Source organism: Ohessyouella blattaphilus, from assembly GCF_024721265.1.
GTDB classification, from domain to species: domain Bacteria; phylum Bacillota; class Clostridia; order Lachnospirales; family Lachnospiraceae; genus Aequitasia; species Aequitasia blattaphilus_A.
On sequence record NZ_JAMXOC010000020.1, the window covers coordinates 1 to 57,671 of the forward strand.

54 protein-coding genes and 1 other annotated feature (1 of these 55 running past the window's edge) are annotated in these 57,671 nt (G+C 43.8%); of the genes, 50 read left to right on the forward strand and 4 right to left on the reverse strand.

Annotation, left to right across the window (positions count from 1 at the left end; translation table 11 throughout):
• Positions 1-263: 263 nt before the first annotated feature.
• The 14 genes from NHH16_RS15735 to NHH16_RS11855 all read left to right on the forward strand — a co-directional run bounded on the left by NHH16_RS15735 (position 264) and on the right by NHH16_RS11855 (position 12,563).
• Positions 264-464: a DUF3990 domain-containing protein gene (locus tag NHH16_RS15735; protein ID WP_416389391.1), complete on the forward strand. Its 201-nt coding sequence runs from the start codon at positions 264-266 to the stop codon at positions 462-464.
• Positions 461-700, forward strand: a complete 240-nt coding sequence (locus NHH16_RS11795; protein ID WP_262069808.1) for a hypothetical protein — start codon at positions 461-463, stop codon at positions 698-700. The genes NHH16_RS15735 and NHH16_RS11795 overlap by 4 nt, the downstream gene beginning before the upstream one ends.
• A 5-nt stretch (positions 701-705) precedes the next feature.
• Positions 706-909, forward strand: coding sequence for a DUF3791 domain-containing protein (locus NHH16_RS11800; RefSeq protein ID WP_262069809.1), 204 nt, complete (start codon positions 706-708; stop codon positions 907-909).
• Positions 910-1,002: 93 nt separating this feature from the next.
• Complete coding sequence (locus NHH16_RS11805) at positions 1,003-1,200, forward strand: hypothetical protein (protein ID WP_262069810.1); 198 nt, start codon at positions 1,003-1,005, stop codon at positions 1,198-1,200.
• A 122-nt stretch (positions 1,201-1,322) separates the two neighbouring features.
• Positions 1,323-1,865, forward strand: a complete 543-nt coding sequence (locus NHH16_RS11810; RefSeq protein ID WP_262069811.1) for a hydrolase — start codon at positions 1,323-1,325, stop codon at positions 1,863-1,865.
• A 10-nt stretch (positions 1,866-1,875) separates the two neighbouring features.
• Positions 1,876-2,259, forward strand: a complete 384-nt coding sequence (locus tag NHH16_RS11815; RefSeq protein ID WP_262069812.1) for a VOC family protein — start codon at positions 1,876-1,878, stop codon at positions 2,257-2,259.
• A gap of 114 nt (positions 2,260-2,373) precedes the next feature.
• Complete coding sequence (locus NHH16_RS11820; protein WP_262069813.1) at positions 2,374-3,354, forward strand: aldo/keto reductase; 981 nt, start codon at positions 2,374-2,376, stop codon at positions 3,352-3,354.
• An 11-nt stretch (positions 3,355-3,365) separates the two neighbouring features.
• Entirely contained in the window at positions 3,366-4,955 is a 1,590-nt protein-coding gene (locus NHH16_RS15665; RefSeq protein WP_262069814.1) for a response regulator transcription factor, read from the forward strand.
• Entirely contained in the window at positions 4,952-6,745 is a 1,794-nt protein-coding gene (locus NHH16_RS11830) for a sensor histidine kinase (protein WP_262069815.1), read from the forward strand. The genes NHH16_RS15665 and NHH16_RS11830 overlap by 4 nt, the downstream gene beginning before the upstream one ends.
• Positions 6,742-7,743 carry a substrate-binding domain-containing protein gene (locus NHH16_RS11835; RefSeq protein WP_262069816.1) on the forward strand — a complete coding sequence of 334 codons (1,002 nt, stop codon included), beginning with the start codon at positions 6,742-6,744 and terminating at the stop codon, positions 7,741-7,743. The genes NHH16_RS11830 and NHH16_RS11835 overlap by 4 nt, the downstream gene beginning before the upstream one ends.
• Positions 7,744-7,863: 120 nt before the next feature.
• Positions 7,864-8,850, forward strand: coding sequence for an ABC transporter permease (locus NHH16_RS11840; RefSeq protein WP_262069817.1), 987 nt, complete (start codon positions 7,864-7,866; stop codon positions 8,848-8,850).
• Positions 8,851-8,870: 20 nt separating this feature from the next.
• Positions 8,871-10,367, forward strand: a complete 1,497-nt coding sequence (locus NHH16_RS11845; RefSeq protein ID WP_262069818.1) for a sugar ABC transporter ATP-binding protein — start codon at positions 8,871-8,873, stop codon at positions 10,365-10,367.
• A 15-nt stretch (positions 10,368-10,382) separates the two neighbouring features.
• Positions 10,383-11,384, forward strand: coding sequence for an ABC transporter permease (locus NHH16_RS11850; protein WP_262069819.1), 1,002 nt, complete (start codon positions 10,383-10,385; stop codon positions 11,382-11,384).
• A gap of 114 nt (positions 11,385-11,498) precedes the next feature.
• Entirely contained in the window at positions 11,499-12,563 is a 1,065-nt protein-coding gene (locus NHH16_RS11855; protein ID WP_416389392.1) for a substrate-binding domain-containing protein, read from the forward strand.
• Positions 12,564-12,644: 81 nt separating this feature from the next.
• Here the strand turns inward: NHH16_RS11855 and NHH16_RS11860 are convergent, their stop codons facing one another.
• Positions 12,645-13,490 carry an AraC family transcriptional regulator gene (locus NHH16_RS11860; protein ID WP_262069821.1) on the reverse strand — a complete coding sequence of 282 codons (846 nt, stop codon included), beginning with the start codon at positions 13,488-13,490 and terminating at the stop codon, positions 12,645-12,647.
• 118 nt (positions 13,491-13,608) lie between these two features.
• On the opposite strand from NHH16_RS11860, the gene NHH16_RS11865 reads away from it, so the two are divergent.
• From NHH16_RS11865 to pfkB, 8 genes are all read left to right on the forward strand, one after another.
• Entirely contained in the window at positions 13,609-15,093 is a 1,485-nt protein-coding gene (locus tag NHH16_RS11865; RefSeq protein ID WP_262069822.1) for a rhamnulokinase, read from the forward strand.
• 19 nt (positions 15,094-15,112) lie between these two features.
• On the forward strand, positions 15,113-16,915 hold the full coding sequence (locus NHH16_RS11870; protein WP_262069823.1) for an L-fucose isomerase: 1,803 nt from the start codon (positions 15,113-15,115) through the stop codon (positions 16,913-16,915).
• 14 nt (positions 16,916-16,929) lie between these two features.
• Positions 16,930-17,370, forward strand: a complete 441-nt coding sequence (locus tag NHH16_RS11875; RefSeq protein ID WP_262069824.1) for an RbsD/FucU family protein — start codon at positions 16,930-16,932, stop codon at positions 17,368-17,370.
• A 127-nt stretch (positions 17,371-17,497) separates the two neighbouring features.
• Positions 17,498-18,349 (forward strand): class II fructose-1,6-bisphosphate aldolase, encoded by an 852-nt coding sequence (fba, locus tag NHH16_RS11880; RefSeq protein ID WP_262069825.1) that lies wholly within the window; start codon positions 17,498-17,500, stop codon positions 18,347-18,349.
• Positions 18,349-19,341, forward strand: a complete 993-nt coding sequence (locus NHH16_RS11885; RefSeq protein WP_262069826.1) for a LacI family DNA-binding transcriptional regulator — start codon at positions 18,349-18,351, stop codon at positions 19,339-19,341. Before fba ends, NHH16_RS11885 begins: the two co-directional genes overlap by 1 nt.
• 8 nt (positions 19,342-19,349) lie before the next feature.
• The gene (gene xylB / locus NHH16_RS11890) at positions 19,350-20,858 is read left to right on the forward strand and encodes a xylulokinase (protein ID WP_262069827.1); all 1,509 of its coding nucleotides are present in this window, start codon (positions 19,350-19,352) and stop codon (positions 20,856-20,858) included.
• A 9-nt stretch (positions 20,859-20,867) separates the two neighbouring features.
• Positions 20,868-21,914 (forward strand): galactitol-1-phosphate 5-dehydrogenase, encoded by a 1,047-nt coding sequence (locus tag NHH16_RS11895; protein WP_262069828.1) that lies wholly within the window; start codon positions 20,868-20,870, stop codon positions 21,912-21,914.
• Between the two features lie 11 nt (positions 21,915-21,925).
• Positions 21,926-22,858, forward strand: a complete 933-nt coding sequence (gene pfkB, locus NHH16_RS11900; protein ID WP_262069829.1) for a 1-phosphofructokinase — start codon at positions 21,926-21,928, stop codon at positions 22,856-22,858.
• Here pfkB and NHH16_RS11905 read toward each other — a convergent pair.
• The gene (locus NHH16_RS11905) at positions 22,855-23,316 is read right to left on the reverse strand and encodes an Lrp/AsnC family transcriptional regulator (protein WP_262069830.1); all 462 of its coding nucleotides are present in this window, start codon (positions 23,314-23,316) and stop codon (positions 22,855-22,857) included. The genes pfkB and NHH16_RS11905 overlap by 4 nt on opposite strands.
• A gap of 221 nt (positions 23,317-23,537) precedes the next feature.
• Here NHH16_RS11905 and NHH16_RS11910 point away from each other — a divergent pair, with 221 nt between their 5' ends.
• From NHH16_RS11910 to NHH16_RS11920, 3 genes are all read left to right on the forward strand, one after another.
• A complete protein-coding gene (locus NHH16_RS11910; protein ID WP_262069831.1) occupies positions 23,538-24,953 on the forward strand; it encodes an aspartate ammonia-lyase in 1,416 nt (471 codons plus the stop codon).
• Between the two features lie 80 nt (positions 24,954-25,033).
• Positions 25,034-26,161 (forward strand): linear amide C-N hydrolase, encoded by a 1,128-nt coding sequence (locus tag NHH16_RS11915; RefSeq protein WP_262069832.1) that lies wholly within the window; start codon positions 25,034-25,036, stop codon positions 26,159-26,161.
• 135 nt (positions 26,162-26,296) lie between these two features.
• Positions 26,297-27,493 carry an ATP-binding protein gene (locus NHH16_RS11920; RefSeq protein ID WP_262069833.1) on the forward strand — a complete coding sequence of 399 codons (1,197 nt, stop codon included), beginning with the start codon at positions 26,297-26,299 and terminating at the stop codon, positions 27,491-27,493.
• Between the two features lie 70 nt (positions 27,494-27,563).
• On the opposite strand, the gene NHH16_RS11925 is transcribed toward NHH16_RS11920, so the two are convergent.
• Both NHH16_RS11925 and NHH16_RS11930 read right to left on the reverse strand, forming a co-directional pair.
• Positions 27,564-28,814, reverse strand: a complete 1,251-nt coding sequence (locus NHH16_RS11925) for an ammonium transporter (RefSeq protein WP_262069834.1) — start codon at positions 28,812-28,814, stop codon at positions 27,564-27,566.
• An 88-nt stretch (positions 28,815-28,902) separates the two neighbouring features.
• Positions 28,903-29,241, reverse strand: coding sequence for a P-II family nitrogen regulator (locus NHH16_RS11930; RefSeq protein WP_262069835.1), 339 nt, complete (start codon positions 29,239-29,241; stop codon positions 28,903-28,905).
• Positions 29,242-29,565: 324 nt separating this feature from the next.
• Between NHH16_RS11930 and NHH16_RS11935 the strand changes: the two genes are divergently transcribed.
• The 25 genes from NHH16_RS11935 to rpoC form a co-directional block, all read left to right on the forward strand.
• Positions 29,566-29,889: a prepilin-type N-terminal cleavage/methylation domain-containing protein gene (locus tag NHH16_RS11935; protein ID WP_262069836.1), complete on the forward strand. Its 324-nt coding sequence runs from the start codon at positions 29,566-29,568 to the stop codon at positions 29,887-29,889.
• Between the two features lie 40 nt (positions 29,890-29,929).
• Positions 29,930-34,549 (forward strand): type II secretion system protein, encoded by a 4,620-nt coding sequence (locus tag NHH16_RS11940; protein ID WP_262069837.1) that lies wholly within the window; start codon positions 29,930-29,932, stop codon positions 34,547-34,549.
• Positions 34,550-34,575: 26 nt separating this feature from the next.
• A complete protein-coding gene (locus NHH16_RS11945; RefSeq protein WP_262069838.1) occupies positions 34,576-35,097 on the forward strand; it encodes a hypothetical protein in 522 nt (173 codons plus the stop codon).
• On the forward strand, positions 35,094-35,432 hold the full coding sequence (locus NHH16_RS11950) for a hypothetical protein (RefSeq protein ID WP_262069839.1): 339 nt from the start codon (positions 35,094-35,096) through the stop codon (positions 35,430-35,432). Before NHH16_RS11945 ends, NHH16_RS11950 begins: the two co-directional genes overlap by 4 nt.
• A 2-nt stretch (positions 35,433-35,434) precedes the next feature.
• Positions 35,435-36,043, forward strand: coding sequence for a type II secretion system protein (locus tag NHH16_RS11955; RefSeq protein WP_262069840.1), 609 nt, complete (start codon positions 35,435-35,437; stop codon positions 36,041-36,043).
• A 146-nt stretch (positions 36,044-36,189) separates the two neighbouring features.
• Positions 36,190-36,627, forward strand: coding sequence for a prepilin-type N-terminal cleavage/methylation domain-containing protein (locus tag NHH16_RS11960; RefSeq protein WP_262069841.1), 438 nt, complete (start codon positions 36,190-36,192; stop codon positions 36,625-36,627).
• A gap of 32 nt (positions 36,628-36,659) precedes the next feature.
• On the forward strand, positions 36,660-37,115 hold the full coding sequence (locus NHH16_RS11965; protein ID WP_262069842.1) for a hypothetical protein: 456 nt from the start codon (positions 36,660-36,662) through the stop codon (positions 37,113-37,115).
• 25 nt (positions 37,116-37,140) lie between these two features.
• On the forward strand, positions 37,141-37,911 hold the full coding sequence (locus NHH16_RS11970; RefSeq protein ID WP_262069843.1) for a prepilin peptidase: 771 nt from the start codon (positions 37,141-37,143) through the stop codon (positions 37,909-37,911).
• Positions 37,912-37,927: 16 nt separating this feature from the next.
• Positions 37,928-39,127, forward strand: a complete 1,200-nt coding sequence (locus NHH16_RS11975) for a type II secretion system F family protein (protein WP_262069844.1) — start codon at positions 37,928-37,930, stop codon at positions 39,125-39,127.
• 15 nt (positions 39,128-39,142) lie between these two features.
• Complete coding sequence (gene pilM / locus NHH16_RS11980) at positions 39,143-40,597, forward strand: type IV pilus biogenesis protein PilM (RefSeq protein WP_262069845.1); 1,455 nt, start codon at positions 39,143-39,145, stop codon at positions 40,595-40,597.
• 2 nt (positions 40,598-40,599) lie between these two features.
• Positions 40,600-41,259, forward strand: coding sequence for a type II secretion system protein M (locus NHH16_RS11985; protein ID WP_262069846.1), 660 nt, complete (start codon positions 40,600-40,602; stop codon positions 41,257-41,259).
• A 23-nt stretch (positions 41,260-41,282) separates the two neighbouring features.
• Positions 41,283-42,965, forward strand: coding sequence for a GspE/PulE family protein (locus NHH16_RS11990; protein ID WP_262069847.1), 1,683 nt, complete (start codon positions 41,283-41,285; stop codon positions 42,963-42,965).
• A gap of 9 nt (positions 42,966-42,974) precedes the next feature.
• Positions 42,975-44,021 carry a type IV pilus twitching motility protein PilT gene (locus NHH16_RS11995; RefSeq protein WP_262069848.1) on the forward strand — a complete coding sequence of 349 codons (1,047 nt, stop codon included), beginning with the start codon at positions 42,975-42,977 and terminating at the stop codon, positions 44,019-44,021.
• A gap of 73 nt (positions 44,022-44,094) precedes the next feature.
• Positions 44,095-44,913, forward strand: a complete 819-nt coding sequence (locus NHH16_RS12000; RefSeq protein WP_262069849.1) for an AraC family transcriptional regulator — start codon at positions 44,095-44,097, stop codon at positions 44,911-44,913.
• Between the two features lie 106 nt (positions 44,914-45,019).
• Positions 45,020-46,507 carry an L-fucose/L-arabinose isomerase family protein gene (locus NHH16_RS12005; RefSeq protein WP_262069850.1) on the forward strand — a complete coding sequence of 496 codons (1,488 nt, stop codon included), beginning with the start codon at positions 45,020-45,022 and terminating at the stop codon, positions 46,505-46,507.
• Between the two features lie 3 nt (positions 46,508-46,510).
• Entirely contained in the window at positions 46,511-47,965 is a 1,455-nt protein-coding gene (gene xylB, locus NHH16_RS12010; RefSeq protein WP_262069851.1) for a xylulokinase, read from the forward strand.
• A gap of 172 nt (positions 47,966-48,137) precedes the next feature.
• On the forward strand, positions 48,138-48,287 hold the full coding sequence (rpmG, locus tag NHH16_RS12015) for a 50S ribosomal protein L33 (RefSeq protein WP_262069852.1): 150 nt from the start codon (positions 48,138-48,140) through the stop codon (positions 48,285-48,287).
• A gap of 19 nt (positions 48,288-48,306) precedes the next feature.
• The gene (secE, locus tag NHH16_RS12020) at positions 48,307-48,519 is read left to right on the forward strand and encodes a preprotein translocase subunit SecE (protein WP_262069853.1); all 213 of its coding nucleotides are present in this window, start codon (positions 48,307-48,309) and stop codon (positions 48,517-48,519) included.
• Between the two features lie 25 nt (positions 48,520-48,544).
• A complete protein-coding gene (gene nusG / locus NHH16_RS12025) occupies positions 48,545-49,072 on the forward strand; it encodes a transcription termination/antitermination protein NusG (RefSeq protein WP_262069854.1) in 528 nt (175 codons plus the stop codon).
• 55 nt (positions 49,073-49,127) lie between these two features.
• Positions 49,128-49,553 (forward strand): 50S ribosomal protein L11, encoded by a 426-nt coding sequence (rplK, locus tag NHH16_RS12030; protein ID WP_262069855.1) that lies wholly within the window; start codon positions 49,128-49,130, stop codon positions 49,551-49,553.
• A 62-nt stretch (positions 49,554-49,615) separates the two neighbouring features.
• Positions 49,616-50,308: a 50S ribosomal protein L1 gene (gene rplA, locus NHH16_RS12035; RefSeq protein WP_262069856.1), complete on the forward strand. Its 693-nt coding sequence runs from the start codon at positions 49,616-49,618 to the stop codon at positions 50,306-50,308.
• Positions 50,309-50,343: 35 nt separating this feature from the next.
• Positions 50,344-50,485: a sequence feature (ribosomal protein L10 leader region), on the forward strand.
• A gap of 31 nt (positions 50,486-50,516) precedes the next feature.
• Positions 50,517-51,143 (forward strand): 50S ribosomal protein L10, encoded by a 627-nt coding sequence (rplJ, locus tag NHH16_RS12040; RefSeq protein WP_262069857.1) that lies wholly within the window; start codon positions 50,517-50,519, stop codon positions 51,141-51,143.
• Between the two features lie 24 nt (positions 51,144-51,167).
• The gene (gene rplL / locus NHH16_RS12045) at positions 51,168-51,542 is read left to right on the forward strand and encodes a 50S ribosomal protein L7/L12 (protein ID WP_262069858.1); all 375 of its coding nucleotides are present in this window, start codon (positions 51,168-51,170) and stop codon (positions 51,540-51,542) included.
• Between the two features lie 205 nt (positions 51,543-51,747).
• Positions 51,748-55,641: a DNA-directed RNA polymerase subunit beta gene (gene rpoB, locus NHH16_RS12050; RefSeq protein WP_262069859.1), complete on the forward strand. Its 3,894-nt coding sequence runs from the start codon at positions 51,748-51,750 to the stop codon at positions 55,639-55,641.
• A 14-nt stretch (positions 55,642-55,655) separates the two neighbouring features.
• On the forward strand, positions 55,656-57,671 hold the 5' portion of the coding sequence (rpoC, locus tag NHH16_RS12055) for a DNA-directed RNA polymerase subunit beta' (RefSeq protein WP_262069860.1). Its footprint extends 1,614 nt past the window's final position; the window shows 2,016 of its 3,630 coding nt (coding positions 1-2,016); its start codon is at positions 55,656-55,658; the stop codon falls past the right edge of the window.

Consider the following 57,671-nt stretch of genomic DNA (forward strand, 5'->3'; position numbering starts at 1 on the left):
AGTCTCGCACACTATTTTCAGATGCCCGTTTGGCATGCAGTAAAGCTTACATTTTGGGTGCTTCTAGGTTAATTATACGACAAACATATGAATTTGTTAAGGTGCAAAACAGAAGTTACTTCCGCAGATTTACTGCGGTTAGAGATTGCTGGAATTTAATTTTTCATTTAAGTGAACATGTAAGATATGAGCATTCACCCACGCCCATGCAAGTTTTATGGACGTGGTACTCTGCTTAACTTTATAGAAAAGAAATTCTTGGAATAAATCCTTATGATATTGTAATTGGACCAGTAGCAAACGACTCGACTTTACCAGTGATTGACGATTATATGAGTGGAATATATACAAAAGAAGAAGCTGTAAAGCGTCTCTTACCCCAGAATCTTACAGATCAATATGCATTTCTAACAGAAAGGGCAATTCGTATTCTGATTTTTGAAAGGAGTGAGATGATAAAATGAGAGTGCCGGCGAGAACAATGACTTTTTTTGACCTTGAGGTTATTAAATTAATTACTGAAAAGTATGGTTTGGAAGAAAAAGAGGCTATCACAGCATTTATTAAATCAAAAACGTACGATATGTTAAGTGATTCGACTTACGAAGTCTACGCAATGAGCCCTCGTATTGTATTTGATATGTGGGAGAGTGAAAAAGTTACTGGTGATCCGCGCAATTCACAGTATATAAGGGAGTGAAGATAATGAGTAAGCAGGCAGAGTTCTTTATATATCTCATAGAACGTTATGCAGAAGTAAAAAATAGAAATACGGCTGAGGTATTAGAGGAATGGGAAGCGCTTCATTTGCGAGATTTTATTTATGATATGTATGAGATATATCATGTAGAGAGACTTGAAAATGCTTTTGATGATATCGATAAGTTAATATCCGAGAAAAAACAATAGCTATTATCTTTGAACATTAAGTGATAGCAAGCAAAATAGCACAAAAAACGTCAGTGGTGAATATATTTTCGCCGCTGGCGTTTTTTGTGCCGTTTGGACAGTTGTTGGCAGGCCGATGAAAGGGTCAAAGACCGTCTAGGTATTATGGCGGCAAACGGCGTGGAAATCGTCGAACTCTCTCCCGAGACCTTCGCCGAGATGCGCCAACTATCTGCAGACTTGTATCAAAATATTACGGAGCAGTCGAGCCCCGAGTTAGTAAAACACTATGTGACTACTCTCGGCACTTGAAGAACCGAGGATTCCCGCTTGCTTTCCTAAATCAGTAGAATATTGGAAAAGTCTCCTAAAAAGAGCTATAATTGTGGCAGATGCTATTAAATGATTATAACTTTTTAAAGGAGACTTTTTATATGCGATATTTTAAAGAAGATACCATGGCAATACTTATTGACGTTCAGGAGCGATTAGTCCCGGTGATGGATCGTAAGGTGGAGACGGTAGCTGCAAGCGTGCGCTTAATCGAAGGACTTAGGATCCTAGGTGTACCAGTAGTGCCCTTTCGCCAATACCCTAAAGGGTTAGGAGATTATATCCCAGAGATTAAGGAAGCTCTCGGCAGCCATGAACCAAGTGACAAATTGACTTTTAGTGCCTATGGTAGTGAGGAGATTGCCGAGAGAATCGATTCCTACCAAAAGAAAAACGTTCTTATTTTTGGTATGGAAACCCATATTTGTGTGCAACAAACGGCTCTTGATCTGATTGCGAAGGGGTACAACGTGATGATTGTTACCGACTGCGTTACCTCGAGAAAGAAGGCCGATTCAGACATTGCTCTGCGGCGCTTAGAAGCAGAAGGCGCACTTCTGACAACGACGGAAAGTATTCTTTTTGAGCTTTTAAAAGAGGCGGGAAGCGAGAGTTTTAAACAGATTTCTCGGTTGATTAAGTAAAGAAGTGCTTATGAAAATCGAACATATAGCGATGTACGTAGAAGATTTAGAAAAAACGAAAGAGTTTTTTATTAAGTACTTTCAGGCCACAGCGAATGATGGGTATCATAACGAGAGCACAGGGTTTCGTTCTTACTTTTTAAGCTTTACCGAAGGCACCCGTTTAGAAATTATGAACAAGCCAGAAATGGAAGCGCCAGCGAAAACTCTTGTAAGAACAGGCTATATCCATTTGGCATTTAGCCTTGGGAGTAAGAAAAAAGTAGACGAGCTAACAAGTCTTTTAAAGAAGGACGGTTACCAGGTAATCAGTGGTCCTCGAACTACTGGCGACGGCTATTATGAAAGCTGTATTATCGGCATTGAAGACAATCAAATAGAGATTACGATTTAGGGAATGGCTTTTGCCATTCCTTTTTAAATTCTAATTGACAATCTAAATCATTGGAAGTATGATAGGTATCAAACAAAACCGAAACGTTTCGGTTTGGAAAAGGAGACACGTATTATGAAAATGATGAAACTAGGAAATGGGGAAGCAATTCCCGCAATCGGGATGGGTACTTTTGGGTCAGATCGCTTTACGCCGGCTCAGGTGGCAGCCGCGGTAGAAGGGGGCATTCGGGCGGGGTATCGCCTAATTGACTGCGCCTCGGTCTATGGAAACGAGAAAGAAATCGGTGAAGTAATTAGCAAGCTAATCGCTGAAGGCGTGGTAGAAAGAAAAGATTTATTTATCATGTCCAAAGTTTGGAATGACATGCACCGAGAAGTAAAAGTCGCTTGCCAAAAGTCTATCGAGGATTTACAATGTGGCTACCTAGATATGTATTTTATTCACTGGCCGTTTCCTAATTATCATGCACCAGGATGCGACGTGGAGGCGAGAAGTGCGGATTCGCAGCCTTTTAGCGAAAGCGAGTTTTGCGATACGTATCACCAAATTGAGGAGTTATGTCAGGAAGGCTTAGTGAAAAATATCGGCGTTTCCAATATGACGATTCCGAAGTTTGAGGGTGTCTTAAATAAACTGATGATTAAACCAGCCGCTCACGAGATGGAGCTTCACCCTTGCTTCCAGCAAGAGGAGTTATTTCAGTATACGAAAGCTCACGGGATGTTGCCAATTGCCTATATGCCGATGGGTTCGCCTAGGAGACCGGAGCGGGATATCGATCCGAATGATATTGCGGACCTTGAGCTCCCAGAAATTAAAGAGATTGCTAAAAACCACGGGATTCACCCAGCCAGTGTAGCACTTAAGTGGGCTGTAGGTAGAGGGCAGCTACCGATTCCTTTTTCTACCACGCCTCGCAATTATATCAGCAACCTTGCGTGCATCGAGGAAGATCCTTTAACCGAGGAAGAGATGCAAGTGATAGCGACCCTTGAAAAGGAGAATCGTCTGGTAAAAGGCCAGGTGTTCCTATGGGATGGAGCAAAAGATTGGCATGATTTGTGGGACGAGGATGGGGAAATCGTCCGCTAACGGAGGTTTGTGTGTATAAGATATTATTAGTCGACGACGAAATATTAGTTAGAGAAGCCATACGAGATAATGTGAAGTGGGCGGAGCTAGGCTTTGAGCTAGTGAAAGACTGTGAGAATGGAAAGGATGCGATTGCTTATTTGCAAGCGCATCCTGTTGATGTTGTCTTAACGGATATTTGTATGCCTTACGTGGATGGGATGGAGTTAAGTAAGTATCTCTACGAGGAGTATCCCCAGACAGCGATTATTATCTTTAGTGGTTACGATGATTTTGAGTATGCGAAGCAAGCGATTAAGTATCAGGTGTCAGAGTATATCTTAAAGCCGGTTACCGGTAGGGAACTGAAAGAAATCTTATTAAAAGTAAAAGAAAAGCTAGATAAGTCTCAGGAGCTTTCGAAAGCCTATAAGAATCACACCAAGAGTGAAAAAGTAATTGTGGCGAAGACTTTGACCAATCTGATTAAAGGAACCCAGCGGGTAGAAACGTGTCTCGAAGAGTTAAGGGAATGCGATCTGGCGATTAAAGGCAGTGCCTACCGGGTGGCGATTCTTGATATTGACGTGTATTCGGAACTATATGAGATTGACGAAGAGGCCAAGAAGGAAAGCGCGCTAATGGCTTTCGTAGCAAATAATATCGCTCGTGAGATTGTGGAAGCTCACAAAGCCGGCCTGGTTTTTCAAGATAACGATAACCGCAGCTATATTTTATTTTATACTAACCGAGTGAAAGAAGAGAAGAAAGAAGTCCAAGGAATTGCCAGGGAGATTCAGGAAAAGGTCTGGGAGACTACGGGGCTGACGATTTCCGTTGGCCTTGGTGAGTTTGTTACTTCTCTTGAAGAGCTAGACACCTCTTATGAAAGTGCCATAAAGAGTCTGACATATCGCTATATTAGAGGTGACGGGGTGATTTTCGACTGTGAGGAAGCGGACGCTCAGAAAAGTGCTGAGGACTTAGAAGATATTTTATCTGCCTTGATAGCGGAGATTCGGAAGGACTCTCAGGAGGGAGCCTTTCGAGTGCTTGACGAATTTAAATGCTGGATTCGTACAAACGATGTGGATAAAAACCAGGCTATTGCTTATCTTCATCAAGTTCACTACCGCATCTATGAAGGGGTGGTCGAGATTAATGATAATGCTAGATTAGAAGATGGCGATATTACGGCCGTCTTACGGGCTCGTACCCTTGATAAGGCAATTGAGCGCTTAAAGGAGTACACCCAGTACGCTCTCACCTCCGTAGCGTCTGTGGTTCAGTCCAGCAAGGAAAGGCAAGCTGGATTAGCCTTAGATTACATCCAGGCTCATTACGGGGATTCGGACATCACCCTCCAAAAGATGTGTGAGTATTTAAATATCAGTACCAGTCACTTTAGTACGATTTTCAAAGAGGAGACAGGGAAGACATTTCTTGAGGCGCTTAACGGCGTGCGCATGGAGAAGGCGAAGCAGTTATTGCGGGAGACAAGTCTTAAGAACTATCAGATTGCTGAAAAAGTTGGGTTTAGTGACCCCCATTATTTTAATATAGCTTTTAAAAAAATAGTAGGAATGACCCCGAAGCATTATGCTAAGGAGCATCGCCAATGAAAATCAATAATCTAAAGAAACATATTTTTCGAAAATTTAGAAGCACGCAAAGTACCATGATGGTGTCATTTTCACTCCTCATGGTGCTGGCCATGCTTATTTTTTTATTTATTGCACTACGCCACACTAGGGAAGTGGCTTTTGAGAATTCGGTGGAGGCAACCACGGCTATTACCAAGCAGGTAAACGATAATATCGATTCTTATATTGAGAGTATGGAAAATATTGCCGCGGTGGTAGCCAATGGGACCGAGCTCTCCATGTACCTGTTTAACGACGAGAAGTCGGATGTGGCGGAGACTACTAACAAAAACCGAATTATCTCTCAGTTTAATACCATTCGCGATAGTCGGGATGACATTTCGAATATTGCCGCGGTAGCAGATAACGGAAAATACTTGGTAAATGACGGTACCGATACCTTAAGCGATTACGTTAACATTAAGAATCAGCGGTGGTACCAGACCACCCTTTCTTCAAAAAGCGGACAAGTGGTTTCTTCTTCTCATGTGCAGAATGTGATTCCTAGTAGCTATAAATGGGTCATTACTTTAAGTAAAGCTCTAATCAATCATCAAACGGCTCAGCGGGAAGGCGTTTTTTTCGTCGATCTAAACTACGAGTCGATTAGCGACCTTTGTAGTCGGAACCGCCTAGGGAATAAAGGGTATGTCTTTATCTTGGACGAACTGGGAAATGTAGTGTATCACCCGAAAATGCAACTTATGTACGGTGGTCTTAAGACGGAGAATATTACAGGAATTATGGAAAGCGATCAGCCCTATTTGATTGACGACTCCGGTGAGGATAGTATTATTTATACCAAGTCGGTTTCCGATAAAACCGGCTGGAGTGTAGTCGGCGCCACCTATGCTTCTGATTTGTTAAAAAACGATACCCAGACCCAGATGATTTACTTTGTAGCGATGTTTCTATTATTAGCCGGCGTATTGCTAGTGTCTAGCTTTATTTCCAAAGAGATAACCAGGCCGATTCGCGATTTGAAAGACTCCATGGTACTGGTGGAAAAGGGACAGTTTTTGGAGGCGAGTGTGGAAGTTACGGCCAACAATGAACTGGGTTCGCTGACAAAGTCTTTTAACAGTATGACCCAGCAAATCCAGAATTTGATGGAAGAGAATATCCATGAGCAAAAGGAGAAAAGGCGAAGCGAAATGAAAGCCTTACAGGCTCAGATCAACCCCCACTTTCTCTATAACACCCTGGATTCGATTATCTGGATGTCTGAAGCCGGGGAAAATGAAGAAGTGGTTCTAATGACCTCGGCTCTTGCCAGGCTTTTTCGTCAGGCAATCAGCAATGACAAAGAGGAAGTGCCGATTAGGGAAGAGATTGCCTACGTTAAGAACTATTTGACCATTCAGAAGATGCGTTATAAGGACAAGATGGATTTTGATATGCGAATTGACCCCCGGATTGAGGGCATCCCGATTATTAAGTTTGCCATTCAGCCGCTAGTAGAGAATAGTATTTATCACGGTCTCAAGCTAAAAGAGGAAAAAGGTCAACTGCTTATTACCGGGGGCTTAGAAGGTGAAAATGCCTATCTTGAAGTAAGTGATAACGGTGTGGGCATGGATACCGAGACCTTAAATCATATTTTTGATGAGAAGAAGAATGACTATAAGCGTGGTGGCGTGGGCGTCAATAACGTACAGCGGCGTCTTCAGCTCTATTATGGTGCGGACTACGGTATTCACTACGAAAGCAAAGTAGGCATTGGGACGAAGGCGAGAATTACCATTCCGATTGAGAGGGAAAGTTTATGAGAAAAAAGAATAGAGCGAACTTAATCGGGATAGGAATTCTTTTGCTTGCATTAGTGACGATTTCTATCTATGTCTTTAGTGCCTATCGCAAGGAACAAGAAAGAGAACGGGAGTATCACTTTATCTTTATCCCGAAAACGTTAGATCCCCAGAACGGTTTTTGGAATTCTTTGATAGAAGGGGCGAAGCTTGGGGCCTCAGAGAACAATATAAAGATTACGATTATGGGGACTTACTCCGAAGGAGATGTGTCAGGTCAAATCGAAAAGGTAAAAGAAGCCATAGCTTTAGAGCCGGAAGCAATTATGATTGCTTCTACCAGTACAGTAGCCCTAACGCCTAGTTTAAAAGAAGCCCAGGCAGCCGGTATTCAGGTGGTACTGGTGGATTCCAAAATCGATGAGGACATTGGTGCTAGTGTAGTTTCGACGGATAACTATAAAGCGGGAGTTAGTCTTGGCGAGTATGCCAGACGTTTTTTAAATGGCGAGTCTCAAATAGGCATGGTGGGACATGTTCAGGGCGTTTCCACAGCCATTGACCGGGAAGCGGGCATGCGAGAAGGTCTTGGTGAGTATGAGGAGAATATTAAGGAAGTGGTCTTTTGCGATTCCTCCTATGAAAAAGCCTATAGCTTAACGGTAGAGATGATGAAGAAATATCCAGAAATCGACATGATTATGGGGATGAATGAATACTCGGCGGTGGGTGCGGCCAGGGCAATTAGGGATTTAGGACTTACCGAGCAAGTGAAGATGGTGGGATTTGATAATTCGATTGAAGAGATTCAGTTTCTCGAACAGAATATCTTTAGCGCGATTGTGATTCAAAAGCCGGTAAATATGGGGTATTTAGCGGTGGAGCAAGGCTTTCATGCAGTTCAAGGAAAGAAAATAGAAAGTTATATCGATTCAGGGAGCGTGCTGATTAATCAGAGCAATATGTATCTAGATGAGAACCAGCGGCTCTTGTATCCGGTAACTACCCAAGAGGATTAGTAAAAAGGTTAAAAAATTACGAAACGTAATTTTTTAACCTTTTTTTGTAGATAATTCAATTAAAAATTTCTAAAAACCTCTTTATACTTACGGTAGTTTAATGAATTGGAGGAATGGAAATTGGAAAAGTTGAAAAACAACACTTTTATCAAAAAGGTTGGCTTTAACCGGGTTGTTTTATTTCTGGTACTGCTATTAATGTACGGAATATTCGCCATTTTAAGCCCGACGTTTTTGAGCTATAACCGTATTTTAAGCGCTCTTAATTACGCCTACTTTCTAGGATTTTTGGCGCTAGGAGTTACTTTTGTCATCGCTACCGGAGGAATTGATTTCTCCATTGGTCCAGTGATGTTCTGCGCCGCGCTAATCAGCGGCTACCTTTTAACCCAGAACGGGCTGCCCCTAGTTCTCTGCTTGCTGATTTCGATTCTAGTTGGTACTTTATTCGGTTGCCTTAACGGCTATCTCGTAGCGTACTGGAACTTACCGTCGTTTATCACCTCGATGGCCAGCATGATGCTAGCCAAAGGTATCGGTTCCGTCTTTACGAAAACGCAGTCAGTTAGTTGGCCCCAAGCGGTTCAGGAAAATGGCGAGTTTAGAAAACTAGTAAAGATTATGACTAGCGATGGTACCCAGATTCCGACAGGTCTGCTAGTCCTGATTATCGCTTCTATTATTTGTGCCATTATCTTAAATAAGACAAAAGCCGGACGGTATATCCTTTGCATCGGTAGCAACAAAGAAGCCGTTCGCTTATCGGGCGTAAATGTTAAAAAATGGGAAATGCTGGCCTACGTAATCTGCGGTACCTTAGCGGGAATCGCCGCCATTATCTTTGTGGGTGCGTATTCCACCGTTCAACCAGGACTAGGAGACACCTACAACAACGAAGCAATCGCAGGTTGTGTGATGGGTGGTACCGCCATGAGTGGTGGTACGGCTTCCATTGGTGGCACTTTTCTCGGGGTCTTGATTATCGCCCTATTACAAGAAGGTATCTTAGCGATGGGCTTTCAGAAGGACTGGCAATACGTTATCACCGGGTTAATCGTCCTAGTGGCCGTCTATGCCAATGTTCGTAGCCATAGACGGAAGAATTAATAAAGAGGAAGGTGGAAATCATGGGAGAAGTAATTTTGACAATGAAAGGTATTGATAAATCCTTCCCGGGAGTACATGCTCTTGATCACGTTGACTTGGAAGTGAGAAAGGGAGAAGTACATGCCCTAATGGGTGAAAACGGTGCAGGAAAATCTACCTTGATGAAGGTTTTGACAGGAATTTATAAAAAAGATGAAGGAACGATTACCTACGAAGGTAAAGACGTGGAATTCACAAGCCCTAAAGAAGCGCAAGAAGCCGGTGTTATGATTGTGCATCAGGAGCTAAATATGCTTAGCCATCTAACCGTGGCTCAGAATATCTTTATCGGCCGGGAGAAGATGAGTGGCAAGCTAATTAACGATGCCAGCATGAATAAGGCGGCAAAAGAATTGTTCGCTAAGCTTAATATCGAGATTGACCCGACGGAACAGATGGGCAACCTAACGGTTGGTAAACAGCAGATGTGTGAGATCGCTAAGGCGATTTCTCATGAATCGAAGGTTTTGGTCTTTGACGAACCGACGGCAGCGTTAACGGAATCAGAGATTGAAGAATTATTTAAGATTATCCGGGACCTTCGGGAAAAACAACTAGGTATCGTCTATATTTCTCACCGGATGGATGAGATTAAGATGATCACAGACCGGGTAACGGTTATGCGTGATGGTGGCTACGTAGGGACTCTCGATACCGAGACCAGTACGAAAGAAGACATCATCAACATGATGGTGGGCCGGGTTATCTATGAAGAACCAAAGACCAAAAGCAATGTACCAGCGGATGCGCCTGTGGTCTTAGAAGTGAAAAATTTAAATGCCGGGAAAATGGTAAAGGATGTTAGTTTCCAGCTTCATAAAGGAGAAATTCTTGGCTTTTCTGGTTTGATGGGAGCAGGTAGAACCGAGACTGCACGGGCGATTTTTGGTGCTGATCCGATCGATAGCGGTGAGATTATCATCGGTGGCAAAACCGTTCATATCAAAAGTCCGGCCGATGCGGTTGCTAACGGAATTGGTTATCTATCGGAGGATAGAAAACGCTTTGGGATTGCGGTAGAGAAGACGGTAGCCGAGAACTCGACGATGGCTTCCCTTAATCATTTTATGAAAGGGATTTTTATCGACAAGAAGAAAGAAGCCCAGGTGGCTGAAAAGTACGTCGAGCAGTTAAAGACGAAAACACCTTCCGTTGAACAGCTAGTAGTCAATCTTTCTGGAGGTAATCAGCAAAAGGTGGTTATCGCCAAGTGGTTAGTTAGAGACTGTGAGATTTTGATTTTTGACGAGCCTACAAGAGGTATCGATGTAGGAGCCAAAAGTGAAATATATCAATTGATGAACGAATTGGTTAAAATGGGCAAATCCATTATCATGATTTCCTCGGAAATGACCGAAATACTTAGAATGAGCGATCGCGTAATCGTTATGTGTGAAGGTAGAAAAACAGGCGAAATGGCTATTGAAGAAGTATCACAAGAGGCTATTATGCATTGCGCGACAAAAAGAGAAGGGTAAGGGGGAGAAAGAAAAATGGAGAAGAATGTGAAAAAGGGAAATGCCTTTACCAATAATCCGATTGTTAAGATGATCGGTACCCAGAAGATCGTAGTCCTTGGCGTAATTATTTTACTAGCTGCTTTTTTCAGCGTGCTAAGTCCAGCTTTTCGTCAGTACTCGACGGTGGTTAGTATTTTTGATTATTCCTATTACGTTAGTTTGATGGCCGTTGGCGTGACGTTTGCCCTTATTACCGGCGGCGTTGACCTTTCCATCGGTACGGGTACCATTGCCGCTGGCTTGGTTGGTGGCTACGTGGTTGGTCACTATGATTTACCGGTTGCTGTGGGCATGCTAGTATGTATCGCCTTTGGTTTGTTCCTAGGAATCTTTAACGCCGTTACGGTAGCGATTCTCGGGTTGCCACCTTTTATCGCTACTCTAGGATCGATGATGGTCGCTCGTGGACTGGGCTCGATTATGGCTGGTGCTAGCAGTATTACTTGGCCCCAAGCGGGAACGCCAAATGGGTGGTTCCGTAGTATTTTCAAAATAAATGTGGGCGGGAAGATGATTCCGATTGGTTTTCTAATCGTTATCGCCGTCGTTATCATCATGTCGATTGTCTTAAATAAAACCAGACCAGGACGCTATATCATCGCCATTGGTAGCAATAAAGAAGCAACTAGACTATCAGGAATCAATGTTGTGAAATGGCATTCGCTAGCGTATTTAATATCCGGATTTTTCACCGGTCTTGCAGCCATCGCCTATGCGGCCACGTTTCAAGCGGTAGTGCCGGGAACGGGAGCGGGACTTGAGTTAGATGCGATTGCTGGAGCCATTATCGGCGGAACATCAATGACCGGTGGTGCGGGAACAGTGGGCGGTACTCTACTAGGAGTATTCGTTATGTCTCTTCTTAAAACAGGACTACCCTTTATCGGGTTGCAGGCTAACTGGCAACAGATTATTACCGGTATCGTCTTATTGATTGCCGTCTTCGTTGATATTTTAAAAAATGCTAAAAAGTAGGATATTAATTTCACAGTAGTTGTGAATTAATAAATAAAAATTCATCCATAGGGAGGAAGAAAGATGAAAAGAAGAGTAATTAGTGCATTGTTATGTGTAGTACTTGTAGGATCCATGTTAGTAGGATGCGGTTCTAAAAAAGAGGAATCGACAAGCGATGGAGGCGACTCGTCTGCTAGTAATGGCGGGGAAAAGATTGAGATCGTTTCTAAAGGATTCCAGCATCAATACTGGCAAGCAGTGAAAAAAGGTGCGGATCAAAAAGCGGAAGAACTTGGGGTTACTATCAACTTTGTTGGACCTAACTCTGAATCAGACATCGCTGACCAGGTACAGATGTTCCAAAGTGCGATTAATCAAAAACCAGCCGCTCTTGGACTGGCCGCTCTTGACACAGACGCTTTATTAGATGCGATCTCTCAGGCACAAGCAGCTGGAATTCCGATTATCGGCTTTGACTCTGGTGTTCCAGGGGCACCTGAAGGCGCAATTTTAGCAAATGCTTCTACAGATAACTACGTAGCTGGTGAATTAGCAGCTGAAGAAGGTTATAAAGCTGCTCTTGGCGACAGAATTAAAAATGCCGATGGTCCAGTAAGAGTTGGGGTTATGGCTCAAGACGCTACCGCTGAGTCAATCATTAATCGTGGACTTGGTTTTATCGATAAGTTAAAAGAATTAGTAGAAGCTGATGGCAAAACCATCTCTATCACAGGAAACGAAAAATACGTTGGTGATTCAGCTATCGATGATAAGAAGAGCGAAGATGGCGACGTTATCGTAGAAGTTGTAGTACCTTCTCAAGTAACAAACGAATTATCAGCTGTTGACTGCCAAACTCTGTTAAACAAAAAAGACATTATCTGTATCTACGGCTCTAACCAACATTCAGGTGAAGCTATGATTACCGGAAATGCTAACTTAGACAAGTTCGGCGAAGGCGATGATAAAGTAATCGGTATTGCTTTCGACTCTGGTGAAAACATTAAAAAGGCTGTAAAAGATAAAGTATTTATCGGTGCCGTTACTCAGGCTCCAGTAGCAATGGGTGAAGCATTAGTAGACCTTTGCGTAAAAGCCGCTAGAGGCGAATCAGTTTCTGATGTGGATACCGGTTGCCAATGGTATACATCAGACAACATGGACTCAGAAGAGATCTCTCAAAACCTATACGATTAATCGGTTGTCGGTTGGGAAGGTCGTTTTATTTAAATGGGGAGGTCGTTTTTTGAAAAAACGACCTCCCCATTTGTTCATCTGTCATTTTAGATACTGCTTCGGGGTGACCCCTTTGTATTTCTTGAAGGTTTTGATGAAGTAGCTTAAGTCGTTGAAGCCGCTATTAAAGGCGATTTCCGTAATCGAATCATCGGTAGTGAGAATTTTATAGCAGGCTCGTTCAATCCGGTAATAGTTCAGATAGTCAATGGGGGTGCGCCCAGCCATATCTTGAAAGAAGCGACAGAAGTATTTGGGTGACATATGCACAGTATCAGCAATCTCCTGTAAGGTTAGTGGCGACTGGTATGAGGTCTCGATATACTCAAGAGCCGTCTTTAATTGGAGAATCCGGCGCTGAGAATGGACGCCCTTATTTTGAACGGGACTAAAATACTGATTGGCGAAAATGGTTCCAAAAAAAAGATAAAGAGAGCCTTCCACAATCATTTGATAGCCTGGTTTCTTTGAAGCAATGGCATCAAAAAGCGTCCAAGTGATATCATGAATATCTTTATATGAAGGATCAAAGATATGGCGAAGGTCCAGTTCGTGATTATGAATGCTTTTAATCAACTGCTTGAAAGAATCGTTGCGGCTAATCAGCATATTTATATCAAAAACGATGCATTCGTAGATACAATCACGGGGCGTACCTTCATGAAGGAGACCTGAGGGCACAAAGACTACCGAACCTTCGCCCACTTCGATGGTTGTTTCCTCAAGGGTTAGAGAAAAGGTATTCTTTAATACCCGAATAAGTTCATACTCCATATGCCAGTGAAGAGCCATGTGATATTGGGGGTGTCTAGGGGTGACGTGATGGTAGTCGATGGGAAAATCCGCCGTTCCCCGGGTTCGGCGCTCCAAATAGTTTAAATGTTGCATAAAACCTCCGAAAGTGAATATTGTTATAGTTTTTACTATTATAACACAAGTAAGAGCAGATAGGGAATGCTACACTCTAAGTGATGATCATTGTGAAAATAGGATAAGGAGGTAGCAAGTGGGAAAGAGTAAAAATCAAGTTTTGGCTTTTGACTTTGGGGCATCCAGTGGACGGGCGATTATCGGCTATCTAGAAGACGGCAAAATCAAAATGGAAGAAGTGTATCGCTTTTCCAACGACCCGGTAACCGTTGGGAAAACCATGTACTGGGATACTTTAAGACAATTTTTTGAAATTAAGCAGGGAATGCTTAAGGCTAAGCAAAAGGGTGGCTTTAAAAGTCTAGGAATCGATACTTGGGGTGTGGATTTTGGTCTGCTTGATGAGCACGGCGTGCTCTTAGAGAACGCCATTCACTACCGTGATGACCGGACGCTAGGCATGCAAGAAGAGGTCTTTAAGGTGCTACCAAAAGATAGAGTTTACAACCTAAGCGGTAACCAGTTCGAAAACTTTAATACGATTTTTCAAGTGTATGCCCTTGTCAAAAAGAGACCATGGCTTCTGGAGCGCGCAGAGACCCTGCTCCTAACACCGGATCTTTTTAACTATTTTTTAACAGGTGAAAAGAAGGCAGAGTACACCATGGCAACGACCACTCAGCTGATGGATGCCAAGAATAGATGTTGGTCGCAAGAGATTCTTGAGGCCTTAGAGATTCCCGAAAAGCTATTGGCAGAAATCGTGCCTAGCGGTACTACGGTTGGCGAATTATCCGAAGATATCTGCGAGGAACTGGGACTTGAAAAAGCGAAAGTCATCTCTGTTGCCAGTCACGATACCCAGAGTGCCGTGGTAGCAGTACCTACTCAGAAGGAAGATTTTCTCTTTATTAGCTGTGGTACTTGGAGCCTATTTGGCACCGAGCTTAAAGAGCCGATTATTAACGAGGATTCTTTAAAATACAACGTTAGTAACGAAGGCGGTTATGGTAACACGACCACCCTGCTTAAAAACATTATCGGCTTGTGGCTCGTGCAAGAAAGCCGGCGCCAGTGGATGCGAGAAGGGGTCGAGTACGGCTTTGGTGAGTTAGAACAGCTAGCGACAAAAGCCAAGCCCTTTGTTAGCTTTATCGATCCCGATGCCCCAGAATTCAATACTGCCGGAAACATTCCCAAACGGATTCGCCAGTTTTGTGCTCGCACCGGTCAAGCTATCCCCGAGACAGTGGGTGATGTGGTGTGCTGTATTAATCAGAGCTTGGCTCTTAAATATCGCTATACCTTGGAGCAGATAGAGGCCTGCACCAAAAAGACGTATCCCGAAATCCATATGATTGGTGGCGGCATTCAGAGTAAACTGCTGTGTCAAATGACCGCTAGTGCCAATAATAAAAAAGTGATTGCCGGGCCAGTGGAAGCAACAGCGCTAGGAAACATTGCGGTGCAATTGATGGCTCTTGGAGAAATCGAAAATCTACAAAAGGCCAGAGAGATTATCCGGGCGTCCGAGGACACCAAAGAATATCGTCCAGAAAATGGGGAAGATTGGGAAGAAGCCTATCAGAAGTTTAAACAAATAATTATAAAAGAAGCGTAAAAAGAAGGAGGAAGTTAAAATGGCAAAGTCAAGATTAGTTGGTGATTACCCGGTAATCGGTATCAGACCAACAATTGATGCAAGAAGAGGTGCACTTAAGGTAAGAGAAGGTCTAGAAGAGCAGACCATGAACATGGCAAAATCGGTAAAAGCCTTATACGAAAAGACTTTAAAATATTCAAACGGTGAGCCGGTAAAGGTAGTGATCGCTGACACAACCATTGGCCGAGTAGGTGAAACTGCCGCTTGTGCTGACAAATTCAGAAAAGAAGGCGTAGATATCACCGTAACGGTAACACCTTGTTGGTGCTATGGCTCGGAAACGATGGACGCCGATCCGCTGACGATTAAAGCGGTATGGGGCTTTAACGGAACCGAAAGACCAGGAGCTGTGTACCTTGCTTCTGTCTTAGCGACTCACGCCCAAAAAGGCTTACCAGCCTTTGGTATCTATGGCCACGACGTACAAGAAGCTGACGATACCGAAATCCCTGCAGATGTTATGGAAAAGCTCCTGCGCTTTGGTCGGGCATCCGTTGCCGCAGCGACCATGAGAGGAAAATCTTACTTACAAATCGGTTCTATCTGTATGGGAATTGGTGGTTCGATTATCGATCCAGCTTTTATTGAGGAATACTTAGGCATGCGGGTAGAGTCTGTTGATGAGGTGGAAATCATTCGCCGAATGACGGAAGGTATCTACGACGAGGAAGAATTTCAGAAAGCTCTTAAGTGGACGAAGGAAAAGTGCATAGAAGGCTTTGATAAAAACCCTGAAGAACTACAAAGAACCAGAGATCAAAAAGATGAGGACTGGGAATTTGTCGTAAAAATGATGTGCATCATCAAAGACTTGATGAACGGCAATCAAAATCTACCAGAGGGTTGTGAAGAAGAACGAGTAGGTCACAACGCTTTAGCTGCTGGTTTCCAGGGCCAAAGACAATGGACGGATTTCTATCCTAACTGCGATTACCCAGAAGCGCTACTAAACACTTCTTTTGACTGGACAGGCGCTAGAGAGCCTTATATCCTGGCTACAGAAAACGACGTGTTAAACGGTCTTGGTATGATGTTTGGTAAGCTCCTAACCAATACGGCCCAGATTTTTGCCGATGTGCGTACTTATTGGAGCCCAGAAGCCGTTAGTAAAGCCACGGGCTATCAATTAGAAGGAAAAGCGAAAGAAGCTGGTGGAATGATCCACTTAATCAACTCTGGTGCTGCTTGCTTAGATGCGAATGGTCAGGCCAAAGACGCAAACGGAAATAACGTGATCAAGCCTTGGTATGATGTAACACCAGAAGATCAGGATGCGATTCTTAACGCCACTACTTGGAACCCTGCCGATAATGGCTACTTTAGAGGAGCTGGTTACTCATCTAGATTCGTAACAGAAGCAGAGATGCCAGTAACGATGATGAGACTGAATCTCGTAAAAGGTCTTGGACCGGTGGTTCAGATCGCGGAAGGTTGGACGGTGAAACTTCCGGATGAAGTAACTGATAAACTATGGAAACGCACAGACTACACTTGGCCTTGTACTTGGTTTGCGCCAAGAGTAACAGGTAAGGGTTATTTCAAAACCGCCTATGACGTAATGGATAACTGGGGAGCTAATCACGGTGCTATAAGCTACGGCCACATCGGCGCTGATTTAATTACCTTCTGCTCTATGCTTCGCATTCCTGTAAATATGCACAATGTGGAGGAAGATACCATCTTTAGACCAGCGGCTTGGACAGCCTTTGGTTCGGATAAAGAAGGCCAAGACTACAGAGCGTGCCAGGCCTACGGACCACTTTACAAAACCATTCGCTAAGGAGGCTTGAAATCATGTTAAAAGGAATACCACAGATACTGTCTCCCGAGCTTTTAAAAGTCCTGTGTGAAATGGGACATAGCGATCGCCTCGTAATTGCCGATGGCAACTTCCCTGCGGAAAGTATGGGAAAAGATGCCATTGTCATCCGCATGGATGGTCACGGCGTACCCGAGATACTAGATGCAATTCTAAAGGTTTTCCCCTTAGATACGTACGTCGATCATCCAGTAAGCTTGATGGAAGTGATGAAAGGCGATACGGTGGAAACACCGATCTGGGATGAATATAAGGAGATCGTTACAAAGAACGATAGCCGCGGGGATGCCTGTATCGGTAATATCGAACGCTTCAAGTTTTATGATGAATCAAAGACAGCTTATGCCATTATCGCCACTAGTGAAAAAGCACTGTATGCCAACATCATGTTACAAAAAGGCGTGGTGGTTGAATAAGTTATGCAAAAAAAGACCTGCGGGTCTTTTTTTGTGTCCTTAAAGAATTGACAAGAGCCCTTAGAAGGAGTACTATATAAGCAAAACCGAAACGTTTCGGTTAATCAAACAAACGGAGGAAGAATTTATGCCATTAGTAACGTCAAAGGAAATGCTTTTAGAGGCTCAGAAGGGTGGATATGCGGTTGGTGCATTTAATGTGGAGAATATGGAGATGGTGCTAGCAGTTATTGCTGCAGCAGAAGAGGCGAAAGCTCCCGTTATGCTTCAGACCACACCTTCTACGGTGAAATACGCATCACTAGATATGTACGTAGCGATGGTAAAAGCAAGAGCAGCGAAGGCGACAGTACCAGTTTGCATTCACCTAGATCACGGAACGGATTTTGAACTGGCGGCAGCAGCGATAGAAGCTGGTTATACCTCGGTAATGATCGATGGGTCTCATGATTCTTTTGAAGACAATATTAGTAAGACTAAGGCAGTGGTAGACGAAGCTCAGGCAAAAGGAATTCCCGTGGAAGCAGAGCTTGGTAAAGTGGGCGGCAAAGAAGATGATCTAGTATCTGAGGGAAATGCGAACACCGATCCTCAGGAGGCAAAGGAATTTGTAGAGCGTACCGGCGTGGATTCATTGGCGATTGGCATTGGTACCGCTCACGGTTTTTACGTAGGTGAACCAGTACTAGATAAAGAGCTCGTTTCAAAGGTTAAGGAAGTAGTCTCCATTCCCTTAGTGTTACACGGGGCGTCAGGACTTAGCGATAGCGACGTGAGCGAATGTGTACGTAGAGGGATGTGTAAGGTGAACTTTGCGACAGAACTGCGAGTGGCGTATACGGATGCGATGAAGAAGCTAGCAAAAGAAGCACCAGATACTTTTGATCCTAAGAAATATGGTACGGTAAGTATGGAAGCGGTAAAAGAACTGGTTAAGAATCGTATGAATGTCTGCGGCTGTGTGGGAAAGGCAAAATAATGTCAGCAACGATGAAGGATTTAGCCAAGGAAACCGGTCTTGGTCTAGCGACTATTTCTTCTTATTTTAACGGGGGAAACGTTAGAGAGAAAAACAGAGAAAAGATTGAGGCGGCCATCAAGAAGCTAGATTTTGAAATTAATGAAGTAGCTAGAGGTCTAAAGACAAATCACACCAAGTTGATTGGGGTAGTGATTCCCGAGCTAGAAATGATATATTGTGCCCAGATTATTACGGAAGTAGAAGATATCCTTAGAAACTACGGTTATGCTACCATTGTCTGTGATTGTCGTTCTGATGTTAAGCGGGAAGAAGAGGCGCTAGATTTTCATTTTCACCGCCGGGTAGATGGTCTGATTATTATGCCTACGTCAAGAAGTGGTGAAGGATTAAAGCGCTTTATCGATCATAATAAGCCGGTGGTGGTGATTGATCGCAAGCTTCCGGATGTGGATTGCGACTGTGTCCTGGTGGATAATGAGAAGGCGGTAAAAGACGGTGTCAGTAGGTTGATTAAAGCTAAGCACCAAAAAATCGGCTTGATTGCCGGCCCAAAGGATGTCTATACGTCTGATGAACGGATTAAAGGTTATCGGCGAGCCCTAGAAGAGCACGGACTGGAAGTAGACGAAACCTTGATTTCCAGAGGGGATTACACAATTGGCGGTGGAGCCAAAGCGGTAGCAAGTCTCTTAGACAGCAGGCCGGATATGAGCGCTCTCTTTGTTTCTAACTATGAGATGACGGTGGGGGCCATGATTGAGTTAAACGAACGAGGGGTGCGGATCCCTGAGGAGCTAGCTTTTATCGGCTACGATAACAAAGAATTCGCTTATGCCAGCAATCCTCGTCTCTCGATTGTGGCTCAGCCAACGAAGGTGATTGGCAAGATAGTCGCTCAACAGATGCTAGAACGTCTTGGGGGTGATAGTAAGAAGCCAGGCGGGATATGGAAACTAGAAGCAGAGTATATTGAAGGAAAGTCGATTTAGAGGTGTTTATGAAAAAATATTTATTAGGAATCGATATTGGGACAAGTGCTTGTAAGGTGGCGATTTTTGATAAGGCGGGAACGCTAATTGAAAGCGGTGCTGGCGACTACCCAGTCTATTATCCTAAGGAGGGTTGGGCCGAGCAAAACCCTGATGAATGGTGGGTAGCGGTTTGCCAAGCGACGAAAGAGCTCTTTAAAAAGTGTGATATTAGGCCAGAGGAGATTGCAGGTATTGGGGTGGACGGCCAAAGCTGGTCGGCGATTCCAATAAGTGCTGCTGGTGAAGTACTTTGTAACACTCCTATATGGATGGATACAAGAGCCGATAAAATCTGCGAGGAAGTAAAGAAAAAGGTACCTGAGGAAGAGATTTTTGCCGTCTGCGGAAACCCTTTCGTACCTTCTTATACAACGCCCAAAATCCTTTGGTATAAAGAAGCGCGCCCAGAGCTTTACGCTCAGATTGATAAGGTGCTACAGTCCAATAGCTTTATCGTTTTTAAGCTCACAGACCAGTATTCCCAGGACATGTCTCAGGGATATGGACTTCACTGCTTTGATATGCGAAAAGGAACTTGGGATGCGCAGATGTGTGAAAAATTAGGAATTCCCTTATCCTTTTTACCAGAGATCTATCCTTGCCACCAAGTGGTAGGAACCGTTACGGAAAAGGCAGCAAAAGAGACCGGACTAGCGCTAGGAACGCCCGTAGTGGCAGGTGGCCTAGATGCCTGTTGCGGAACCCTAGGGGCCGGGGTGATTCACGAAGGTGAGACCCAGGAACAAGGGGGGCAAGCGGGTGGTATGAGCATCTGTATCGATGAGTACCATGCCGATGAACGCTTGATCCTCAGTTATCACGTAGTTCCCGATAAGTGGCTCTTACAAGGCGGCACCACCGGCGGCGGCGGTGTTATGCGCTGGCTTCACCGGGAATTTGGTAAATACGAAGACCTAAGAAAAGACGAGCTAGGAAAAGGTGCGTTGGTGCAGTTTAATGATTTGGCTGAGGTGGTACCACCAGGAAGTGAAGGGCTAATCTTTCTTCCTTATATGGCAGGCGAGCGTTCGCCTCTTTGGGACCCGAGGGCCAAAGGGATTTTCTACGGTCTAGATTTTTCCAAAACGAAGGGGCATTTTATTAGAGCAGCTATGGAAGGGGTGGCATTTTCTCTACGCCACAACTTAGAAGTAGCCAAGGAAGCCGGTGTTTCTGTAAAGGTTATGAAAGCTATCGGCGGCTCCGCAAACTCCCTTTTGTGGACTCAGATTAAGGCCGATATTACCGGTAAGCCGATTGTGGTGCCGTATTCTGATGCGGCTACGACTCTCGGTGCTTGTATTCTCGCCGGCGTTGGCGTAGGGCTATATGAAAGCTTCGAGGAAGCGGTAGCTTTGACTGTTAGGGAGACTAGGTCTCACGAGCCTAACCTAGATAATAAAGAGATTTACGACGAAAACTTTGCTAAGTACTTAGCGATTTATCAAAACTTAAAGACAGTGATGGATGATTAGGAGGTGCCCATGAAAGCGGCAGTAGTGGTAGCAAATGAAGATGTAAGATATCAAGATGTGGATGAGGTAAGTGCAGGTCCTGGTGAAGTGAAGGTAAAAGTGAAAATGTCGGGCATTTGTGGCTCAGACATCCCGAGAGTTCTTCATAATGGGGTGCATTTTTATCCTATCGTCTTAGGACATGAATTCTCCGGTGACGTAGTCGAAGTTGGGGAAGGAGTAGAACGGGTTAAAGTCGGTGATAGAGTCTCCGGTGCACCCCTCGTTCCTTGCATGAAGTGCGCAGATTGTCAAAAAGGCAATTATTCCCTTTGCAAACACTATACGTTTATTGGCTCCAGGATCCAAGGAAGCAACGCCGATTACGTGGTGATTCCTGAAAGCAATGCGGTAGTTTTCGATCCTTCCATTCCCTACGAGCAAGGCGCCATGTTTGAGCCTTCTACTGTAGCCCTTCACGGTGTGCTCTGCAACGATTATGCAGGGGGTGAGTACGTGGCAGTGCTAGGCGGGGGGACCATCGGCATGTTTACCATGCAGTGGGCCAAAATCTTCGGTTCAAAGAAAGTGGTGGTCTTTGATATTAGCGACGAGCGCTTAGAACTAGCCAAGCGACTAGGAGCTGACGCGGTGGTAAATACCCTGAAAGATAATTATCTGGAAGAGGCGAAAGCCCTAACAGGCGGTGCCGGTTATGGCTACGTCTTTGAAACAGCGGGACAACCGGTAACGATGCAGATGGCATTTGAGTTGGCTGGGAATAAAGCTCATGTTTGTTTTATCGGAACGCCTCATGTGGATTTAAGCTTTACGCCCCAGATGTGGGAGAATATGAACCGGAAAGAATTCAAATTAACAGGGTCTTGGATGAGCTACTCAGCGCCTTTCCCTGGTAAAGAATGGGAGCTTACCGCTCACTACTTTAAGACCGGTCAACTCAAATTTGATCCAGGCTTTATCTATAAAAAAATGCCTATGAGCAAGGCTCAGGAAGCGTTCCAGTTGTTTAAAACCCCAGGTTTAGTACAAGGCAAAATATTACTATATAATGAGTAGGAGTAGGGCAAATGATTGTTACAGTTACATTAAATGCGGCCATCGATAAGCGCTACGTAGTGAGCGAGTTTGAGGAAGGCGAAGTGAACCGAGTTAGTACCTGTGAATACACTCCTGGCGGCAAGGGGCTTAATGTATCGAAGCCTTTAAAGATTCTTGGGGCAGAGCTCTTAGCCACCGGTCTTGTAGGCGGCTTTGCGGGACAGTATCTTGCAGCAGAAGTCACTAAGCTAGGGATTGCCAATAAGTTCTTTCAGATAGCCGATGAAAGTCGCTCTTGTATTAATATCTGGGATGAAAAAAAGAAGACACAAACGGAGTTCTTAGAGCCCGGTGTGGCCGTTTCCGAGGAAGAACAAGAAGCCTTTTTAAAGGAATTTGCCGAGACGATTAAGGAAGCTAGGGTGGTGACCATCTCTGGCAGTGTACCCAAAGGAATCCCTCTTGACTATTACAACCGGATGATTGACATCGTAAAGACTCAAGGAAAGCAAGTGATTTTAGATACCAGTAGTCCCTTGCTAGATGAGGGTATAAAGGCGAAGCCGACGATGATTAAGCCGAATATCGACGAGATTCGCTCACTTACTGGGCGTCCTTGTGATAACCTGGACGAAATTATGGAAGCCGCGAGGGGTCTTCAGCAAACAGGCATCCCCGTGGTGGTCGTATCTCTAGGCGGTGAAGGGGCGATTATGGCCTGTGAAGATGGTCTCTACCAGGCGTTGGTGCCAAAGGTGGAAGCGGTTAATACGGTTGGTTGTGGTGACGCGATGATTGCTGGTTTTGCGTATGCTTTTGACCAAGGCTATTCGCCAGCGGAAGCCCTAAGAATGGCCAGTTCGGTTTCTACGGCATCGGCCATGTACGATAAGACAGGCTTTTTTAAACCAGAAGATCAACAGAAGCTATTCAAAGAAATCGAAATAAAAAAAAGGGGTTAATCCCCTTTTTTTTCATGTGAAAAGAAATCTCCATGTTCAATTGGTGTGGAAAAAGAGATAACCGTCTTTGTTCGCCCAAAGCGCTGGAGCAAACCGGTAAAGTTATCTAACTCCTCCGTATCTCGAAAGAAGGCTTGAATAAGCATGGAGTACTCGCCGGTAACAGAATCACAGGAGATGACATTGGGAATGTCTCTAATCAGGTCGTAGAATTCCTGCTTTTCTCCGGGCGCAACTTCTAGGTTGATAAAAGCTTTTAAGGCAAAGCCAAAAGCGTGAGGATTGATACGGGCTTGGTAGCCGCTGATAATCCCATTTTTCTCTAAACGCTCAATTCTCGTAGCGGTAGCCGGTGCGGATAAAAAGACCGCTTTGGCGATTTCTTTAACCGGTGCCCGGCCATCTCGGTAAAGGATGGCGAGAATCTTCTTATCGATATCATCTATTTTGTGTGGCATAGCAAATGTCCCCCAATGACTTTTCTACTCTCGAGTATAGCATAATCTCCCTTTAAAACAATTAATTATTGAAAGTAGATTGAGAATTTATTTTTCTTTAATAAAGTGGTTTTCCGTAAATACATTATTATCTTTGAAGCTGCCCTGTGTCTATATACGTCTCCTAAGCTCCGTGTTATGCTCACCTTGTCATTAAGATAAAAAAAGAGAGGTATTAGATAATGAAAAAAAGAACGGAATATAGACGAGAAAGTGATTCTATCGGGACGTTAGACGTACCAAAAGAAGCGTATTACGGAGTCCAAAGCCTTCGTGGGAAAAACAATTTTTCCATTAGCGGCGAGCGGATGCACCCGGTGTTTATAAAATACATGGCATATATAAAAAAAGCGGCCGCCCAGACGAATTTGCAGGGCGGTAAGCTAAATGCAGATAAAGCGACAGCCATCGATCAGGCCTGTGATGAGGTGATTGGGGGGAAGCTTAGAGATGAGTTTATCGTGGATCCGATTCAGGGCGGAGCCGGTACTAGCGCAAATATGAATATCAATGAAGTGATTGCCAACCGGGCAGAAGAAATCCTCGGAGGTAGCAAAGGCGCTTATGAATTTGTCCATCCGAATGATCACGTGAATATGGCCCAGTCTACCAACGATGTGATTCCTACCGCTGGTAAGCTGACAGTATTGGAGCTGATTGACGACCTAGGCATAGAAGTAAAGCGTCTAGAGGAAGCGTTAAAAGCAAAAGGTAAAGAATTTGACGATGTGATTAAAATGGGTAGAACCCAGCTTCAAGATGCTGTTCCCATGCGCCTAGGTCAGTCCTTTACCGCTTATGGAGAAATGGTGGCAAGAGACTTTCGCCGGCTAATGGCAGCAAAGGCTAGTATGGAAGAAGTCAATCTGGGAGGGACGGCTATTGGTTCAGCCATCAACGTGCCTAGATATTATCTAGACAATATTGTGCCTATCCTGGCGGAGTTAACGGGTTTTCCTTTGCATCAATCAGCGAATTTATTTGACGCCACCGAGAATTTGGACGGCTTTGTAACCGTCTCAGGAGTACTGCGGACGTGTGCCGTTAACCTATCTAAAATGAGCAATGATCTGCGGTTACTATCTTCTGGACCGAAGACAGGACTTAGAGAAATCAATCTGCCGGCTAAGCAAAATGGTTCATCGATTATGCCAGGCAAAGTAAATCCTGTTATTCCTGAGGTGGTTTCCCAGGTGGCGTACCACGTAATCGGTCACGACGTGACCATCACCATGGCCGCCGAAGCTGGTCAACTAGAGCTAAACGCTTTTGAACCAATTGTATTTTTCAATCTTTTTGAATCCCTAGAGACGTTACGGGGAGCCATCCGTACTCTTACTGATAACTGTATCAGCGGAATTACCGCCAATCGGGAACGCTGTCGTGAGCTTCTAGAACATAGCGCAGGTCTTACCACGGCTCTATGTCCCCATATTGGTTATAAGAAGGCCGCAGTTATCGCCAAAGAAGCATTATCTACCGATCGTCCGGTAAGAGAGATCGTGATGGCTGAAAAGCTTTTGCCCCAAGAAGCGGTGGAAGAGGTGCTTGATCCCTACGCCATGACCGAGCCCGGGCTTCAAAGAGTAAAAGGTTAGGAGACATTGCTTTTTCATGTGGTCTCAGATATTATTAGGATGGAAAGTTTACTAATAATTACAATGAGGGGGATTTACAAATGAGCAAAAAATGGATACGAAGATTGGCGGCCGTGGTGGCGCTAGCACTTATGATGGCAAGTTTGACTGGTTGTAAACAGTCCCAAAATGCCTCGGCGACGAAAGCCGCGAAGGAAGAAAAAAGTATCGAAATCAGCCCTGCTGAATATAACACTTTGGATTCGCTAGAGCAGGTGTCCGATGATTTTTACTTTATGGATTATCAGGCGGATTACGCACTGGATGAGATGTTAGCCTTGGGAGCTACCAATACAGAAGAGCTGGCATATCAAGTGTCGGAAAAAGTCCTTCACGGCCTACCTTTTGCTAATACGATTCCGTCTTTAGGGTGTTCGGCCTTTACTTCTGTGACACCAGATGGCGAGTATCTTCAGGGGCGTAACTTGGATATTGCCGATGCCCAGAATACGTTAATTAGAACTCAGCCAAAGAACGGGTATGCTAGCCTAGCGACGGCTAGTGGGTTAGCTCTTGGGTATTATGATTACATGCCAGAGGATAAGATGGGGCAACTTAATCTTTTGGCGGCACCTTATTATGTCGTGGATGGTATTAATGAAAAAGGCTTTAGTGCGGCCATGTTGCTATTGTACGCAGCTCCACCGGTGGCTCAAAACACAGGAAAGACTGCCATCACTACTTGCATGGCTATTCGCTTAATGCTTGATAAGGCCGCCGATGTAGAAGAAGCCGTAGCGTTATTAGAAGAGTACGATATGCATAGTATTGCCAACTCAAATATTCACTTTCAGCTAGCAGATGCCCAGGGTAACAGCGTAGTTATCGAATACGTAAATGGAGAAATGCGTAGGCTTACGCCCGAAGAATACGGTCATGTGGTTACGAATTACTTTTTAAGTAAAGATGTAGTGGAAGAGTACCGCGACGGCGAAGATCGTCTCCAGATTTTACAAGCTGCCCTAGATGAACACGAAGGTGTAGTGACGACAGAAGAAGCGATGGCTATGCTAGAAAGTGTAATTGCTAACGATGATTATGACGAATTAAGTGGTATTAATTATAATACATCGTATAGCATGGTCTTTAACAACTCGAAGAAAAGTGTAGATATCTGCACAGGTAAGAATTACGATAAGGTCTATAGCTTTGACGTAGTTCCCCAATAGTGCAAGCAAAAAGGCGCGATCGAACCTAAAGATATAGAGAAATAAAAAGAAAAAAACGATAGATATTTCGATACAACAAAATAAAAGTTGAATCCAAGGATAAATTTCGATATAATCAAGTAAAAAGGAGGGCCTATGATTAGACGAGAAAATTATCTAAAAAAAATCAGACCGTTTTACGATAATGAACTGGTGAAAGTTATTCTTGGTATTAGACGGTGTGGTAAGTCTGTCTTGCTACAGCAGATAATTGAAGAGTTACAAAATAGCGGGATAAAAAAAGAACAGATTATTTCGATTAACTTTGAAGATTTACAGTACTCTGAGATAAAAGATGCCCAGGCTTTAAATGATTATGTGCTGGATAAAGTTGTGAAAAGTAAAAGAACATACTTATTTTTTGATGAAATTCAAGAAGTTGATTCATGGGAAAAGGCGATCAATTCTTTTCGGGCAACATTAGATTGTGATATTTATATTACTGGTTCGAATAGTAGACTTATGACGGGTGACTTAGCCACATATCTTTCGGGTCGTTACATAAGTTTTAAAATAATGCCATTTTCTTTTGCGGAAACATGTCTCTACAAAGGTTTACGTAGAGAACAGGTGGATGAAGAATTAATGATGGAATATATGAAATGGGGAGGTATGCCTCAACTGTTACAATTCGAAAATGAAAATGAGAAAAGAGCTCTTCTTCAGGATTTATACAATTCAATCGTTCTAAGGGATGTGTTAGAGCGTTATAAAATAAAAGATGTTGGCATATTGAATCGGGTGTTAGAGTATTTACTTCAAACACCATCGCAGTTATTTTCGGCGAATGCTGTTTCCAAGTATTTTGAGAGCATCAGTCTTAAAATATCAACAGAGACTTTATATAACTATATTGAATACGTAACTTCGGCTATGATAATTGAAAAAGCTAAGCGCTATGATATTAGAGGGAAAAGAGTTTTAACGAGAAGTGATAAAATATATCTAACGGATCTTGGGTTCAGTGCAATCGCTAATACCGGAAAAAAAACCGAGATTGGAGCTCTTCTAGAGAATATAATTTACAATGAACTAATTGTAAGAGGGTATCAAGTTTATGTTGGCAAAACGCGACAAGGGGAAATTGACTTTGTGGCGACAAAAGAAGGACAAAAAGAATACTATCAAGTAGCCTATTTGTTAGCGACAGCAGATGTGGTTGAAAGAGAGTTTGGCGCTTATAAAGAGGTGATGGATAATTATCCTAAGTATGTTCTTTCCCTTGATCGCTTTGATTTTTCGCAAAATGGGATCATTCATAAAAACATAATTGATTTTTTAATGGAGCTTTGACGTAGCTCCCCAATAATACAAGAAAAAGGATATCGCCATTTCGGCGATATCCTTTTTGAGCATTTAATGATTAAAGTCTAAAGTTAAAGTCAGCGTAGGCACTAGAACCGTGTTCGTGAAGATCAAGACCTTCTTTTTCTTCCTCTTCGCTAGCTCTAAGACCGATGGTAACATCGATGAGCTTGAAGACGATAAAGGCGGCGATAAGAACGTATACTAAAGTGGCAGCTACACCGAGTGTTTGGGTGAGTACGGAATAATCGTCGCTAAAGACACCGGTTAGGATAGTACCCATGGCACCGCAGACACCGTGAACGCTGATCGCACCAACAGGATCGTCAATCTTTAGTCTCTGGTCGATGAAGGTAGTGGAGAAGACCACGACCACACCAGCAATGGCACCGATGATGATAGCGGCGAAGGGGCTTACTGTATCACAACCAGCAGTGATGGCTACTAGACCAGCAAGGGCACCGTTAAAGGTCATGGACACATCAGGTTTGCCGTAGCGCACCCAAGTGACGATCATGGCCATCAATGTAGCAGCTGCCGCCGCCAGGTTAGTCGTTACGGCGATATCGCCAAGGCTAGTAGTAGCGGCAGTGGTAGAACCACAGTTAAAGCCAAACCAGCAGAACCAGAGGATAAAGACACCTAGAGCTGCCAGTGGTAAGTTGTGTCCAGGGATCGCTTTGGCCTTGCCGTCTTTGCCGTATTTACCAATTCTAGGACCAAGAATCTTGGCGCCCACTAAGGCGCAGACACCACCGACCATATGAACAGCTGTAGAACCGGCAAAATCATGAAAGCCCATTTCTGAAAGCCAACCGCCACCCCAGATCCAGTGTCCGGTAATGGGATAGATAAAAATACTGATTGCGGCGCTATAAGCTAGATAAGCTAGGAACTTGGTGCGTTCTGCCATTGAACCAGATACGATGGTTGCGGCCGTGGCACAAAAGACTGTGTGAAAAATAATAAAGACGCCGATTGGTAGGCCGTTAAAAAGACCATCTGCTCCCGCTAGTTTCGTGGGGTTAAAAAAGCCTTTACCGCCGATGATACCGCCGATGTCATCACCGTGCATTAAAGCAAAGCCGATAACAAAAAAGAATAAACTACCAAGGACAAAGTCCATCATGTTTTTCATTAGGATATTCCCAGAGTTCTTCGCTCTGGTAAATCCTGCCTCACAGCAAGCAAAACCAGCTTGCATAAAATATACGAGAAAGGCTGCTATCATTGTCCACATGATGTTCATCAGTAGACCAGTAGCTTCTATACCATCCATTCCGTTTTCTATTAGTTGTGCTAAATCCATGTCAATTCCTCCTTAGAATAAAAAAGATAATCGTGAAGGAACTTCACAATTATCGTCTTTGATAATAGTCAATATGCAGTTAGAATGCTTAAACAGCATCACTTCCGTGTTCTCCGGTACGAATACGCACCACGTCTTCCACGTCATAGACAAAGATCTTACCATCGCCGTATGTGTCTGTCTGAATTTCGGCAACGATTTTGTCGATTAGCGGCTCAGCAATCTCTTTGTGAATAATGGTTTCTACCTTCACCTTTGGTAGCAGATTGACATTATATTCAGCACCTCGGTAGTATTTCTTATGTCCTTTTTGATGACCATAACCCATAATGTTGGTTATCATCAAGCCGTTCACATTATTTTCATCCAATAATGCTTTTAGGCTTTCCAGCTTTTCAGGCCGGATGACAATTTCTAATTTTCTCATAAAATCCCTCCTCATAGGTAGTGTTGTGGATAATGCATAAAAAAAGGCGCCTTTCCCAGTAGGAAAAACGCCTTTGTTTGTGCATCATTATAGAATGAGGGAAGAAAAATGTAAAGAGGAAATCTAAAAAAAATCTAAAAAATTGTCGAAAAGATACTGAAATCCCGCCATAAAGGTGTATTTTGTGGTATTTTATAAGAGATGGTAATGCTTGTGTAACAAGTTGTGTATATAATGCTAATATGTATAATATGTTTACATTAGGCATAATTCTAGTAAAAATGCATTTTGCGTGTTAGAATTAAGAAAAAGTGGGAAATGAGAATGAATAATAAAAAGGGATTTACGCTAGTAGAACTGGTAGTGGTAATCGCCATTATTGCGATTTTGGCAGCGGTAACGGTTCCTAGCTTTAACGGATATCTAAAACGCCAAAAGGCAGAAGAATGTCGGACTCAGCAGAAGGCATTAGTGCTTCACTTAAAAAGTGAACGCCTAAGGGATCCGAGTATGACCATGGAGAAAGTTATTGATAAGTATAAAAGTGAATTATACTGTTCTGATGGTGGTGATTACAGCGCACCCGATAATAACACCGTATGCTGTAGTAAAGAAGGTCACGGAGAGACCAGCGGTGTAGAGGATTAAGCGATTAACTAAAGAGAATAGAATTTCAGAAGTGGGGATAATGATGAGAATTAAAAAAATATTGAGAAAGAACAAGGGGTTTACGCTAGTAGAAACGATAGTGGTCATTGCGATTATGGCTATCTTGGCTTCTGGCGTTACTTTTGGTGTAATTCAGTACCAAAAGCATGCGGAATTTAAGAAGAATAATGAATATGCCGAGATGCTTTTCCTGGCGACTCAGTCACAGCTCACATATTATAAGTCAAGCGGTGAGTTAGAGGACTTTGCGAAGGAAATTAACGGCGATAAGGTAAGTGCAGAGATTGCTGAATATGCGAAAGACAAGAACGGTCAATTGATTCACGTAGACCTTAAGCCAGGTCTTACAGATGCAGACCTTAAAAAGACAGAGGTTTATAAACTAACAAAAGATTATATTAGCGACAGATCAATCTATAACGGTGCCATCAGGATTGAACTGGATCCTGCCTCTGGTACGGTCTTTTCTGTTTCGTATAGCACGAAAGCCGAGAGCCTCGTCGAAGGCGAAAGCACAAATGAGACCGAAGTCTCTGTAGCCGTAGCCATGCGTGAAGATGAGAGCCTACGAAGAGAGGTAATGCTTGGTTATTACGATACCGATATCCATTTCCGGAAGGTGAAAGAGAAGGAAGATGACGGGGATATAGGGGATATTGATAAACAAACGAGTGGCTTAATCAATGACGAAACCCTGAGAATTGTTTTGGATTTTAAGAACGCTAGTCCGGCGGTGATAGGAAACGGCGTTTATAAGGTGGAATTGTACAAAGGTGCTGGAAATGGTAATGGGAACGGCAATAAAATATCGGAGTTCGTCATTAATGATGGCAGTGCCAATAACACGTTGCCAAGTGCTTATGTATCAAAGCAAGTAAAAACGAAAGTAACATATGGGAAGGTTAATAATAACAATAAGCCGGAGACGGCGGAGTGTATATTCGAAACCTATATAACTGCAGATGGAAAGCTAGGCATTATTCTTGATGCAATGGATATTAGTGCCGTTAGAAAACTAAACGAAACCACCGGCACATCTGCCGCACTCGATAAGGCAACCTATAAAGATACTTATAGTGGGATGCGCTTAGGAATCTTCGGTGAAGAGCTGATTCAAGCGAAAATAACTGTCAGCACGAAAAGCGGTTCCGTAGCAGTGGAACCATTTACGACAAATAAAGAGGCGCCGTTTTTTAAGTGGGATGGTAAGGATAATCAAGGAAACCGCGCCGAACGTGAGATTGGGTATCCACGGCACTTGTATAATATTCGGTTTACGGAAGAGAGAAATGAAGGAAAGCCTTATATTTTAAAAAGTGATATTGTCTTCGGTGAAAAAGCGGAAGGGATTCATTCGCCGGCCGTATTTGATAATGATGCCAAGAATAATCTGCTTAAGGACGAAGCGTATTTTCCGGCTATTCCGGTTCTGAAGTCAGGTCATAAAATAAGCGGAGAAAGTACGGTAAATGGGAAAGCCACACAGTATAAATTAAAGAACTTTAAAGTGGGGCTTAATGAGAATGACGAGAAACAATCAAAGACCCTCGGCATTGTAAGTGATAATAAAGGCACCATAGAAAAGATGTTTGTTGAGAACATAGAGCTAAGTGATAAGCTTGGTCTTGAGGTGGATGGTGCTGGCGGTCTTGCGGCAATTAACAATGGTACAGTAGAAAAGTCAGTTGTAGAAAACATTACAATTACCGGGGCGGATAACGCCAAGCTTGAAGGTGTAGGCGGGGTTGTCGGAATTAATAAAGGCACCGTGCAGAAACTGGAAATAGATAAGACGGACTTGGCTTCTAGCGAGAATATTGTGCTTGATAGCGTCGGCGGGATTGTGGGCAGTAATGAAGGTAGAATTCACAATGTGTATTTGAAAAAGGCGACTATCACGGCAGAAAAGGCTGTGAATGTAGGCGGATTTGTTGGAAAGAATACAGAGAGGGGTAGGTTTACTGCAGATACAAGGTATGTAGAAAAGCAGGATAAGTACCGAAACGGAAGTGAGAATATTACGGTTACAGGTGATAGTCAGGTTGGTGGTCTGTTTGGAGCGAATTATGCAGAAACATCTCATAATGAGTATAATGAGTATCTTTCTATTGACGAAGTTACCATCAAAGGAGTATCGCAGGTTGGCGGTCTGATAGGAAGAAACGAAGGTAATATTAACAAAATTCTTGTATTCAAGGCAAAGGTAGAAGCGAGCGGAGATCACGTCGGCGGAGTTATTGGTTATAATACCGCAACCTATGGAATAACCGATGCTAGTGATCCGACGGTGTACCCGCTTATATCGGCTTTATCAGATTATAGTGTGACTGGCGAAAATTATGTAGGTGGAATTATTGGAAGCAGTACGAGTACAGGGGTGTTGCAAAGTACCGCTTTGATAGATTCGTTAGTTAAAGGCAAGAACTATGTAGGTGGTGCGCTTGGCAAAAATGACGGTGTATATCAGTTTGCTTCTCATGCGCCTAAGAGTATTTCAAATGTGAATGTCACGGGAGTTGATTATGTGGGTGGCATCATTGGTGAAAATACAAATTCACTTAAGTACGTAGTGACTAAAGGAACTTCAAATAAGAAAAGCTCGGTTAGTGGTACGAACTATGTAGGTGGTGCACTTGGACAAAACTCTGGTACTTATGAATTCCCGAGTGATAAGCTGGGGGTGACTACTTATGTTGAAGTCGCAGGAAAAGGTAGTTGCGTAGGTGGGATATCCGGTGGTAACTTGGCAACTATAAAGTATGTGGTGGCGCGTAATGTAGATGTAAACGGAGTGAATAGTGTAGGCGGAGCTATAGGAGAAAACAAAGGTACCTATCGATTTGATAATTGGTCGTTTGGCGAGTTAGAAAATATGACGATTACTGGAACGGGATATCGAACGGGTGGTATCGTTGGTGATAATCAAGGGGATAGCGCTTCGATTAGAAATGTAAATATTAAAACGTCCACACTTAACGGCGGTAGATATACTGGCGGGATTGCAGGACGAAATAGTGGAGTTATAGATCATAACTACTGGGGTCAGGTTTCGTTGCTTTTGTCGAAAGTTAAAGGAACGGAAAGTGTAGGTGGCCTAGTGGGGATTAACACAGCTAATGGTGTTGTCTCCGGTAGTGGCGAAGGTGCCTATTGTGTTGAGAATCTCACGGTCGAAGGGACGGAAAGTGTAGGCGGCATTGCGGGTCAGACAGAAGGAAACGCAAGCATCGTGGGCACAAAAGTTGACAATACGACGTTAGTTAGTAGTGGAAATGCCGGTGGACTCATTGGTACTAACTCGGGCACCTTAAGTATGGCTTGGAACAATCAGGTTGCAGGCGTAAAGCTATCAGCGGGAACGGATGCCGGTGCGCTAGTCGGTTTAAATAAGGGATATATTACTGGCAATGCCTCACAGAGAACTCAAGACGTTAATACCTCGCCTGAGTTTGTCGCTGGTAGTGCAGCGAGCAATCGCGGGGGCATTGCGGGTAAGAATACAGGAACAATTAATGGTGTCGTATTTGCAGGAAATATAAGCGCAAGCAAAGGAATTAATTATGGCGGAATAACCGGTTATAATACCGGTGGCGCGAATAACCAGCACGGCATATATAATAGTTATATGAATGGCAGTTTAACTGTTAGTGAGGTGGCGAAGGACAAAGTTCTTGCGATAGGTGGTATTGCCGGAAACAATGCCGGTAAAATCGAGAACTCGGGCTTTTTAAGCGCTTCAAGTGGTGGTCGCGCGAATATCCTTATCGGTCAAGAAAGTGGGAAGCAGCTTGCGTGTCATGTGGGCGGCATTGCTGGTGATTTAAGTCCAGGCGGTAGCATCAAAAACATCACGTATCCGGCGGATGCGAATGTAGGCGTGACCTTACAAATCGGTTACGGATCCCTCGGCGGAATCGCTGGCTATAGTAGTGGCGCCACGATCGATAACTGCACTACGAGCGAGCGAACTGCTTTGCGAGTAGAAGACTCAACCGGTGCAAGTTATCTTGGTGGAATTAGTGGTTATGTCGCTGTAAGCGGAGAAATCAAAAATAGCAATAACGAGTCAGCCATTGACGGCTCCCAGAAGGATAATATTTCGACTGGCGGAATTGTTGGATATTACGATGAAAAGAAGAAGGTAGGCACACAAACATTCCTCATTCAAAATTGCGCTAATTTTGGTACGATTACAAGTGGTAAGTATACTGGCGGGATTATTGGCATTGTTATTAATCAAGCAGATGATAATGCGATTCTTGATAAATGCAGAAATTATGTCAAAGTAGATGGTGGTGCGGGTATGTTATACAGCATTAATCAAAGCGGTAAGGTGGGAGTATCCAATAGTTTTACTTTCCTCACAAGCGCGACACCGTTTATCTTTCAATCACCGGCGGGAACCTTTACAAGCCAGAACGATTTCTACTTCGATAGCAAATTGACAGATTTAAGAGATGATGTTAATAAGACACTGGGCATGCGTCTAGTTAGTGCTAATAACAACCTTGTTACTGACGATGAGCAAGAAGCTATCTTACTTGGAACAGGCGGGTTTGCTCTGAATATTGAGACGTTGACAAAAGCGCAAATGAAGGCGTTAGATCAGAGCGTTACAAGTTATTTTGGCACGCTATAAAGATAGGTATAAAAGTAGGGGTAAGAATGAGAAGACTTAGGAAAATCACAAAAGAAAAAAGAGGGGATGCCATGATCGTCGTCATGGCTATCCTCGCGGTTATGGTTGTCCTAGGAGTAACCTTGCTTTTATCGGCCAGTATGGTTCTCGGGACAGCCAAAAAGAATGTTACTGGTGAGCGCTTAAAGATTATGGCTTCTTCCTTTAGTGAGGTGATAGAAAAAGAGTTAACGTCAACAGGAAGTAGTGAGATAAAAGAGTATGTGAAAAACGCCCTTGATGATAATTGGCCTGCGTATGACCCTGCAGCCGAAACCCAAGCAGATAAAGTGAATAAGGAAATAGAAGTCACTCAAAACAATCAATCGTTTGGCAAACAACTAGATGGCTTTGATGTGGCAGTGGAGATGTATCATTTTAAAAAATCGGGACAGGAAAAATTAGTGGTTACCACCACAACTAGCAAAGGGGATAATAAATATAAGCTTGCCGTCACGTATATCTCTGAGAATGATGGGAACACATGGGAAAAGGAGGGGGTGAAATGATTAAGCTTTTAAAAAGCAAGGACGGCTCGTCCCTTATCTCCACCATTGTGGCCTTTGCTATTTTGATGATGGGGATTGCTGCCTTTACAACTGCGGTAGTTACATCTTTAAAAGTAACGAAAGAAGCAGAGTCTGTAAGGCAAGATGTTCAAGAAAGTATAATAGAATTTTACCAAGGGGACATGGAAGGAGAGCCAGCTATTGCTGGCAGTAGTCGTGTAATTGAGTTTGAAGATCAAGAAGGGAAAAAGTTTTCCATTAGTAATTCGCAAGCTTTTCACTTTTATGATACGGAGACAAAAGTCAGCTTATATTATTTTGAGCAAGGAGAATAGCTGTGTTTAAAGCGATAATAAAACCACAAAACTGCATAGAAAAAAAACGCGGCTATACTTTGGTGGAGTTAATCGTCTCCTTTGCGCTAATCGGTATTTTCATGGTGACGGCAGGTATGGTGTTAGCTAATGCCTACAAGGTGCACACGGAGATTAGCAATTTGTCGAAAGCCCAGACGGTCTCCGATATGATCCTCGAATCCATCTCCAGTGAACTGTCTTCGGCTAAGGCCTATCCCCTTCCAGCACCAGATAGTGGCAAGGTTTTTGATATCTCGGAGCCTGGTCAGGTTAGATTTGTGAATGCCCAAGGCATTCCCACCACGCTTAGTGTTAAATATGATGACAACGATAAGGAAAAGGGCGGCTACTTACAGGTGATTTATCCAGAGGCTGACGTGGAGACAGACGGAACCGCTGAGGCAGATTTTTACTTCGGGAAAAACACGTATTTGCGTAATAAAATTACTGATTTGAAGTTTGAAAAACTAGAAGATAATAAAAATGTAATTACTACCACCTTGACCATTAAGAATCAAATCACAGGTTTTACGTTTACCTCTAAAAAAACCATCCAAATTTATAATGTGAATGGTACAAATATAAACTAGAAATAAACTAAGCGTTAAGAAACAAAAAAATGCTTGAAAGCCCCTTGTAATAAGGGTTTGCCTGTGATAATATCATTCTTGTGAGAAGCAATTAATTATAGAAACAAAACGAAAACTAATTGAGAGTCCTGAGGAGGAAAATGAACATGAAATTATTAGGAAAATTGAGAAACAGATTAAAAAACAAAAAAGGTTTTACCTTAGTAGAATTAATCGTCGTAATCGTTATTATTGCGATTTTGGCAGCGATTCTTGTACCTTCAGTAATGAAGTATATTGATAAGGCAAAAGAACAACAGATTAAAGCGGATGCAAGAGCCATTTATATTGCAGCACAAACCGTTGCGACAGAAGAATATGCTGAGGGAACGCCAGTTGCGGATGGAGATGTTACAGTAACGCAAGCAAAGATTGGCAAGACAGGTCTTCAGGGTGAGATTGCTACACTTGGAGCTATTAAGAAAACTTATTCGGCTAAGATTACTTTTAAAGACAGCGATGTAGATACTTATGTGTTCACGCAAGGTAAGAAAACAGCTACATACGATGGTGAGAAGTGGGTAATTGGAAATACTGCACCATAAGTGATAATTAATAACAAAACAGGAGGATGATTATGGCGATACAGCTTACGTCATCTTCGCTAAATAAGCGTAAATTAATGGTCAAAAGGATCTTAATTTCTTTGCTGGTGGTAATGATAGGTGTGGCAGCGGTTTGGTCCGCTGCCACTCTTTTTAGTACGAAGCAGGAAGCGAGAAGGGCGCTACGAGAGGCTAAGGATATCTCGCTGGCGATTAAGATACAGACCATAAAAGCCGATGCAGATGGGACGACGATTCTAGATCGTAAGCGGACCAGCGGATTTACGAAGGCAGCGGAGGATGAGATTAGAGAATTAGCAGAGGTATCGGGGGATATCTACCTAGTGAGTACGCAGATTAAAAGTACCGGAAACTACCGCTTCTTTTATGAAACAGAAGGGGTTCTGGTAGACTTTACTAGAGGATCTGATGAGACAATCGCGTACAAGGTGTATTCTCATAATAAAACGATACTGGCAAACGACTAGATAAGACTAGATAATGAGGTGTGGGATGTTAATGGCGATGACGGGGCTGCTTTATGTGCTGATTTTTTTTGCGGGAGCAGCGATTTTCTCGTTTTTAAACGTGGTAATTTATCGGGTGCCACTGGGAAAGGACTTTACAAAGGGGCGAAGCTTTTGTCCTAGTTGTGGACACGACTTGACTTTTCTCGATATGATACCAGTCTTTGGCTGGTTGTTTTTAGGTGGAAAATGTCGGTACTGTAAGACGCGGATATCACCGAGATATGCTATAGTCGAGCTCTTTGGCGGGATTATAGCGGTTTTCTTATGTTTTTTTTATGGAAATTATGCGAAAAGTGTAACAGTTTTCGCTTTTTTTGCTATACTTACAGTAATTGCTTTAGTGGACATGGATACTATGGAAATTCCGGATGGGTTTATTGTGGCAGTGTTAGTAATCGGAGTGGTGTCTTTTTTTACCATGCCAGAGCTACACTTCGTAGAACGCATTGTGGGATTTTTTAGCGTTAGTTTATTTTTGCTCCTGATTGCCCTTATTATTCCTGGGGCCTTTGGTGGCGGTGATATTAAGCTGATGGCAGCAGCTGGTTTGATTATGGGCTGGAAATTAAATGTTTTGGCGCTCTTTATCGCCATCTTAGGTGGTGGCTTTTATGGAATTATCCTGCTAGCAAGGAAGAAAAAAGGTAGAAAAGATCACTTTGCTTTTGGTCCTTTTCTCTGTCTCGGGTTAGCGATCTCCCTTTTGTGGGGCACGGAGCTTATTAACTGGTATCTAAAATTTTGGAATTTGTAGCGGGGAGGGTTTGTCTTTGAAATATAAGTATACAGCCACAACAGCGGCTGGAAAGAAAACAAAGGGCGTCATGGAAGCCAGTGGCGAAAGCGATTTATACGAAAAGCTGCGTCAGCAAGAGCTTTATATGATTACGTGTAGCGAAGGGAAAGTTCGCAGCAATAAAATGAGGATTAAGGCTAAGCCGCTTGCGGAGTTTTCAAGGCAAATCGGAACGCTCCTGGCAGCCGGTGTTTCGCTAGTGCGAGCGCTGGCAATCGTGGCTGGTGATGAACTGACAAAGGCCAAGTACCGGGATGTGTATGGTAAGGTCCTAGCTTCGGTTCGTCAAGGAGTCACTCTTTCTGTGGCGATGGAAGAGCAAGGAGAGGCCTTCCCGGAGCTTTTGATTAATATGTATCGTTCGGCGGAGACCAGCGGTGATTTAGACAAAGTCGCCATGCGGATGGCTGATCATTACGATAAAGAGAGTCGGATGAAGACCAAGATCAAAAATGCCATGACCTATCCGATTATCTTGCTAGTGCTGATTGTGGCAGTGGTGCTGATTCTATTTACCTTTGTCATTCCTCAGTTTAGTGAGCTGTTTGGTCAGATGGAGGAGTTACCGGCGCTAACTAGGTTCGTGATGGGCATTAGTGATGTGGTGATTAAGCGCTGGTATCTCATTATTATCGGAGTTGTCCTCTTTGTCCTATTGATTCGTGCAATCGCCGAGATTCCGGCCGTGCGTTTTCAGCTGGATCGTTTGAAGATACGTCTACCGATTTTTGGCAAATTATTAAAAGTTATCTATACAGCGCGTTTTGCGAGAACGTTAAGTTCTTTATATTCGGCGGGATTACCCATTGTAGTGGCGCTGCCGATAGCCGCCTCGACCATTGGCAATGCTTATATCGAAGCCCAGTTTGAGGTGGCAATCGCCGGGGTCCGCCGAGGCGACAACTTATCTTCGTCGCTCATGGGAATCGACGGTTTTATCCAGAAGCTAGCTTCGGCGATTATGGTAGGTGAAGAGACTGGTAGTCTCGATACGATGCTTGACTCCATTGCTGATGAGCTAGATTACGAATCCCAGATGGCCATTAGCCGGATGCTTACGTTTTTAGAGCCGGCGATGATTATCATTATGGCGATTATCGTGGGAGTCATCATTATCTCCGTAATTATGCCGTTATACGGTTCATACGGAGCGATTGAAAATTCGGCAGTATAAGAGAGGGAAGAGAGTATGGCAGTATCCATTTATTTATCAAATAACATCCTACGGGCGGTGGTAGGGAACCCTTCTACCGGCCTTCCAGGAGCGAAAAAAGAATACCGCAAAGTCGTGCCGGAGGGCAGCTTGATTAACGGGGTGATCACCAATCAGGAGGTTTTAAAAGAAGACCTGCTAAGTTTTTGGAACGAAAATCACTTGCCTAAAAAGGACGTCTACTTGGTGGTTTACAGTAGCAAGTTTGTTTCCAAACAATTAGAGCTACCAAAGGTTAACAAAAAGAAGACAGAGCAGATCCTTCCCTTAGAATTTGCTGAGGTGGATCGCTACGAGAACCCAATTTATGACTATCTAATTCCGCCTAATAAAAACGGGAAAAGCGCCATGCAGGAAGTTATCGGGGTGATGGCGGACCGGGAAATGGTAGCCGAATACGAGGAGCTTTTTTCAAGCATTGGCATTACCTTAAAGGGAATTACCAACGGTTTGACGGCGTCTATTAAAGCCTTTTACGCTACGAAATCTTTAAAAGAAGCTACGTGTATGATTCACGTGCTTGACGGCGCCAATATGGAAAGTCTTATCTGGGTTGACGGGGAGTATCGCTATTCTTCTACGAGACGCCTTTTCACCCAAAGAGGCACAACAGAGTTTGTTACCGAAATTATGCGTCATACCAACTCCACCATGCAATTCTACAATTCTATGAAGAGAGAGGAACCGCTAGAAGATATCTACCTCTGCGGTTTTACCCAGGCAGAGATTGATGATGCGGATGAGATGGCTAGAGAAGTGCTGCCAGGCGTAACCATCTCTAGCTTAAAAGAAGGCGCGGGCATGAGCGATCAGATTATCAACGATTTCACCCATCCTTTAGGTGGTCTTGTCCGGATGAAGAAGGATGTGGACTTTCTGGCAAGGCTTCGTAAGGATTCTGTCTCCGTAAGCGAAGGGGAAAAGCGTAAGAAAATGTTGATTCCGATTTTGATTTCGGCAGCTTTAGGGATTGTGCTTACGGTGGCAGCCGGAGCCTTTTACTTTAGCCAATCGGCGAAACTTAGTGAACTAGAAGAGTATGTAAACGATCCAGCTAATCAGCAGACGGCTAAGGAGTACGACGAGCTTAACCGGACGCTAACTGGGAATAACGCCGTGATTGGCGATGGCAAGAAGACGGAAGAGATGATTGCATCATACCCTCTTCTCAATACGAAAATCGAAAAGACGATTTTGGCAGCTAATAGCGGAGCGGTGACGGGTGAGATAACGTCCTATAAAGGCGAGACAGGCGAACTATTAATCGTGGTCGAAGCTAGCAATGTGGCGGAAATTAATAACTACGTAACCAGACTTTATAACACCGAGCTGTTCGTTGATGTGGTTTACAACGGCTACGATGAGAATAAAGAGACAGACGGTTACAGCGCGGTGATTAGCGGATATCTTAAGAAAGAAGCGGGGAGGTAGTCATGGGGACATTAACACAAAGAGATAAAAAACTATTGGTCTTCTTGGCCTGCTTCGTCCTAATTGTGGTATTTGGTTGGTTTCTAGCAAAGCCTTTACTTGATAAAGGTATGGAAAAGGGTGACCAAATCAGTGAAGCTCAGGCAGAAAAAGAGATGCTTGAAACGAAGCTTATGCAGTATCCAGTAATGGATAAGAAAGTAGCGGATTCCGAAGAGCAAGTAAGCCAGTACGAGGAAAAATTCTATGGCATGTTAAAGAGCCAGGGAGTAGACAAACTGATTACGGAAAAGGCTCTTAGTGCCGGTCTTAAGATCGAGCGGATGGAAATTACCATGCCGACGGAGCCTTTGCTCCTGGAAAACTATCTTCCTAAGGGAGAAGAGGCAGACGGAAGCGAAGTGCCGGCAGATGAGACCGAGGACGTGGATGACGATGCAGATGCAGCAGTCGATGCTGAAGAGGAAGCCACGGCAAAAAGTATCTATAAGGCGACGGCTAAGCTTAGCGTATCGGGAACCAGGGATCAGTATTGGAATCTGATTAACGATATAAATGGGAGTCAGAAGCTGATGCTAGTTAAAGAAATGCAAATGCCAGCGAAGACAGAAGACGGCGGGAGTATGTCGCTTTCGGTAGATATATTTATGTATCAAAAGTAAAGAAGGATTTGAGGGACTAAATTGTGGCAAATATTAAAAATATTCCTATAGGGGAGCTATTAAAAGAAAGTGGCTATATTTCGGAGGAACAGATTCAACAAGCGCTGGCTTATCAAAAGGAAAATCGGGGTAAGCGTCTTGGTGAAATTCTGATTTCTCTGGGGTTCGTGACGGAGCGTCAGACTTTGGAAGCTCTGGCTCAGCGTTTTGAACTCAAAATTGTGGACTTAAGTAATTACGAAGTGGATGTGGAAGCGGTCGCGAAGATTCCTAAGCAGCTGGCAGAAAAGTATAGTATGTTAGCGATTGAACAAAGTCCGGAAGGACTTGTAGTGGCGACCAGCGATCCTCTTGATTTTTACGGCTTTGAAGATGTGCGCCAGGTTACTGGAATGCAGTTAGATACGGTACTCTGCGAAAAGGAGATAATCCGAGGGGCGATTAGTTATTATTATTCGGAGGTTTCAGCGAAGCAGGCGGCCCAAAAGGCCAATACCAGTACCGATGGTTTAGAGGAAATCCCTCTAGATCTTGATATTAACGAAGAGGACGGAGATGCACCGATTGTTAATCTGCTAAACTCTTTGGTGGCAAGGGCCTATAGTGTAAACGCCAGTGATATTCATATTGAACCGTTCGAGACAAAATCAAATGTGCGGATGCGTATTGACGGAACGATTGTGGATTATGTTACTTTACAAAAATCCCTGCATGCTTCTTTGATTGCCCGGGTTAAGATTCTCTCGGACCTAGATATCGCTGAGCGGCGTATTCCACAAGATGGACATTTCCGGACGAAGATTGGCGAGGAGTTTGTCAACGTCAGAGTCTCGGTTATTCCTACGGTTTTCGGAGAAAAGGCGGTTATGCGTCTTCTAGCTAGTGGTGGCAATATCGACTATCCTTCCACTTACGGCATGTTAGAGGATGACTTTGAGAAGTTTACGGCGATGCTTAAGTCGCCAAACGGCATTCTCTATATTACTGGACCTACTGGCTCGGGTAAGACCACCACTCTTTACATGGTGCTCGAGGAACTATCTAAGCGCCAGGTCAATATCTCGACGATTGAAGACCCGGTGGAGAAGAATCTTCCCCGGATTAACCAAATGCAAACGAATAATATGGCGGGACTAACCTTTGATATCGGACTACGCGCCCTTCTTCGTCAAGATCCCGATGTTATTATGGTCGGTGAAACGAGAGATGCGGAGACGGCGGCAATCTCAATTAGAGCCGCAATCACGGGACACTTAGTATTATCAACCCTCCATACGAATAATGCCGCAGCCACCATTGTGCGTCTAGTGGATATGGGGATGGAACAATATATGATTGCCAGCTCCTTAGTGGGGGTAGTGGCTCAGAGACTGATGCGTAAAGTATGTAAGCACTGCAGCAGCGAGCGCCCGGTAACGATTGCCGAACAGGCTTATCTAGATCCTAGTATTACCACGGTTAAGGAAGCGGTGGGCTGTAGCCGGTGCAACAATACCGGGTATAGCGGTCGGATTGCTATTCATGAAATTCTCATGATTGACGAGGCGGTGAAAAAGATGATTACCCTAGGCTCATCCGTAGAGGAGATTGTGGAGTATGCCACCAGCAGTCAAGGGATGAAAACCCTCTCTGACCGGGGGCAAGAGCTGGTAGCAGAAGGAATAACCACCATCGAGGAGCTGATGAAGGTTGCGTACTATTCATAGGGGGATGTTATGAACATAGATGATATTATTTTATTAGCTAGGCAAAAAGGGGCATCCGATGTCCATATTTCCCAAGGGATGCCCACTTACTTTCGGATTAACGGTAGCTTGACCTTGGTTTCGGAATTGCAACTGGCCGACGAAGAGGTGGAAGGCATTATTTTCGACATGCTCTCTGATGCTCAAAGGGCCAAGTACGAGCAGCGCTTAGAAGTGGATTTTGCTAGACGAACACCTGATGGCAATCGGCAGAGGGTCAATGTTTTCAGTCAGCAGAATAAAATTGCGGCTACGATTCGCCTCCTTAATAGCGAGATTCCGACGCTGGATTCCCTGGGACTACCGAAGGTTCTCGAGGAGTTAGCGCTAAAGACCAGAGGACTGGTCCTCGTTACAGGGCCCACAGGAAGTGGTAAGTCAACCACCCTTGCGGCCATGGTAGATTATATTAACGAGCATAAGGCGGATCATATTGTGACCATCGAAGACCCCATAGAGTACGTTTTTGAACGGAAGCAATCGATTATTCATCAGCGAGAAGTAGGTGAGGATACCACCAGTTTTGCCAAGGCGCTAAGAGCGGTGCTGCGTGAAGATCCGGATGTGATTCTTGTCGGCGAGATGCGGGATTATGAGACCATTTCGGCGGCGATTACGGCAGCGGAGACCGGGCATTTAGTGCTAGCGACCCTTCATACCACGGGGGCAGCTCAGACTGTAGACCGGATTATCGATGCTTGTCCAGGCGATGTTCAGAATCAAGTGCGAACCCAGCTTTCGGGCATGCTTCAAGGGATTGTCACCCAGTGCTTGATTCCGACGGTAGATGGTCGGGGGCGCGTGCCGGCAACGGAAGTATTGGTGGGCACCGATGCGGCCCTTAATCTGATCCGGGAAAATAAAGGACACCAACTAGGTACGGTTATGCAGTCCGGTGGTGTCTATGGGATGCATACTCTTAATCGAGACTTAAAACGGTTGATGGAAAGTGGCGTAATCTCCCCAGGAGATGCTCTTAAATACACCAATGATAAACAAGATCTAGAAATGATGTAGATAAACTGGGATTGCCATATTTGGCAATCCCTTTTACAATGGAAGAAGACTACTGTTTGTGAGGAGAGAGGCAATGGATAAAAGGCAACACGAATTGGTTTTACCGAATAAGGATTTGCCCTTCAAGCTTTTCCTATTCGAAGGAGGCGACGGCAACTATATCCGGGAGCGGCACTGGCATCGCTCGGTGGAAATCTTTGCGGTTACAGAAGGGGAGATTCGCTTCTTTAGAGGTGGTGAGCGCACGATCTTAAAGGCCGGGGAATTGCTTCTGATTAACTCTAATGAGGTTCACTCGGTAATGGCGCCGACGCCTAACACGACCATTGTTTTACAGATTCCTTTAGGTACTTTTGAAGGTTATTTTACCGAGGAGCGTTACATTCGCTTTGCACCTACGAAGGGCGCTGATGACGAAGCGCTAATGACGGTGCTAAAAAAGCTCTACCGCACGTACCAAGCAGGAGAAGAGGGGTATCTTCTAAAGGTGCTAAGTGATTACTACCGCCTCCTCTATATTTTGGTGACAGAGTACCGGGAAAAAGCAGTGGACAAGGAAGAGGTTAATCGCAATAAAAAGCTCAATAGGCTGGCCAAGATAACGGATTATCTACGGGACCACTACCAGCAGGAACTTAGTCTGGAGAAAGTGGCACAAATCTTCGGTTATTCCCCTACTTATTTGTCTCATATGTTCCGGGAAAGTATTGATATTAGTTATAAAATGTACCTTCAGGAGATCCGCTTAGAGTACGCCCTAGGCGATTTGGAAAAAGGGGAGCTAACCCTTTCTGAGATTGCAGATAAGCACGGGTTTGCCAGTGGGAAATCTTTTGCCAAAGTGTTTAAGCGGCGATACGGGATTTTGCCTAGTGAATATCGCAAGAAATAACCCTTATGTTCGCAAGAAAGAGGTAGCAAAAAGACGAGCTAATTGTTACATTTATGAATGATAAGAGAAACTATAATTCTAGAAATTCGAACAAAGGAGAATGATTATGCACGATAATAAACCGAAGCTTAAAATGGGAATCGTCGCTGTAAGTCGTGATTGCTTCCCAGAAGAACTTTCCGTTAACAGAAGAAAACGCCTTATTGAGGCGTACACCGAAAAATACGGTGCTGATGAAATTTATGAATGCCCAATCTGTATCGTGGAGAGCGAAATCCATATGGTACAGGCCCTTGAGGATGTTAAGGCAGCTGGCTGTAATGCTTTAGTTGTCTATCTTGGCAACTTTGGGCCAGAGATTTCGGAGACCCTTTTAGCAAAGCATTTTGAAGGACCGAAGATGTTTGTGGCGGCCGCTGAAGAAACTGGCGACAACCTAGTTGGTGGTCGAGGAGATGCCTACTGCGGTATGCTCAATGCGAGCTACAACCTACAGCTTCGCAATGTAAAAGCTTATATTCCAGAATACCCAGTGGGTAACGCAGCTGAGTGTGCAGAGATGATCAAAGAATTTGCGCCAATTGCCAAGGCTATTATCGGACTGAACAGCCTTAAAATCATTACTTTTGGACCTCGTCCTCTTAACTTCTTAGCTTGTAATGCACCAATCAAGCAACTTTATAACATCGGTGTGGAGATTGAAGAGAACTCTGAGCTTGATCTTTTTGAAGCGTTCCATAAGCACGACGGTGACGAGCGGATTCCTGCCATTGTCAAAGAAATGGAAGAAGAGCTAGGGGCTGGTAATAAGAAGCCAGAGATTTTAAGTAAACTCGCTCAATATGAATTAACGTTAAAAGACTGGGTAGAAGAACATAAAGGGTACCGTGAGTACGTGGCGATTGCCGGCAAATGTTGGCCAGCCTTCCAGACCCAATTTGGCTTTGTGCCTTGCTACGTAAATAGCCGTCTAACAGAACAAGGAATTCCGGTTTCATGTGAAGTGGATGTATACGGAGCGTTAAGTGAGTTTATCGGTGCGGTTGTCAGTGATGATGTGGTAACCCTTCTCGACATTAACAACTCAGTGCCAAACGATATGTACGAAAGTGATATTAAAGGCAAATTTGACTATACCGGTAAGGATGTCTTTATGGGCTTCCACTGTGGTAATACGTCATCTTCTAAGTTAACTTCTTGTGAAATGAAGTATCAGATGATTATGGCAAGAAACTTACCTGAAGAAGTGACCCAAGGAACACTAGAAGGCGATATTGTACCTGGAGACATCACTTTCTACAGATTGCAAAGTACCGCAGACAACATTTTAAGAGCTTACATAGCTCACGGTGAAGTGTTGCCAGTAGCGACTAGATCTTTCGGCGGCGTGGGTATCTTTGCAATTCCTGAGATGGGTAGATTCTATCGTCACGTATTAATTGAAGGTGGTTATCCTCACCACGGTGCGGTTGCCTTTGGTCATTATGGCAAAGCGTTATATGAAGTGTTTAAGTATATCGGTGTTGAAGTAGAGGAAATCGGATACAATCAACCAAAAGGCGTGAGATACAAGACGGAGAATCCTTGGGGGTAGACTATGTTTTATATAGGCGTTGACCTTGGTACATCGGCAGTTAAACTACTGCTGATGGATCAAGACGGAAAAATAGAAAAGATCGTTTCGAAAGAGTATCCATTAAGCTTTCCAAATCCCGGTTGGTCGGAGCAAAATCCTGGCGACTGGTACGAACAAAGTATCGCCGGGCTAAAAGAACTACTAGAAAGCGTAGATAAAAGCCAGGTGGCTGGCATTAGTTTTGGCGGTCAGATGCACGGACTAGTTATTCTTGATGAGAATGACGAAGTGATTCGTCCGGCCATTCTTTGGAACGATGGCCGAACCACCAAAGAGACGGATTATCTTAATCAGGTAATCGGTAAAGAGAAGTTATCAGAATATACGGCAAACATTGCCTTTGCTGGTTTTACTGCCCCGAAAATCCTCTGGGTTAAAGAAAACGAACCGGAGAATTTTAAGCGTATTCAGAAGATTATGCTTCCGAAGGATTATCTGGCGTATAAGTTATCAGGCAGTTTTTGCTGCGATTACTCCGATGCTTCAGGCATGCTCTTATTAGATGTGAAGAATAAGCGTTGGTCCCAGGAGATGATCGATATTTGCGGAATCTCCTTAGAGCAACTGCCAAAGCTTTATGAAAGCTATGAAGTTGTGGGCGAGATTAAGCCAGACTTGGCAGCAGAGCTTGGGCTAGCAGGTCACGTTAAGGTGATTGCTGGCGCCGGTGATAATGCGGCCGCGGCTGTAGGAACTGGTACGGTGGGGGACGGTATGTGTAACATTTCGTTGGGTACATCGGGAACCATTTTTATTGCCAGTGATACGTTTGGCGTAGACGAAAACAATGCTCTCCACTCCTTTGCACACGCTAATGGCGGGTATCATTTGATGGGAGTTATGCTCAGTGCAGCATCTTGTAATAAATGGTGGATGGAGGAGATTCTTAAGTCTAAGGATTTTGCCGGAGAACAAGCGGAAATTGGTGAATTAGGGGAAAACAACGTGTATTTTCTACCCTATCTAATGGGTGAGCGTTCGCCTCACAACGATCCTGGCGCCCGGGCGGCTTTTGTGGGCATGACCATGGATTCCACCAGAGCAGACATGTATCAGGCGGTTCTAGAAGGCGTGGCCTTTGGTATTCGCGATTCTTTTGAAGTGGCGAAGAAGCTGGGCATTCACATTGAACGCAGTAAAATCGCCGGTGGTGGTGCGAAGAGCCCCTTGTGGAAGAAGATTATGGCCAATGTCCTAGGTATTAAAATCGATATGATTGCCAGTGAAGAAGGCCCCGCCCTTGGTGGCGCGATTTTGGCAGCGGTGGGCTGCGGTGAGTACAGCAGCGTCGAAGAAGCGACGGATAAGATGATACAAGTTGTGGATACGGTAGAACCAGATCCAGAGCTAGTTGAAAAATACAATGCAAAATATCAAGAATTTGTAAAGATCTATCCAGCACTGCGCGACAGATAATCATTGGGGAGGTCGTTTTGTTAACAAAACGACCTCCCCAATTAAAAAAAGGTGTCCCCAATTGGCACTTGCTTTTTGGACCGTGCCATGATACAATGTTCAAGCTAATGGAAGTAGGTCTTTTTTTTATGCCTAATTTTTCGTAAATAATACACAAAGCGAGGTGGAAGTTGTGCGTACTAGAATAACATTGGAATGTACTGAATGCAAACAGCGTAATTATACTATGATGAAGGATAAGAAAGCTCATCCTGAAAGAATGGAAACAAAGAAGTATTGTAAGTTCTGCAAGACACATACATTGCACAAAGAGACGAAATAGTCTCTAGGAGGAGCAAGAAATGGCTGATAAATCTCAAAAGACTCAGAAGAAAAGCCGTTTTAAGGAGCTTTCAAACGAGTTTAAGAAAATAGTTTGGCCTGACAAGATGACGCTCGCCAAGCAGACAGCAGCCGTGGTTGCTGTTTCGGTTATCCTTGGGGGATTGATTGCGATTATCGATTTCGTATTAAAGTACGGGGTAGATTTGCTTGTCAATCTTAAGTTAGGATAATTAATAATGCAAGAAAGGTGATGTTATGTCAGAAGCGAACGAAAAAGCCAAGTGGTATGTTGTTCACACATACTCTGGCTATGAAAATAAAGTGAAAGCTAATATCGATAAAACGATTGAAAACAGGCACCTTGAAGAGCGAATCCTTGAAGTGCGTGTACCAATGCATGACGTTGTGGAAATGAAAGACGGCGTGCAAAAAGTTTCCGAAAAAAAGATGTTTCCTGGATATGTGTTGATTCACATGATTATGGACGACGATACTTGGTACGTTGTTCGTAACACCAGAGGGGTTACTGGGTTTGTGGGACCAGGCTCAAAGCCAGTTGCACTAACAGATCTAGAAATGTCCTCGCTGGGTATTCGCCGGGAAAACATTAAAGTTAATTTTGAAGTCGGCGATACCATTAAAGTGGTTGCCGGTGCATGGGCCGATACTGTCGGCATGATCCAAGCGATCAACATGCAGAAGCAGAATGTAACAATCAATGTCGAGATGTTTGAGCGTGAAACGCCCGTCGAGATTGATTTTGCAGAGATAAAGAAAATGTAGTTAACGTGGGAGGGACTTATAAAAGGCCCGCCATCACCACAAGGAGGTTACCAAAATGGCAAAAAAAGTAGAAGGTTATATCAAATTGCAAATTCCCGCTGGTAAAGCAACTCCAGCACCACCGGTAGGTCCTGCTCTTGGACAACACGGTGTAAATATCGTGGAATTTACAAAACAGTTTAACGCGAAGACTGCAGATCAAGGCGACTTGATTATTCCTGTAGTAATCACGGTTTACAATGACAGAAGTTTTAGTTTTATTACGAAGACACCACCAGCAGCTGTGCTTATCAAAAAAGCATGTAACATCAAGTCTGGTTCAGGTGTTCCAAACAAAACAAAAGTAGCGACTATCACAAAAGCACAGGTTCAAGAAATTGCTGAGCTTAAAATGCCTGACTTAAATGCAGCAACAATTGAGACGGCGATGAAGATGATTGCTGGTACAGCAAGAAGCATGGGCGTAACGGTAGAAGAGTAAACATTGTAAACATAGATGTGGGAGGGTTATCCCGACATTACCACAAGGAGGTTATTGTAATTATGAAAAGAGGAAAAAAATATCAAGAAGCTGCGAAATTAGTCGACAGAAGTAAACTTTACGACACCGACGAAGCAGTTTCTGTTGTTAAGAAGAATGCAACTGCGAAGTTTGATGAAACCATCGAGCTTCACATTAGAACCGGTTGTGATGGACGTCACGCTGATCAACAAATCCGTGGAGCGGTAGTACTTCCTCACGGAACGGGAAAAGCAACCAGAATCTTAGTATTTGCTAAGGATGCGAAAGCGGAAGAAGCGCTAGCTGCTGGTGCTGATTTTGTAGGTGGCGATGAATTGATTCCTAAAATTCAGAACGAAAACTGGTTTGAATTCGACGTGGTTGTGGCAACCCCAGACATGATGGGTGTAGTTGGACGTCTTGGACGTGTACTTGGACCAAAAGGCTTAATGCCTAACCCGAAAGCGGGAACGGTAACGATGGATGTAGCTAACGCTGTTAAAGAAATCAAAGCCGGTAAGATTGAATACCGTCTTGATAAGACCAACATCATTCACGTACCAGTAGGGAAAGCTTCTTTTACAGAAGAGCAGCTTACCGACAACTTCCAGACCTTAATTGATGCCGTTAACAAGGCAAAACCATCAGCTGTAAAGGGACAATACTTAAAGAGTATTACACTTACTTCCACGATGGGACCTGGGGTTAAGATTAATCCTAGCAAATTAGCTTAAGGAAGTTATTGACAGAAAAAAAATATAGTGCTAAAATAGCACAGTATTAACTGCCGAAGACAGCAGGTGCCTATGCGTAAGTAAGAGATTACGCCTGCCGAGGAAATGTTTATTCTGAATGTTGAATTTACTGTCCTTCCTCGTCTTTCGACGTGGGAGGACTTTTTTTCTCATATTTTCGCAGTGAAAAATTATAAGGAGGAAAATCATGGCAAAAGTTGAATTAAAACAACCAATCATCAACAAGATCGCTGAAGAAGTGAAAGACGCAGCTAGCGTAGTGTTAGTTGACTACCGCGGATTAACCGTAGCTGAAGATACAGAACTTCGTCGTACTCTTAGAGATGCAGGCATCATTTACAAAGTGTATAAGAACACGATGATGAAGAGAGCTTTTGAAGGAACAGAGTTTGCCGGTCTTGATGAATACCTAGCAGGACCAAGCGCAATCGCTATTTCTAAAGACGATGCAACAGCGGCAGCAAGAATTCTGGCAAAGTTTGCAAAGACAGCTCAAGCATTAGAGATGAAGGCAGGCGTAGTTGAAGGCAACGTATACGATGAAAACGGTATGAAAGAACTTGCAAGTGTACCATCAAGAGAAGAACTTCTCTCCAAGTTACTTGGAAGCTTACAATCGCCAATCACCAATCTTGCACGTGTGCTTAATCAAATCGCTGAGGCGGGCCCAGCTGTAGAAGCGGTTCCGGCAGCCGAAGAGGCAGCGGCAGAAGCGCCAGCTGAAGAAGCTGCACCAGTAGCTGAAGAAGCAGTAGCGGAAGCGCCAGCTGAAGAAGCAACGGAAGAAGTAAAAGAAGAAACGACAGAAGCATAAAAAATTAAATGGAGGAATAAAAAAATGGCAAAAATGACAACAGCTGAATTTATTGATGCTATCAAAGAATTATCTGTATTAGAATTAAATGAGTTAGTAAAAGCTTGTGAAGAAGAATTTGGTGTATCTGCAGCGGCAGGTGTAGTAGTTGCAGCAGCAGGAGACGGAGCAGGTGCCGAAGCAGAGAAAGACGAGTTTGATGTAGAACTTGTTAGCGCTGGTGCTTCAAAAGTTAAGGTTATCAAAGTGGTTCGTGAAATCACAGGTCTTGGCCTTAAAGAAGCAAAAGAACTTGTTGACGGTGCTCCTAAAGTTGTTAAAGAAGGAGCTTCTAAAGCAGAAGCAGAAGAAATCAAAACTAAGCTTGAAGGCGAAGGCGCAGAAGTTGTCCTTAAATAATTCAAGTTTCGCGAGGGATGTCCTACTTTGGGACGTCCTTTTCGCATATAAAGATATAAAAAGTGTTTGACACAGACAAGAGCTTTGTGGTATAGTTAAAAATGCGCTATTATGGGAAAGTGTGCGTTGAGTTTATATAATTATACCGCTAAAAGCTCTTTTCGCATTTTCCACAATTCAATATAAAGAGGAGTGAAACGTCAATATGGAGAAAAACAGAATTCGCCCCATTAAAAGTGGCAAAAGTTCACGGATGAGCTATTCCAGACAAAAAGAAGTTCTGCAGATGCCCAACTTGATCGAGGTCCAAAAGGACTCCTATCAGTGGTTCCTCACCGAAGGGTTAAAAGAAGTTTTTGCAGATATTTCCCCCATCGCTGATTATAGTGGTCAGTTAAGTTTGGAGTTTGTGGACTTCACCTTATGCGAAGACGATGTGAAGTACAGCATGGAAGAGTGTAAGGAACGAGATGCTACTTATGCGGCACCTTTAAAGGTCAAAGTGAGACTTCATAATAAAGAGTCGGAAGAAATCAACGAACACGAGATTTTTATGGGTGATTTACCGTTAATGACAAGTACCGGTACCTTTATTATCAACGGTGCGGAACGTGTTATCGTAAGTCAGCTAGTAAGGTCTCCGGGAATTTATTATGGAATTTCGAGAGACAAAGTGGGGAAAAAGCTCTTTTCATCTACGGTGATTCCGAACCGTGGTGCGTGGTTAGAGTATGAAACAGATCCAAATGACGTTTTTTATGTACGTGTAGATAGAACTAGAAAAGTACCGATTACGGTCTTGATTCGTGCCCTTGGTATCGGCACAAACCCGGAAATCGTGGAACTTTTCGGTGAAGAACCAAAGATTATGGCCAGTCTGGAAAAGGATGCTGCAAACAGCTACCAGGAAGGTCTCTTAGAGTTATACAAAAAAATCCGTCCAGGTGAGCCGCTTGCGGTAGATAGTGCTGAAAGCTTGATTACCAGCATGTTTTTTGATGCTAGAAGATACGACTTGGCTAAAGTAGGACGCTATAAATTCAACAAAAAGCTAGCTCTTAAAAACCGTATTGCCGGAAAAGTGTTAGCAGAAGACGTGAAAAGTAGTATTACGGGACGTAAAATCGCTAAAAAGGGCGAAACGGTAACCCGTGAATTAGCGGATAAAATTCAAAACGGAGCCGTGGCTTCGGTGCTAATCGAGCTTCCTGAGGAAGAGCGCGATATTAAAGTGCTTTCTAATATGATGGTAGACTTCCAGACGGTTGTTGATATTGACCCAGCTGAAGTGGGTGTGACAGAGCTTGTGTACTACCCGGTTCTTGCAGGACTTTTAGAAGAGTCTGCAGGGGATGTGGAAGAGTTAAAGGCTCTTGTAAAAAGAGACATCCACGACTTGATTCCTAAGCACGTAACGAAAGAAGATATTTTAGCTTCGATTAATTACAATATCCACTTGGAGTACGGTCTAGGTAATGACGATGATATTGACCACTTAGGAAATCGTCGTATTCGTGCGGTTGGTGAACTTTTACAAAACCAATACCGGATCGGTTTATCAAGACTTGAAAGAGTCGTTAGAGAGAGAATGACCACTCAGGACTTAGAGGGTATTTCTCCTCAATCACTTATTAATATTAAGCCAGTAACAGCAGCTGTAAAAGAGTTCTTTGGCTCTTCTCAGTTGTCTCAGTTCATGGATCAGAACAACCCCTTAGGTGAGCTTACTCACAAGCGTCGTCTATCGGCTCTAGGACCAGGTGGTCTTTCTAGAGACCGGGCTGGTTTCGAGGTTCGTGACGTTCACTATTCCCATTACGGAAGAATGTGTCCGATTGAAACCCCTGAAGGTCCTAACATCGGTCTAATCAACTCCTTGGCTTCTTATGCTCGTATTAACCAATACGGCTTTATTGAGGCGCCTTATCGGAAGATTAGCCATAAGGATCCAGAGAATCCAGTAGTTACCGATGAAGTTGTTTACATGACAGCCGATGAAGAAGATAACTACCACGTAGCTCAGGCGAATGAGCCTCTAGATGAGCAAGGACATTTTATTCACCACAACGTATCTGGTCGTTATATGGATGAAACCCAGGAATACGAGCGGACGATGTTTGAATACATGGATGTATCGCCGAAGATGGTATTCTCAGTGGCAACGGCCCTCATTCCTTTCCTTGAGAACGATGATGCTAACCGGGCCCTGATGGGATCAAACATGCAGCGTCAAGCGGTACCGCTAATGATCACAGAAGCACCGATTGTCGGAACGGGTATGGAAGAAAAGACCGCTGTTGACTCCGGTGTTACCATTGTGGCAGAAAACGATGGCGTGGTTGAACACGTATCTTCAACCGCAATCAGTATTCGGGAAAATGACGGTAAGTTAAGAAAATACAAAACTACAAAGTTCTTACGTAGTAACCAAAGCAACTGTTACAACCAAAGACCGATTGTCTTTAAAGGGGACGAAGTAAAAGCTGGTGATATTATCGCTGATGGTCCTTCAACAGCAAACGGTGAAATCGCTCTTGGAAAGAACCCTCTAATCGGCTTTATGACCTGGGAAGGTTATAACTACGAGGATGCGGTCCTTTTAAGCGAGCGTCTTGTTCAAGATGATGTATATACTTCTATTCATATCGAAGAGTACGAAGCGGAAGCTCGTGATACCAAGCTAGGGCCAGAAGAAATCACTCGGGATATCCCAGGTGTTGGTGATGACGCCCTCCGTAACCTTGACGAACGGGGAATTATTCGCATCGGTGCTGAGGTTCGCGCCGGCGATATCTTGGTTGGTAAAGTAACTCCGAAGGGTGAGACAGAACTTACGGCAGAGGAAAGATTGCTTCGCGCCATCTTCGGTGAAAAAGCAAGAGAAGTAAGAGATACGTCTCTTAAAGTACCTCATGGAGAATACGGAATCGTCGTTGATGCCAAAGTCTTCACGAGAGAAAATGGCGACGAACTGTCTCCAGGTGTAAATCAGGCGGTTCGTATCTATATCGCGCAGAAACGTAAGATTTCTGTAGGTGATAAGATGGCTGGTCGTCACGGTAATAAGGGTGTTGTTTCTAGAGTATTACCGGTAGAGGATATGCCGTATTTGCCAAATGGTAGACCGCTTGATATCGTCCTTAACCCTCTTGGTGTACCGTCTCGTATGAATATCGGACAGGTTCTAGAAATCCACTTGTCCCTCGCTTCCAAAGCCTTAGGCTTTAACGTGGCTACGCCGGTATTTGACGGAGCGAACGAGGATGATATTATGGACACTCTGGATTTGGCCAATGATTACGTCAATATGGAGTGGAGCGAGTTTGAGAAAAAACATAAAGATACACTAAGTAAAGAAGTTATGCAGTTCTTAGATGAGAATAAGGACCACCGTGAACTATGGAAGGGTGTACCTCTTTCAAGAGACGGTAAAGTGCAACTGCGGGACGGTCGTACCGGCGAGTATTTTGATAGCCCGGTAACCATCGGTCACATGCATTATCTAAAACTCCATCACTTAGTTGATGATAAGATTCACGCCCGTTCAACGGGACCGTACTCACTGGTAACGCAGCAACCGCTGGGTGGTAAAGCTCAGTTCGGTGGCCAGAGATTTGGAGAGATGGAAGTATGGGCACTTGAGGCCTATGGTGCTTCCTACACCCTTCAGGAAATTCTGACCGTTAAGTCTGATGATGTTATCGGTCGTGTAAAAACTTACGAGGCCATTATTAAAGGCGAGAATATCCCTGAGCCGGGAATTCCTGAATCCTTCAAGGTACTATTAAAAGAATTACAGTCCCTAGGCTTAGATGTTCGTGTTCTCCGGGAAGACAATACGGAAGTAGAGATTGTAGAGACCGTAGATATGGGCGAAACAGATTTCCGTTCGGTAATGGAAGGGGATCGTAAGTACAACCAGAATGAAAATTTTGCAGATAAAGGATACTCACAGCAAGAAATCGAAAACGGCGAATTTGTAGCGGTTGAAGAAGAGGCGAGTGAGGTCCCAGAAGCAGAAGAAGCTGAATTTGAAATCGCGTTTGACGAATATTCGGATGAAGATAGTGACGATTATTCTGATGACGAGGAACTATAGAAGGGGGTGCCTAAATGCCTGTAACAAATGTGGAAAATTATAAACCAATGACTTTTGATTCTATTAAAATCGGTTTGGCATCACCGGAGAAGATTCTCGAGTGGTCGAGAGGCGAAGTAACGAAACCAGAAACCATCAACTATAGAACCTTGAAGCCAGAAAAAGATGGTCTTTTCTGTGAAAAGATCTTTGGACCAAGCAAAGACTGGGAATGTCACTGTGGTAAGTACAAAAAAATCCGCTATCGTGGAGTTGTTTGTGATCGCTGTGGTGTCGAGGTAACGAAAGCCAGTGTACGCCGAGAAAGAATGGGACATATCGATCTTGCAGCCCCAGTTTCTCATATTTGGTATTTTAAAGGAATTCCTAGCCGGATGGGCTTGATCCTTGATTTATCGCCAAGAACCCTAGAAAAAGTCCTATACTTTGCTTCTTACATCGTGTTAGACAGCGGCGAGACAGGACTTGTCTACAAGCAAGTGCTCTCAGAAGGTGAATACCAACAAGCAGTAGAGGATTATGGCTATAGCAACTTCCGAGTTGGTATGGGTGCAGAAGCGATTAAAGAGTTGCTAGAAGCGATCGATCTTGAGAAAGAGCACGAGACCCTTCAAAGCGATTTGGAGAGCGCTACGGGACAAAAACGGGCGCGTATTATGAAGCGTCTAGAAGTAATCGAAGCGTTTAGAGAATCGGGAAATAAACCTGAATGGATGATTATGACAGCTGTTCCAGTTATTCCGCCGGATTTGCGTCCGATGGTACAGCTTGACGGTGGTCGGTTTGCTACTTCGGATTTAAATGATTTATACCGTCGTATTATTAACCGTAACAATCGTTTGAAAAGACTATTAGAGCTTGGGGCACCGGATATCATTGTTCGCAATGAGAAGAGAATGCTTCAAGAAGCGGTTGACGCTTTAATCGATAATGGACGTCGTGGACGTCCGGTTACGGGACCAGGAAACCGTGCCCTTAAGTCTTTATCCGACATGCTCAAAGGTAAGTCGGGACGTTTCCGTCAGAACTTACTTGGAAAGCGAGTTGACTACTCAGGCCGTTCGGTTATCGTAGTTGGCCCTGAGCTAAAGATTTACCAGTGCGGTCTGCCAAAAGAGATGGCAATCGAGCTATTTAAGCCTTTCGTTATGAAAGAGTTAGTTGGTAATGGGACCGCTCACAATATTAAAAATGCTAAGAAGATGGTTGAGAGATTACAGCCTGAGGTTTGGGATGTGCTCGAGGATGTTATTAAAGAGCATCCGGTTATGCTTAACCGGGCCCCGACCCTTCATAGATTGGGAATTCAGGCTTTCGAGCCGATTCTCGTAGAAGGTAAGGCAATCAAGCTACATCCCCTTGTGTGTACCGCGTATAATGCAGACTTTGACGGTGACCAGATGGCTGTCCATTTGCCACTTTCTGTAGAAGCTCAAGCAGAGTGTCGTTTCCTCTTGCTTTCACCTAACAACTTATTGAAGCCATCAGATGGTGGACCGGTAGCTGTTCCTTCACAGGATATGGTTCTCGGAATTTACTACTTAACCCAGGAAAGACCAGGGGTAAAGGGTGAAGGAACCTTCTATAAGAGTGTAAATGAGGCGATTCTTGCCTATGAAAATGGGGCAGTTACCCTTCATAGCAGAATCAAGGTGCGGATGACGAAGAAGATTGCTGGCGGTGAGGAAATCAGCGCCGTGGTTGAATCCACCCTTGGAAGATTTATCTTTAACGAGATTATTCCTCAAGATTTAGGCTTTGTTGATCGTGAACAAGAAGGCAATGAGCTGACGCTAGAAATTGACTTCCACGTAGGTAAGAAGCAATTGAAGCAAATTCTTGAAAAAGTAATCAATAACCATGGTTCTACTCAGACAGCAGAAGTGCTTGATGCGGTAAAAGCCATTGGCTATAAATACTCAACAAGAGCGGCTATGACCGTATCGATTTCCGATATGACCGTACCGCCAGAGAAACCACAGATGATCGAGGAAGCGCAAACAACCGTTGATAAGATCACCAAGAACTAC

What these genes read in the sequence shown, in the direction of transcription:
- rplL (WP_262069858.1), top strand. Translation starts at nt 51,168, where the DNA reads ATGGCAAAAATGACAACAGCTGAATTTATTGATGCTATCAAAGAATTA.
- rplK (WP_262069855.1), top strand. Translation starts at nt 49,128, where the DNA reads ATGGCAAAAAAAGTAGAAGGTTATATCAAATTGCAAATTCCCGCTGGT.
- rplA (WP_262069856.1), top strand. Translation starts at nt 49,616, where the DNA reads ATGAAAAGAGGAAAAAAATATCAAGAAGCTGCGAAATTAGTCGACAGA.
- NHH16_RS11945 (WP_262069838.1), top strand. Translation starts at nt 34,576, where the DNA reads ATGAGAAGACTTAGGAAAATCACAAAAGAAAAAAGAGGGGATGCCATG.
- xylB (WP_262069851.1), top strand. Translation starts at nt 46,511, where the DNA reads ATGTTTTATATAGGCGTTGACCTTGGTACATCGGCAGTTAAACTACTG.
- NHH16_RS11830 (WP_262069815.1), top strand. Translation starts at nt 4,952, where the DNA reads ATGAAAATCAATAATCTAAAGAAACATATTTTTCGAAAATTTAGAAGC.
- NHH16_RS12005 (WP_262069850.1), top strand. Translation starts at nt 45,020, where the DNA reads ATGCACGATAATAAACCGAAGCTTAAAATGGGAATCGTCGCTGTAAGT.
- NHH16_RS12000 (WP_262069849.1), top strand. Translation starts at nt 44,095, where the DNA reads ATGGATAAAAGGCAACACGAATTGGTTTTACCGAATAAGGATTTGCCC.
- NHH16_RS11970 (WP_262069843.1), top strand. Translation starts at nt 37,141, where the DNA reads ATGTTAATGGCGATGACGGGGCTGCTTTATGTGCTGATTTTTTTTGCG.
- xylB (WP_262069827.1), top strand. Translation starts at nt 19,350, where the DNA reads ATGAAAAAATATTTATTAGGAATCGATATTGGGACAAGTGCTTGTAAG.
- fba (WP_262069825.1), top strand. Translation starts at nt 17,498, where the DNA reads ATGCCATTAGTAACGTCAAAGGAAATGCTTTTAGAGGCTCAGAAGGGT.
- NHH16_RS11965 (WP_262069842.1), top strand. Translation starts at nt 36,660, where the DNA reads ATGGCGATACAGCTTACGTCATCTTCGCTAAATAAGCGTAAATTAATG.
- secE (WP_262069853.1), top strand. Translation starts at nt 48,307, where the DNA reads ATGGCTGATAAATCTCAAAAGACTCAGAAGAAAAGCCGTTTTAAGGAG.
- NHH16_RS11995 (WP_262069848.1), top strand. Translation starts at nt 42,975, where the DNA reads ATGAACATAGATGATATTATTTTATTAGCTAGGCAAAAAGGGGCATCC.
- NHH16_RS11855 (WP_416389392.1), top strand. Translation starts at nt 11,499, where the DNA reads ATGTTAGTAGGATGCGGTTCTAAAAAAGAGGAATCGACAAGCGATGGA.
- NHH16_RS11810 (WP_262069811.1), top strand. Translation starts at nt 1,323, where the DNA reads ATGCGATATTTTAAAGAAGATACCATGGCAATACTTATTGACGTTCAG.
- NHH16_RS11985 (WP_262069846.1), top strand. Translation starts at nt 40,600, where the DNA reads ATGGGGACATTAACACAAAGAGATAAAAAACTATTGGTCTTCTTGGCC.
- NHH16_RS11930 (WP_262069835.1), bottom strand. Translation starts at nt 29,241, where the DNA reads ATGAGAAAATTAGAAATTGTCATCCGGCCTGAAAAGCTGGAAAGCCTA.
- NHH16_RS11895 (WP_262069828.1), top strand. Translation starts at nt 20,868, where the DNA reads ATGAAAGCGGCAGTAGTGGTAGCAAATGAAGATGTAAGATATCAAGAT.
- NHH16_RS11875 (WP_262069824.1), top strand. Translation starts at nt 16,930, where the DNA reads ATGTTAAAAGGAATACCACAGATACTGTCTCCCGAGCTTTTAAAAGTC.
- NHH16_RS11800 (WP_262069809.1), top strand. Translation starts at nt 706, where the DNA reads ATGAGTAAGCAGGCAGAGTTCTTTATATATCTCATAGAACGTTATGCA.
- NHH16_RS11845 (WP_262069818.1), top strand. Translation starts at nt 8,871, where the DNA reads ATGGGAGAAGTAATTTTGACAATGAAAGGTATTGATAAATCCTTCCCG.
- NHH16_RS11870 (WP_262069823.1), top strand. Translation starts at nt 15,113, where the DNA reads ATGGCAAAGTCAAGATTAGTTGGTGATTACCCGGTAATCGGTATCAGA.
- NHH16_RS11950 (WP_262069839.1), top strand. Translation starts at nt 35,094, where the DNA reads ATGATTAAGCTTTTAAAAAGCAAGGACGGCTCGTCCCTTATCTCCACC.
- NHH16_RS11905 (WP_262069830.1), bottom strand. Translation starts at nt 23,316, where the DNA reads ATGCCACACAAAATAGATGATATCGATAAGAAGATTCTCGCCATCCTT.
- pilM (WP_262069845.1), top strand. Translation starts at nt 39,143, where the DNA reads ATGGCAGTATCCATTTATTTATCAAATAACATCCTACGGGCGGTGGTA.
- pfkB (WP_262069829.1), top strand. Translation starts at nt 21,926, where the DNA reads ATGATTGTTACAGTTACATTAAATGCGGCCATCGATAAGCGCTACGTA.
- NHH16_RS11795 (WP_262069808.1), top strand. Translation starts at nt 461, where the DNA reads ATGAGAGTGCCGGCGAGAACAATGACTTTTTTTGACCTTGAGGTTATT.
- rpoB (WP_262069859.1), top strand. Translation starts at nt 51,748, where the DNA reads ATGGAGAAAAACAGAATTCGCCCCATTAAAAGTGGCAAAAGTTCACGG.
- NHH16_RS11940 (WP_262069837.1), top strand. Translation starts at nt 29,930, where the DNA reads ATGATGAGAATTAAAAAAATATTGAGAAAGAACAAGGGGTTTACGCTA.
- NHH16_RS11850 (WP_262069819.1), top strand. Translation starts at nt 10,383, where the DNA reads ATGGAGAAGAATGTGAAAAAGGGAAATGCCTTTACCAATAATCCGATT.
- NHH16_RS11820 (WP_262069813.1), top strand. Translation starts at nt 2,374, where the DNA reads ATGAAAATGATGAAACTAGGAAATGGGGAAGCAATTCCCGCAATCGGG.
- NHH16_RS11910 (WP_262069831.1), top strand. Translation starts at nt 23,538, where the DNA reads ATGAAAAAAAGAACGGAATATAGACGAGAAAGTGATTCTATCGGGACG.
- NHH16_RS11915 (WP_262069832.1), top strand. Translation starts at nt 25,034, where the DNA reads ATGAGCAAAAAATGGATACGAAGATTGGCGGCCGTGGTGGCGCTAGCA.
- NHH16_RS11960 (WP_262069841.1), top strand. Translation starts at nt 36,190, where the DNA reads ATGAAATTATTAGGAAAATTGAGAAACAGATTAAAAAACAAAAAAGGT.
- NHH16_RS11835 (WP_262069816.1), top strand. Translation starts at nt 6,742, where the DNA reads ATGAGAAAAAAGAATAGAGCGAACTTAATCGGGATAGGAATTCTTTTG.
- NHH16_RS11815 (WP_262069812.1), top strand. Translation starts at nt 1,876, where the DNA reads ATGAAAATCGAACATATAGCGATGTACGTAGAAGATTTAGAAAAAACG.
- NHH16_RS11935 (WP_262069836.1), top strand. Translation starts at nt 29,566, where the DNA reads ATGAATAATAAAAAGGGATTTACGCTAGTAGAACTGGTAGTGGTAATC.
- NHH16_RS11860 (WP_262069821.1), bottom strand. Translation starts at nt 13,490, where the DNA reads ATGCAACATTTAAACTATTTGGAGCGCCGAACCCGGGGAACGGCGGAT.
- NHH16_RS11885 (WP_262069826.1), top strand. Translation starts at nt 18,349, where the DNA reads ATGTCAGCAACGATGAAGGATTTAGCCAAGGAAACCGGTCTTGGTCTA.
- nusG (WP_262069854.1), top strand. Translation starts at nt 48,545, where the DNA reads ATGTCAGAAGCGAACGAAAAAGCCAAGTGGTATGTTGTTCACACATAC.
- rplJ (WP_262069857.1), top strand. Translation starts at nt 50,517, where the DNA reads ATGGCAAAAGTTGAATTAAAACAACCAATCATCAACAAGATCGCTGAA.
- NHH16_RS11920 (WP_262069833.1), top strand. Translation starts at nt 26,297, where the DNA reads ATGATTAGACGAGAAAATTATCTAAAAAAAATCAGACCGTTTTACGAT.
- NHH16_RS11925 (WP_262069834.1), bottom strand. Translation starts at nt 28,814, where the DNA reads ATGGATTTAGCACAACTAATAGAAAACGGAATGGATGGTATAGAAGCT.